This window comes from Winogradskya humida, from assembly GCF_016862215.1.
Taxonomy (GTDB): domain Bacteria; phylum Actinomycetota; class Actinomycetes; order Mycobacteriales; family Micromonosporaceae; genus Actinoplanes; species Actinoplanes humidus.
This window is the reverse complement of record NZ_BOMN01000021.1, coordinates 1-56,885: the sequence shown is the minus strand read 5'-3', so window position 1 is coordinate 56,885 and position 56,885 is coordinate 1. Positions and strand designations below refer to the sequence as shown.

Sequence of the window (56,885 nt, the reverse complement as noted above, 5' to 3'; positions counted from 1 at the left end):
GCGACACGCTGTCGCTGGTGCGGAACAGCCCGAAAACGGTCCAGGGCTGCCGGCCAATCTCGGTGAAGATCCAGCCGAAGGAATTGCCCAGCAACGGCATCACCACCGTCGCGATGGCCGAGATCCAGAGGATCCGGGACCGCGGGGTACGCCCACCGCGCACCGCCCACAACGTCACGAGCGCGATCAGCATGGCGAGCCCGCCGAACCCGATCATGAGGCGGAAGGACCAGTACGTGACCGGAACGTACGGCGTGTAGTCGCCCTCGCCGTACTTCTGCGCGTACTCCTGCTGAATGTTGTTGATTCCCTCGACCTCGCCATTCGGGCTTCCCGTCGCCATGAACGACAGCAGTGACGGGATCCGCACGCTCGCCACCTCTTCGTGCCCGTCCAGGGACCCGATCGTGAAGATCGAGAAGCTGGCCGGCTGGGAGGTTTCGTAGAGCGCCTCGGCGGCGGCCATCTTCATCGGCTGCTGCTCGGTCATCACGCGGGCCTGCAGGTCACCGGTGATCAGCACGCCGATCCCCGCGATCAGCACCACCCAGGCACCGAGCTTCAGCCCCGGCCGGAACACGTCCTCCTGGTTCTTCCCGCGCAGATGCCAGGCGCTGACGGCGAGCAGGACGGCACCCGCGGTCAGGAAACACGCGGTGATGGTGTGCGGGAACGTCACCAGCGTCGTCGAGTTCGTCAGCAACGCCCCGATGCTGTGCAGTTCCGCGCGGCCGGTCCCGGGATTCACCTCGTAACCGACGGGGTGCTGCATCCAGGAATTCGCGGCGAGAATGAAATACGCGGACAGCAGCGTGCCGATCGAGGCCAGCCAGATCGTCGCCAGGTGCAGCTTTTTCGGCAGCCGGTCCCAGCCGAAGATCCACAGTCCGAGGAACGTCGACTCGAGGAAGAACGCGAGCAGACCCTCGATCGCGAGCGGGGCCCCGAAGATGTCGCCGACGAACCGCGAATAGTCACTCCAGTTCATCCCGAACTGGAACTCCTGCACCAGACCGGTGACCACCCCGATCGCGAAGTTGATGAGGAACAATTTCCCCCAGAACTTCGTGGCCCGCAGGTAATGCTCCTTACCCGTCCGCACCCACGCGGTCTGCAAACCGGCTACGAGCGCGGACATCCCGATGGTGATCGGCACGAAAATGTAGTGGTAAACGGTGGTGATGCCGAACTGCCATCGGGCAAGGTCGAGCGCGTCCACGGGTGGTTCCTCTCCACGGCTACCCCCCGATCCTTGCGATCACCGCCGCCCGGCCCCAAGGGCCAAAGGTCCCGTCGGTTCTCATGGAGTTCTCATCGGGGTGTGCTGTCATGGCGGCATCATGACCAGCGCGCGCATCCTCGTCGTCGACGACCAGCCCAACATCGTGGACATGCTCGCCACCGTGCTGACCTTCCACGGGTTCGCGGTGGACACGGCTGCCACCGCCGCCCAGGCGGTCGAGAAGGCCACCGAGCGCGACCCGGACCTGGTGCTGCTCGACGTGATGCTGCCCGACGGCGACGGTGTCGACGTGTGCAGGCGGCTGCGCGCCGGCGGTTCCGGGGCCGGTGTCGTCTTCCTGACCGCCCGGGACGCCCGTGACGATCTCGTGCAGGGCCTCGCGTACGGCGGTGACGACTGGATCACCAAGCCGTTCGACATCGAGGTCCTCCTCGCCCGGGTCCGCGCGGTGCTGCGACGCACCGGCGGCCACAGCACCCCGCTTCTTCGGTACGCGGACGTCGAACTCGATCAGGAAACCCTCGACGTCCGTCGAGGCGGTGAGCAGGTGCAGCTCTCCCCCACCGAGCTGAAACTGCTCCGCTACTTCCTGCAGAACCCGGGCCGCGTGCTGTCCCGGGGTCAGATCCTCGCCGCGGTCTGGGAATACGAGACCGAGGCCGGCTCCAACGTCGTCGACACCTACGTCGGCTATCTGCGGCGCAAGCTCGACCGGTCCGGCCCACCCTTGATCGTCACCCACCGGGGCTTCGGGTACGCGCTGCGCTCGAGCCCGTCGTGACCCTCCGCCAGCGGATCCTGCTGTGACCCTCCGACGGCGGATCCTGCTGTGGATTGTGGCACTGACCGCGGCGGCCCTCGCGTTCTCCGGTGTGACGGCGGTGGTGGCGCTCCGGGCGTACCTGACGGATCGGATGGACAACACCCTGGTCACCGCCGCCGCGGCCCTGCGGGAGCGGGCCGTCATAGCGGCCCTGGCACCGGCGGCGCGCGACCAGGACGTCCAGCAGGTGACCAACGTCAGCGAGTTCGTGGCCGAGTTCCGCAACGCGCAGGGTCAGGTCACCCGCACGACAGGCACGTCCCGGCTGCCCGCACGGCCCCTGCTCGACCAGGCCGACCTGAGCCGCACGGGTCCGCAGACCGTCGCCGGCTACCGTGCCGTCGTGGTCCGCGACGGCCCGGTTCTCGCCCTGGTCGCGCTGCCCGTGTCCCCCGTCGACGACATCGTGCGGCGACTGATTCTGATCGCCGTGGTCACCTCCCTCGCCGTGCTCGGCGCCCTCTGTCTCGCCGCACGTCTCCTGCTGCGCCGGGCCCTCCATCCGCTCACCGAGATCGCGGACGCCGCGACCGCCCTCGCCGACGGCGACCTGAACCGCCGCGTCCCCGACCGGCTCGACGGCCCGCGCACCGAGGTCGGCATGCTCACATCGGCGGTGAACGGCATGCTCGCACGCATCCAGTCCGCCCTCTCCGCGCAGGAACGCGCACTCGCCGCCCGGGAGCGATCGGAGTCGAGGATGCGCGAGTTCGTCGCCGACGCGTCCCACGAGCTGCGCACCCCGGTCACGTCCATCCGCGGCTACCTGCAGCTGGTCCGCACCGGCGTGGTCGATCTGCGGGAACGCCCCGACGTCCTGGGGCGCCTCGAGGACGAGGCCGCCCGGATGGGCACCCTGGTCACGTCCCTGCTGTACCTGGCGCGGCTGGACGCCGGGCCGCAGTCTCATCGCGTACCCGTCGATCTGGCCGCCCTGGTCCGCGACGCGGCCGCCGACGCCCGGGCTGTGGAGCCGGACCGCCCGCTGACCGTTTCTGTTCCGGCCGCGTGCATGATCACCGCCGACCCCGACGGCCTGCGCCAGGTCCTCGCCAACCTGCTGAGCAACGTACGCGCCCACACGCCACCCGGCACCGCGGCGTCGGTGACCCTGCACCCGGACCAGCTCCGCGTCGAGGTCACCGACGCGGGTCCGGGCTTCGGGGACGCGGCCACCGCGCACGCCTTCGAGCGCTTCTGGCGTGCGGACGCCTCCCGGCCGTCCTCGGGCGGCACCGGACTCGGCCTCGCCATCGTCGCGGAAGTCATCCGCGGCCACGGCGGCACGACCGGCATCGAAGGATCCACCGTCTGGTTCACCCTGCCCCGTTGACCCTGCCCCGTTCACCCTGCCCCCGCGACTCCTAACGAACTCTCATCCCGCTCGCACCGGCCCGGCAACCACGCTTGCTGAAGTGTGCCCATGACCAGAAAACGCACCGTGATCCTCGCCGTGGTATCCGCCGCGATCGCCGGCCTGCCCCTGCTCGGCGACCGCATCTCGCAATCCGTCGCCGAACACAGGATCGCGGACCGCCTCCAGTGCGCCGCCGGGCTGAACTCGCCCCCGGACGTCTCCCTGGGCGGCTTCCCGTTCCTCACCCAGCTCGCCACCCGCACCCTGACCCACGCCACGATCAGCGCGGACAACGTCACGGCCGGCCCGCTCACCCTCACCCACCTCTCAGCCGAGGCCGAACACCTGAAGCTGGCCACCCCGGTCACCGCCCGCGCGCTCTCCCTCGACGCAACCATCGGATACGCCACACTGTCGTCCCTCATGACCAAGGCCGGCACCTCCTCCGGAAGCGGCGGTCCCGGCAGTCCCGGCAGTCCCGGCAGTCTCCTCGGCGGTCTCCTCGGCGGCGCCACCCAGCCCGATCCCGGAAGCGCCGGCAGCCCCGTTTCGTCCTTGCCGGGGCTGCCCGCCGGCGCCAACCCCCTGGCCGATGCCACGATCAGCGGCGACAATTCGGGCCGGCTGGTGATCAATGCCAAAGTCCCGATGCAGGGCCGAACAATGCCGATCAGCGTGTACGCCGACCTGGCGCTCGCCGACGGCAACCTGACCGTGCAGCCCGCCGAAGTGGAGATCAGCGCCTTCGGCCTCCGGGTCCCCGCCGAACGGCTCGGCGAACTAGGCAAGCCCCGCACCCTCCCCCTGCCCGCACTACCCGGCGGACTCGCATTCCAGTCGATCGAAGCCCGCCCTGACGGCCTCCGCCTGGTAGTCAGCGGCCGCAACATCACCCTCAACCCCGGCGCCACTCCCACCACCACCAACGCCAGCTCCAACCCCGCCAGCTCCAACACCGTCGCCGACCTGTTGAAAGCCCTGACCACCACCGGCAGCTGCCGCCAAGCGACGTGACCGTCACCCTTACGCGCCGTCAGCCCAACCCGCACGCCCCACCGGTCCGCACGCCGCCCCGCACGCCCCGCCGCTCCACTCCGCACGCCCCGACGATCCGCTCCCCGCGTGCGCCGCCGGTCGGCCCTGTCGCGCCCCGCCCGGACGCCCCCGGCCGGGCATCGTCCCGGGCGCGCCGGAGCGCTCTCTCCACGCCACCGCGCCCTCTACAGCCCACCCAGGCGAGCGACGCAACGTCACTACAAGGCAGCCCAAAGTCATCGTTCACCACTCGGAAAAGGGTCGGCCAACCGGCGCGAGGGGTCGGTGGGACGGCCCGATCCGGTCATCGGAACGGTCATCCCCACACATCCGAACGGCGTCGTGGGCACGCTCCCACGGGATCTGCCATGAAAAATCTTGCGACGTCAGCAACGTCACCGCATCGGTGATCTTCCATGGATAATGGCATCCGATCAGCGATAGTCTTATATAAATACTGTTAACTGTTTTACCTGCCCTTCCCTCTGGTGCCGAATCGTTACTCGGTTGATCATTCGGAAACATTGCGAAACACCTCGCCTCACTCTTGACTGACTGCCAGGGGAACCGGAGATGGTGACGGCGTTGTCACGCCCCGGCGTGATGTGACATAGGGAGTGGCATGTTCGGTCTTGCGAAGAGTCGGCGCCTCAGGGGCGCGCTCGCGGGCACCGTGGGGGTAGGCCTGGTACTCGGGGCAGCCGCCTGCAGCAGCAGCAGCGACAGCTCGGATGACGACACCGCCAGCGCGGCGTCCATCGACTGCGCGCCATATAAGACGTTCGGCGACCTCAAGGGCAAGACGGTCTCGGTCTACACGGGCATCGTCACGCCGGAGGACAAGGCCTACAAGGACTCGTACAAGCCCTTCGAGGACTGCACCGGCGTCACGATCAAGTACGAGGGTGACAAGTCCTTCGAGACGCAGATCCTCGTCCGCGCGAAGGCCGGCAACCCGCCGGACCTCGCGATCGTGCCGCAGCCAGGTCTGCTCAAGCAGCTCGTCGCGACCGGTAAAGCGGTGGCGGCCCCGGCTGAGGTCTCGGCGAACGTCGACAAGTTCTGGGGTGCCGACTGGAAGGCCTACGGCACCGTCGACGGCAAGTTCTACGCCGCCCCCTCGGGTGCGAGCGTGAAGTCGCTGGTCTGGTACTCGCCCAGCGAGTTCAAGGACGCCGGCTACACCGTTCCGACCACGCTCGACGAGCTCAAGACGCTCACCGACAAGATGGTCGCGGACAAGAAGAAGCCGTGGTGCGCGGGCATCGCCAGCGGTGAGGCCACCGGTTGGCCGCTCACCGACTGGATGGAGGACTTCATGCTCCGGCTCTCCGGGCCGGAGACCTACGACAAGTGGGTCAACCACGAGATCCCCTTCAACGGTCCCGAGTCCACCGCGGCGCTCGACGCCGTCGGCGCGTACCTGAAGAACCCGGCCTACGTGAACGGTGGCCTCGGCGACGTCAAGAGCATCGCCACCGCCACCTTCCAGGAGGCCGGCCTGCCGATCCTCGAGGGCACCTGCTCGCTGCACCGTCAGGCGAGCTTCTACGCGGCGAACTTCCCCAAGGAGACGAAGGTCGCCGAGGACGGTGACGTCTTCGCGTTCTACCTGCCGGGCAAGGACGCCACCAGCAAGCCGGTTCTGGGTGGCGGCGAGTTCAACCTCGCCTTCGCCGACCGTCCCGAGGTGAAGGCGTTCCAGACGTACCTGTCGACCGACACCTGGGCGAACATCAAGGCGCAGGCCTCGCAGGGCTGGATCTCCGCGAACAAGGGCCTGGACACCAGCAAGGTCAGCAACCCGATCGACAAGCTCTCCGCCGACCTGCTGCAGAACCCGAGCACGACGTTCCGCTTCGACGGCTCCGACCAGATGCCCGCCGCGGTCGGCTCCAACGCCATCTTCAAGCAGATGACGAACTGGATCACCGGACAGGACACCAAGACCACGGTCGACAACGTCGAAAAGGCGTGGCCCGCCAAGTGAGCTAGGAAGTCCCGGGGCCGGTCGCCACAGGTGACCGGCCCCTCTCCTCTCTCTCCTCAAAGGAGGTATGGGTCGCGTGTTAACCGCAGACACCAACGCCGGCAAGATCGGGCTGATGATCGCCGCGATCCTGCTCTTCGCCGCGGTCGTAGGCATCATCCTGTTCATCGCCACGCTGTTCCGGGGCCGGCTAGCCGACCGTTTCACCGCGTACATCTATCTGGCACCGACCTTGATCATGCTGGCCGTCGGCCTCGTCTACCCGGGCGTCCGGACGATCTACCAGTCGTTCTTCAACGCCGCCGGAGACGCGTTCATCGGCCTCGGCAACTACGAGACGATCTTCACCGACAACGAACAGTTGACGGTGCTGCGTAACACGGTCATCTGGGTCGTGCTCACCCCGTTCGTCGCCACGGCGATCGGCATGCTCTACGCCATCCTGGTCGACAAGACGAAGTTCGAGTCGCTCGCGAAGGCACTGGTCTTCCTCCCGATGGCCATCTCGTTCGTGGGCGCCTCCATCATCTGGAGCTTCGTCTACGCGTACCGGCCGGACCAGGCCAACGTGAAGCAGATCGGCCTGCTCAACCAGGTCGTCGTCTGGCTGGGCGGCACCCCGCAGCAGTGGCTGCTCACCGACTGGCTCAACACGTTCCTCCTCATCGTCGTGCTGATCTGGATCCAGGCCGGCTTCGCGATGACCGTGCTGTCGGCGGCCATCAAGGCGATCCCGGAGGACATCATCGAGGCCGCCCGCCTCGACGGTGTCGGCCCCTGGGGCATGTTCCGCTTCGTCACGCTGCCGGCGATCCGCCCGGCCGTGGTCGTCGTGCTGACCACCATCGCGATCGGCACGCTGAAGGTCTTCGACATCGTCCGTACGATGACCGGCGGCCAGTTCAACACCAGCGTGATCGCCAACGAGTTCTACAGCCAGAGCTTCCGCAGCGACAACCAGGGTCTCGGCGCCGCGCTCGCGGTGCTGCTGTTCATCCTGGTGATCCCGATCGTCGTCTACAACATCCGGCAGCTCAAGCGTTCGGAGGCGCTATGACCACCGCCCTGCCGAGCACCGAGGTGCTGCCGGCCGCTGTCAAGGACGAGACCACCACCTCGTACGCGAAGAGGAAGCTCAGCTCCCCCTGGGCCTCGCTCGCCGCGCTCGTCATCGCCATCCTCTGGACCCTGCCGACGTTCGGCCTGCTCGTCTCGTCGTTCCGCCCCGAACGCGCGATCAAGACGACCGGCTGGTGGACGTTCTTCTCGGACCCGCAGGTCACCCTCGACAACTACAAGGCGGTGCTCGACTCCGAAGAGGGAGCCGGGCTGGGCTCGTTCTTCATCAACTCCATCGTGATCTCCATCCCCTCGGTGCTGATCCCGCTGACCCTGGCCACGATCGCGGCGTACGCCTTCGCCTGGATCAAGTTCCCCGGCCGCAACCTGCTGTTCCTGGTCATCTTCGCCCTGCAGATCGTGCCTCTGCAGGTCACGCTGATCCCGCTGCTCACCCTCTACGTGGACGCGGGCCTGGCGAACACGTTCTGGACGATCTGGCTGTCGCACTCGATCTTCGGTCTGCCACTGGCTATCTATCTCCTGCACAACTTCATGCGCGAGATCCCGGCCACCCTGCTGGAAGCCGCCCGCGTCGACGGCGCGGGTCACGTGGCGATCTTCTTCAGGGTGCTGCTGCCACTGCTGCGCCCGGCCCTGGCCGCGTTCGGCATCTTCCAGTTCCTCTGGGTGTGGAACGACCTCCTGGTCGCCCTCACCTTCGCGGGCGGCGGCGACGCGGTCGCCCCGATCACGGTGGCCCTGGCCAACCTGAGCGGCACCCGCGGGACGGCGTGGCACCTGCTCTCCGCGGGCGCCTTCGTCTCCATCATCGTCCCGGTCACCATCTTCCTGTTCCTCCAGCGTTACTTCGTCCGCGGCCTGCTCGCGGGCAGCGTCAAGGGCTGAGCACCACCCCACGAGGCCCGTGGTCCCGCACATCGCGGGGTCGCGGGCCTCAGCCATGTCCCGCCAGGCCCGTGGTCCCGCATGTCGCGGGGCTGCGGGCCTCAGCTGTGCCCCAAGGATGGACCGACCGGCGCCGGCCGGGCCCGCGTTGTCCACAGGGCCTCCGACCGTTGTCGCGAGTTGTCCACAGGGCCGCATTCGAGGATGAAATCCGGTGGACGGCGGGGCCATCATGGTCTGGTGATGGTCACGGTGTCGGGTGGTGTGGCGGTCGGTGCCAGGGAACGCGTCCTGGCACTCGACCCCGTGACCCGTGCTGCCGATCTCCCGCCGGGCACCCCGGTGGCTGTCGGTCCCGCGCAGGCCGGGCCCGATGCCCGGAAAGCCGCGGTGGCCGAGCTGAGCACCCTCGTCACAGCCGCAGGAGTGGTCGCCGCCGACGCGACCGCCGATCTGGGTGGCGGGTTCCGCTCCGCGAGGATCGCCGGGGGCGCGGGGGACCGCCGTGACGCCGTCCTCGCCGCACTCGCGGTGCCCCACTTCGCGGACCGGCTGGGGCCACCGGCGGCCATGCTCATCGCCCTGTTCGGCCCCGACGCCACGAAGCCTCTCGGCGCGGCCACCCTGGAGGCGATCGCCGACGGGCGGTGGCCCGTTCTGCGGCTCGCGGTGGCCGTCAGCGACCTGCTCGGCCCGGAGCAGCTCGTCGAGGTCCTGGCGCTGAGGGCACCGGCGGGGCTCGACCCGTTCCCCGACGGGCTGCCCTCGGTGGCCGGTGACCACCTCGGACGGGTGCTGTCGTCCTACAGCCCCCGGCGGCGGCTGACCCTGATCACCGGCCTGTGGGAGCACCTCTGCGACGTCCTGCGGGAGCAACGACGCGTCGAGCGGCTCAGCAAGTGGCAGCACGGTCACGAACTGATGGCCAAGCTGCGGGCCCGGCACGCCCAGCACGAGGACTCGATCATCGAGCGCCTGCTGCCCCGAAACGTGACCCTGATCCAGGCCGCGCTCTGGCATCCCCCGCAGAGCTACTGGCGGGAGCGGTTCACCAGGGTTCTGCACGACGCCATGGGCGCCACCGTGCTGGCACGGGTCGCCGCTACCGCCGCCGACCGGGGCAGCGGGGCCGCACTCGTCCACCACCGCCACGAGCTCGACGCGGCAGCCGCGTTGCTGAGCAGGCGCGCCGCCGTTGATGCCGCCCGGCCCGTTTCCGGTCTGACCGGACATCCGGCCCGGCCCGGCTCCTACGTCCGGGACCTGGCCGAGCGGGCGGGCCAGGAGAGCCTCTCCGCGAAACAGCTGCAGACCGTCGATGCCAGGCTCCGCACAGCCCTTACGTATGCCATTTTCGCGTGGCGAACAGCCGATGCCATGCTTTCCGACTGGGACGACCACCTGGTCAACCCGGACGCTCAAACGGCGATGGACACCCTGATGTCCGCGAGCCTCACCGGCTGGCGCACGACCGCGGGCTATTTCTCGCCACACCGCATGGCGACCTGGCCCCATCCGAGGTCGGAAGACCTGCCGTCGCTGTCGGACCGGTTGCGCGCCGACCCCGCCGCCACGCCGGCGAGCATCGAAGTCGTCGCCGACCTGTTCTGGCTCGGCGAGCTCGGCGACGCCATCGCCCAGCTGCGCGGCCGGCCCGCAGCCGAGATCACCCACAACCACGGCCGGCTCCAAGCCGAATATCCCCCACCGCCCCAGAAACCTGGCACGGTCGCGCTCACCGCCGCTCACGCCGCCCAACTCGCCGGGCTCGGCGGCGGCGTGCCCGCGAAACCGCGCAGCTGGTCCGAGCTGAGCGCCGCCCTGCTCGCCGGCCAGGAGGCGGCCGAGGCGCTGGTCGCGGGGTTCACCGTGCCCGCCGAGGTCCAAGCCTTCGACGCGACCGTCCTGCCCGGCACCTCGGACCGCATCGAGATCGCCCGCACCGGCAGCACCCTGACGGGCTGGGCGGCGTACATGGGCAACTGCATCGCCGGCGGCTTCTACGCGGACGAGGCAGTTGCGGGCCGGATGGTGCTGATGGCCCTGCGCGCCCCCGACGGCGAGATCCGGGCCAACGTCAGCGTCCAGTCCACCGGCAAGGGCTGGAAACTCGACGAGATGAAGGCCCGCTTCAACGCCGACCCCGCCCCGGACCTCGTCGAGCACGTCCGCGCCTGGATGCGCACCCTGCCCCCACCCCAGGTCACCACCCCACCCGCCCGCGACGACCCTTCGGCGGATCCTTCACCGGTCAGGCCCGTGCGGCGCAGCCCGCCGTCCCACCGCCTGGCCGAGCAGTGGGGCAAACGCCTCGCGGTGCCACTACGACCCGAGCCAGCCCTCGCCGTGCTCATCGGGGCCGAGCCCACCACCGCGAGCCTGGTCGCGCTGCGCCGCCTGACCCCGGCAGCGTTGACGGACCGGGTCCGCGAAGCCCTCCAGGACCCAGCACAGGCAGCGGAGCTCTGGACGGCCACGGCGCAGCGCCCCCTCACTGCCGCCATCGAAGAGCTACCCCTGGAGGTACGAGCCCGCCTCGCACCCCTGTCCCGCGACGAACCCCTGCCCGGGGCACTCCGCAAACTCGCCCGGCTACCCGACGTCGCCCCGGCCCGCACGGCCGAGCTGGTCGCCCTCCGAGTCCGAGCCGCCTTCGCCACCCTCCTCCGCACCGACGACCCGACCCTGGCCGCCGCGATGACGGCACGTCCGCACAGCCCGCTGCTCCGCGCCGCCGCCCTGGCCGTAACGTCCTGGGGCGGCCTCCCCATCCCAGCGACCGGACCGTCCGCAATACCCCGGCCAGACGATGCAGCCCGTCCAGACCGCGTGGCCAGGCCAGACCGCGTGGCCAGGCCAGACCGCGTGGCCAGGCCAGACCGCGTGGCCGGGCCAGAAGGCGCCGCTAGGCCAGACGGCATGGCAGGGCCAGACGGTGCCACTCGGCCAGACGGCGTGGCCGGGCCAGATCGTGTCGCCCGGCTGGACGGGGCGGCCCGGTCGTATGAGATAGGTCGGCCGGACGGGGCGACCGAGCCGTCCGAGACAGCCGGACCGGACAGGGCAGCCCAGCCGTCCGAGACAGCCGGGCCGGACGGGGCGACCGAGCCCTCCGAGACAGCCGGGTCAGACAGGGCAGCCCAGCCGTCCGAAGTAGGCGGACTCAACCAGTTCGATCGCCCTGGCGGAGTCGGAGACTCGAACGAGCGGGACGAGATCGGGCGGGACGAGATCGGGCGGGTCCGCACCAGGATCGGCGGGTTGACCGGACCATCGCACGCACGTGGGGGCACTCGCCTCGGCGGACGACGTGGGCTCGGGGCGAGTGCGGCCGTCAGTGGGCAGCGGCAGGTCACGGTGCCGGGTTATCCGGCGTCGTCGCTGCGTGATCCGTTGTGGCAGGGTTCGTGGCCGGATGCCGTGGAGCTGGGTGGAGTCGCCGAGGAGTTCTGGCAGCGGATCGCAGTGCACGGGCTGCTGGTCCCTTCGTCGTGGCTCGGTCAGGGATGGCCGGCACTCTGGGGGCGCTCGTTCGGCCGCTGAAGTCGATCGCTGAAGAAGGACTCGCCCCTCCCCGCCGGAACCTGTGCGCCGCGGGGCCGGGCGGGCCCTCCGCAACGGCATTGGCGACCTCACCCGGGCCTGCAACCTGGTCAGCCCAGGGGCTGGTGATTCACCCAGATCGCCTTGTACGGGTAGCGGCTCTGCCAGCGCTCGATGAGTTCGAAGACGCCCGGCATGGTGAAGGACGCATTCAGGGCGTCGAGGTCGGTCAGGCGGAGCTGCATTCCGGGCGGGCTGCGGCTCGGCTGCTGATCGCTCAGCCGGCGTTGTCCAAGGCGATCCGGCGTGTCGAGAGCCGCCTCGGGGTGATTCTGCTGGAACGGTCCAGCAGGCATGTCGCCCTGACGCCCGCCGGGCAGGCGCTGGTGGACCATGTCCGGCACGCGCTCAACGCCGTCAGGGCGGCGGCCGACAAGGCTCGCCGGGCCGGCGACCCTCAGGCGCACCTTCGGCTGGTGATCAAGCCCGGGGCGACGCCGGCTGGAAGGGGGTCCGCTGGACCGGGGCACCCGCGGGGAACGAAGGCCCCGAGGTCACCGACGCTGCCGAAGCCACCAAAGCCGCCGCCACTGAAGCCGCCGCCACCGAAGTAGAGGGTCCGGCCGGGACGCCGCACGAGGTCCCGGCCGGGAAGGGTCAGACCTCGGGCACCGCCGGCGTGTGCCAGATCTCGCGCCCGTAGTCACGTACGGTGCGGTCGGCGGAGAAGAAGCCGCTGCGGGCGGCGTTCAGGATGGACATCCGGGTCCAGGCGTCGCGGTCCTCCCACGCGTGGGCGACCTCGTCCTGGCATTCGATGTAGGCGCGGTAGTCCGCGAGCGTCAGGTATTCGTCGCGGTTGAGCAGGTCGTCGGCGATCTCACGCAGGGCGCCGTCGTCGATGGTGGCGATGAAGTCGATGGTTTCGCGCAGTTCCCAGTCGGCTTCGTACCAGCTGCGGGGGCGGTAGCCGGCCTGTTTGAGTGCTACTGCCTGGCCGGCGTCGAGGCCGAAAAGGAAGAAGTTGCCGGCGCCGACCCGGTCGCGGATCTCCACGTTGGCGCCGTCGAGGGTGCCGATCGTGAGGGCTCCGTTGAGGGCGAGCTTCATGTTGCTGGTGCCGGAGGCTTCCTTGCCGGCGAGGGAGATCTGCTCGGAGAGATCGGCGGCCGGGATGATCAGTTCGGCGCCGGAGACGTTGTAGTTGGGCAGGAAGGCCATCCGGACGTACGCCGAGAGCTGCGGGTCGCCGTTGACGACGTCCGCGACGGCGTTGGCGAGGCGCATGATGCGCTTGGCGGCGTAATAGCCGGGGGCTGCCTTGCCGCCGAAGATGACCGACCGTGGCACGAGGCCGGCCGTCTCACCGCGGCGGATGCGGTGGATCAGGGTGATGACGTGCATGACGCGCAGGAGCTGCCGCTTGTACTCGTGGAACCGTTTGATCATGACGTCGGCCATGGCGTCGGGGTCGAGGGCTACGCCGGTGACCGCGCGGGCGTACCGGGCGAGGTCGCGGCGGTTGGCGCGTTTGACCTCGCGCCACTGGTCGCGGAAGGCGGAGTCGTCGACGGCGCGTTCGAGGTCGCTGAGCCGGTCGAGGTCGCGCAGCCAGTCGTGGTCGCCGAGCCGGGAGCTGATCAGGCCGGTGAGCCGCGGGTTGGCGATCAGCATGAAGCGCCGCGGGGACACGCCGTTGGTGACGTTGTGGAACCGTTCGGGCCACAGCTCGGCGAAGGGCCGCAGGGTGGTCTCGCGCAGCAGCTTCGAGTGCAGTTCGGCGACGCCGTTGACGGCTTTGGCGCCGACGACGGCGAGATGTGCCATCCGTACCCGTCGCTCGGGCTCTTCCTGAATGATCGACAACTCCCGCAGCTTGCCGGGGTCGCCGGGGTAGGCCTGCTCCACCTCCTGGAGGAAGTGGAAGTTGATCAGATAAATGATCTCCATGTGCCGGGGCAGGAGCCGTTCCACCAGCGCGACCGGCCAGGTCTCCAGGGCTTCGGGCAACAGCGTGTGACATGTGTACGCGAAAGTGCCGCGAACGATCAGCCAGGCCCGGTCCCAGTCGAGGCCCTCCTCGTCGAGCAGCACGCGCATCAGCTCGGCGATCGCCATGACCGGATGCGTGTCGTTGAGCTGGACGGTCACCTTCTCGGTGAACGTGTCCCAGCCGGTGTTGCGCAGCCGGTAACGGCGCACGATGTCACGCAGCGCACAGGTGACCAGGAAGTGTTGCTGCTTGAGACGCAGCTCGCGGCCCAGTTCGGTGCTGTCGTCGGGGTAGAGCACCTTGCTGATGTTCTCGGAGCGCACGATCGCGTCGACGGCCTCGCCGTAGCGGCCCTCCCCGAAGCGGGACAGGTCGAACGACGCGCGGCTGGCCCTGGCCCGCCACAACCGGATCAGGTTGACGGTCTGCGTGCCGTAGCCGGGAACGAGCATGTGGCTGGGCTCGCCGAGCACGATCTCGTCCGGCGTCCACTTGCCGTCCTCGACCTTGCCGTAGAAGCCGACCGGCTGCTGGTCGTCGGGGGCCGCGAACTCCCACGGGTTGCCGTAGAACGTCCAGTCGTCGGGGCGTTCGACCTGGGCGCCGTCCTCGAACGTCTGCTTGAAGATGCCCAGGTCGTAGCGGATGCCGTAGCCGACCGCCGGGATGTCCTCGGTGGCGAGCGCGTCGAGGATGCACGCCGCGAGCCGGCCCAGCCCGCCGTTGCCGAGGCCGGGCTCGACGTCGAGGTCCTCCAGCTCGGCCGGGTCGAGACCCAGCTTCTCGAGGGCGTCGCGGGCCTGGTTCTGCAGCCCGGAGTAGAGCAGGTTCTGCGGCAGCTGCTTGCCGAGCATGTACTCCGCGGACAGGTAGTAGACGAACCGAGGGTTCGTCTCGTAGTACGTCGCGGCGGTCTTCACATAACGATCGACGAGCCGGTCCCGCACCGTGAGCGCGAGCGCCTGGTAGATGTCCTGGGCGCTCGCCGACTGGCGGGTGGTCCCCCGCTGGTGGGCGAGGTTGCGCAGCAGGTCGGTCTCGAACTCGTCGGCGGGGACGCCGTCGTTGGCCACAGTCACGCCCGCCAGTATCTGCCCGGCACCGCAACGCCGCGCACCGAAGCGGTGAACGCGGCGTTTCTGATCATCAATAGCTCAAGCGGAACTACTGTGAGTCGTCGCCAGGCTCAGCGGAGGGTGACGTGTCGTCATCGTCGCCCGGTTCGGTGCTCTCCGACGGCTCCACGCTCGGCGAGGGCGAGATCGAAGGCGACACTGTCGGTGAAGGCTTAGGCGACACTGTCGGTGACGGGGTGGCGCGGACCTTACCCTTGGCGATAATGATCTCCGCGGTGTAGTCCGAGCCCGACCGGCGACCGCCCACGTCGATCCGGAACCCGGCGGCGATCGAGGACAGCCCCGCGCCCCGTTTGCCGTTGACCCTGATCAGCGCGTCGTCGGCCACGGTCACCGTGATCGTCTTCTTGCGGACGTCCTTGGTGCCACCCTTGGCGTACAGAGTGATCGTCCCGGCCGTCGCATCCACCGAGGTCACCGTGCCGGCAGCGGCGAAAAGGGCCCGCTTGGCGGTCTTGGTCGGCTTCGCGGTCGGCTTGCCACTCGATTTGTCACTCGGCTTGCTGCTCGACTTGTCGCTTGACTTGTCGCTCGACTTGGCCGCCGTGACAGAGGCCGCGGCGGTGGCCGTGGCCGGCGTGGGGGTCGAGGCCAGGGCGGCGGTGGCAAGGGTGGGCACGGCGATCGCGGCCGCGGCGAAGGTGGCGATAACGGTCCGGCGCAGGCGCATCGGGGCGACTCCTTGATCGGGGAGACCCCAATCTGCGCCCCCCTGAGTGCGGAACCGGTGCTCTTCCAGGTGCGAACCGGTTGCGGACCCCGGCAAAGCCGCTCTGCTCACAGACCCCGGCAAAGCGATTTGCATACGGGCCCCAGGCAGAGCCGTGAGCAGCCAAAGCCTTCGGAGACCGTCAGGCCGGGCTCGGGACCGCGGTCAGGGGCAGGGTGACCGTGAATGTGCTGCCGTGGTCGAGGCGGGACTGCACCCGGACCGTGCCGCCGTGTTCGGTGACGATCGTGCGGACGATGGCGAGGCCGAGGCCGGGGCCCTGGACGGCCTGGTCCATGGCGTTGGCCGCCCGGTGGAACGGGGTGAACATGCCGGGCAGGTCGCCCTCGGGGATGCCGATGCCGGTGTCGGTGACGCAGAAGACGGCGTCGCTGCCCTCGGCGCGTACGTGGTAAGTGACGTGGCCGCCCGCCGCGGTGAACTTCAGAGCGTTGTCGAACAGGTTGCGCAGCGCGCGTTCCAGCCTCCGGGCGTCGCCGTGCACCCACACCGGGGCGGCGTCACCGGTCAGGGTGACGTCTCGGCCCCGCGCGACCGGGGCGAACTCGGCGTGCACCGTCGCCGCGGTGGTCGCGAGGTCGACAGGGGCGCTGTCGCCGCCGGCGTCGTCGTGCTCGCCGATCGCGGCGCCCGCCTTGTCGAGAAGCAGCAGGTCGGCGACCGTGGCCTGGAGGCGGTGGGCGTTGCGCAGGATCGCGCTGACGCCGCGCTGCTGCAGGGGGGACAGCTCGCCGCCGTCGCCGTCGCTGAGCATCTCCGTGTAGCCGAGGATGCTCGTCAGCGGCGTACGCAGCTCGTGGGTGACGGTCGAGACGAAGACGTCCTTGCGTTCGTCGAGGCCGCGCAGCTCCCCGATGAGACGGGCCTGGCGGGCGTGCAGGCGTTGCTGGCGTACGGCGTGGTCGATCTCGCGGGCCAGCGTGACCAGCAGGCGGCGCTCGTCGTCGCTCCACTCGGGGCGCTCGTGGCGTACCACGTAGAGCAGCCCCGGCGGGCAGTTGGCGTCGCCGGCGATCGGGACGGCGATGGCACCCTGGATGTGCGGCACGGTCAGGGCCACGCCGGGCTCACCGGCAAGAACTTCCTGGACCGTACGCGCGGACAGCGACGGCGCCTCCTGCGGCCAGCTGACGGTGAGCCCGTGGGTGACGTCGGCGGAGATCCGGCCGTGGACGGCGTCGGCGCCGAGCGCCTCACCGATCATGGCGGCGATGCGGCGGGCCATGAGCGCGGGGTCGTGGGTGTCGCGCAGTTCCACGGCGACCGCCTGGCGCAGGTCGGTGCGGTGGATCCGGGCCCGGTCGGCGGCGTGCAGCCGTTCGGTCTCGGCGGCGAGGTCGTTGAGCGTGCGGATGACCGTACGCAGCTCCTTCGGCCCGGCCGGCACCGCCCGCGCCGACAACTCACCGCTCGCGAGCCGTTGCAGGGTGCCGCGGATGTGTTCCAGCGGCGCGATCAGCGTCCGGCGGCTCCAGAGCCCGAACAGCATCGTCCCGCCCAGCAGGGCGACGCCGAGCGACTCGAAGAGCAGCTGGGCCAGGCGCTGCTCCCGGCGGTCGTGGTCGGTGGTGGCCGCCTGATCGGCCCGGATCGCCGCGTCCACGGCGGCGTTGGACGCGCGGATCCCGTCGAACAGGTCCTTGCCCCGGCGGGTCAGCGGGTACTCGGGGTCGGCGACGCCGGCGTTCACGACCGGGGTCGCGAACGCGTAGAGCCACTGCGACGCGGCCGCGCGTTCCTGTTTGAGCAGCTGGAGCACCGCCGGGTCGGTGGTCGTGGCGGCCACCGTGTCGAGCGCGATGAACGCGCCGCCGCGGCCCTTGTCGTACGGATCGAGGAACAGGTCCTCCCCGGTCAGCTGGAATCCGCGTACGCCCGTCTCGGCGTCGGTCATGTGCTGCAGCACCGCGACGTTGGCGTCGCGGGCGGCCTCGAGCCGGGTGGCGCGCGCGGCGTGCCGGGTCTGCAGCCGCTCGGTGACCACGAGCTGGGTGATGACATAGCCGAGGAACAGCAGGATCAGCAGGATGAAACCGGCGTGTACGCGTCGGCCGAGCGAACCCACGTCACGCCTCCGGCAGGGTGAACGCGATGGTCGTGCCCTGGCCGCCGGGCGCCGCCTCGGCCCGGATCGTGCCGCCGTGGCGTTCGACGATGCGCTGGCAGGTGGACAGGCCCACGCCGTAGCCGGGCAGCTCGCCGTCGATCTGGGTGAACATCTCGAAGACCCGCGCACGGTCGGACGCGGGGATGCCGATGCCGTTGTCGGTCACCGTCACCCGCCATCCGCCGGGGTCGGGCCCGGCGGCGACGGTGATCCGGCTGGGCCGGTCGGGGTGCCGGTACTTCACGGCGTTGCCGATGAGGTTCTGCAGCAGCTGCCGGATCAGGGTCGGGTCGACGGCGAGGGTGGGCAGGCCGGGGACGAGCTCGACCCGCGCGCCCGCCGGTTCGATCACCTCGTGCAGGTCCAGCAGCGCCAGCTTCGCCACCTCGCCCAGGTCGGCCTGCGCGCGGCGGCACGGCTCACTGCCCGCCCGCGCGTACGAGAGCAGCGCGTCGATCAGGCCCTGAACCCGGCCGACCGCGCGGACCGCGGAGTCGATCCACTTGTGGGCCAGCTCGTCGAGGTTCTCGCGGTAGTTGTCGGCGAGCAGCTCGAGGTAGCCGTGCACGACGGCGAGCGGTGCCGCGAGGTCGTGGCTGACCACGCCGGCGAACTGCTCCAGCTCGGTGTTGGAGCGGCGCAGCTCGGTGAGGGCGTTCTCCAGGGCTTCACGCTGGGCCCGGTCGGCGGTCACGTCACTCATCGCGACCACGACGCCGAGCGGGCTGCCGTCCGCGGTGGTGAGGGCGCGGCCGCTGACGTTGACGTGCACCGGCGTACGCCCCGCTGGTTTGATGATCATCTCTGCGTCCCGGACCATGCCACCGCGCAGCGCCCGCAGCAGCGGGATCTCCTCCACGGGCAGCGGCGTCACGCCGTCGGTGCGGTAGAGCGCGTAGTGGTCCGCGAAGTCGCCCGGCGTGATCGAGGGATCGGCGTCCAGGCCGTGCCACTCGCGGCTGGCGCGGTTGAAGAGGGTCAGGTGACCATGGGGGTCGGCGGCCACCACGGCGACGTCGATGGTCTCCAGCACCGCGTCGGTGAAGTCCTGGCGCGCCTCGGCCTCGACGTAGAGCCGCGCGTTGAGCCGGGCCTGCCGGCGCCGCTCGAACAGCGCGAGCACGACCTGAGCGAGATCCTTGAGCCGGGCGATCTGCTCGTCGCTGAGCTCACGCACCTCGGAGTCGAACACGCACAGCGTGCCCAGGGCGTGGCCCTGCGGCGTGACCAGGGGCGCCGAGGCATAGAAACGTACGTCGGCGAGCAGTCCGGTGACCCAGGGGTTGGTCGCGTACGTGGGGTCCACGCTGGCGTCGGGCAGATAGGTGAACCTGCCGGTCTCGAACCGGATCGCGCACATGGAGTCCTCGCGGGCGGAGTCGCCGCCCTCGAAGCCGGTCGTGGTGAGCTGGCACTGGCGCTTCTCGTCGATCAGGTTCAGCGTCGCGTTCGGGACGCCCGCCACCATCGCGGCGACCCGCACGACCGCCTCGAGCTCGTCGTCGGCGGGCGCGTCGAGCAGGTTGTACTCGTGCAGCGCCCGCAGCCGCTCCTCCTCGCGCACCCTCACATGACTTGTTTCGGCACGTTGGCGCCGGACTTGAACCTGTGAGCTCCCTGAAGGTCGTTACCGATTCGTTACCTTGAGGAAATCCGCACCTGTGGTGACGGTCACACTCGCAAAATGCGGCTTTCGATAGCATTGCCGATCACCGATGTAACCCTGCGTGAGGTGATCTTGTTTCGGCGACGTTACCGACCGGTAGCCAGACCTCTTGCTCCCTACCGGCGGGTAGGAGCAACATTTCCCGCACGTTAAGCCCCGTTCATTTCACAAGGGAGAATCGGTGAAGGAAGCGCAGGGCGACCCGGCTTACGGTCGCACCAACTGGCGCCGTTTCGCGGTCGCCACGGCGGTACCCACCGCGGCGGTCGCCGCACTGGTCTTCGGCATGGCCAACGGGGCTTTCGCAGCCTCGTTCGCCGTCTCCGGCCAGACGTTCAAGATCTCCGCCGACCAGCTCGACGGCACCGGCTTCGCCCAGTACGGCGGCTTCGTCGAGAAGACGGACGGCACCAAGATCCCGGTCGCCATCTCCAGCATCGACTCCGCCAAGCTCTACAACCTGTGCCAGTCGGTCAAGACCCCCGGCCTGCCCATCTCCCTCACCATCCGGGCCGGGCGCGAGGATGGGAAGCCCGCGAAGGCGACCAACCTGCTGATCGGCGTCAACGAGCTCAGCGGCGACGCGGAGTTCACCGACATCAACATCGGCCAGGACGCCTCCACGGTCGGGCCCGCGAGCGAGACCGCCGCGGAGAAGAAGGCCCGCACCGGCATGTTCGGCCAGCAGGCCACCCACGTGAAGATCGACGGCCTCAAGCAGACCGCCGTCTCCACCACGGCCGGCACGTTCACCCTCACCGGCCTCAACCTGAAGATCAATGTCTCCGGCAGCGGTACGCCTCCGGAGTGCTTCTGACCCACGCTTGAGGCCCGCGGTCTGCACCACCGCGGGCCTCAACCGTGCCCGGCACCATGAAAGGGCGCTTCGTGCCATCACCCACCTGGGCGGGCTTCCACCGCTGGCGGCGTACCAGGCCGTTCTGGGGCGGACTGCTGCTGTTGCTCGCCGGCCTGGAGCTGTTCATCAGCGCGAACCAGAGCATCGGCGACCTCGAGGTCCACTTCGGCCCCGAGGGCTTCCTGTCCTACCTGCTGCCGCTGATCCTGGTGCTCTGCGGCGTGCTGACCTGGCTCTCCCCCGGCCAGCGGCTCTTCTACGGCATCCTCGGCCTGCTCACCGCCGTGTACTCCCTGATCGGCCTGAACTTCGGCGGCTTCGCCCTGGGCATGCTCCTCGGCATCATCGGCGGCGCGCTCGTCCTGGCCTGGGCCCCCCGCAAACCGTCTCCCGCTCCCGTCGCGGCCGCGCACTCCTCGCCGCCGGGTGACGCGCCCCTCGCCCCGGACCTGCCCTACGGCGCACCCCCCGCACGGCCCGCACGGCCCGTCTCCACGCCGGAGATCGTCCCCGGCCTGGGCGGTGGCCCCGACACCACCCAGGTGATCACTCCGGGCGGAAGCGCTGAGACCGCCAAGGCCGTCCCTGCGAGCGAGCCCGCCGCCGAGCGCCCGGGACACAGCCCACACCGCAAGGCACTCGTGATCACGCTGGTCCCGCTGGCAGTGACGGCCGCCCTGCTGATCGCCGGCAGCCACGCCCCGGCCCGCGCCGACGTCGAATGCCCCGAAGGCCTGCCGTCCCGATCGACGAGCGCCTCCCCACCCGCCTCCTCGGCGCCCGCCTCCTCGGCGCCCGCCTCCTCGCCGGCCGCCAGGAAGATCGCCAAGAAGCCGGCGACGGTGCAGCCCAGCGTGACCCCACGCGCCTCCACCTCGAAAAGCCCCACGCCCGCCGCGGAGAAGTCCGACGACCCCGAGGAGGGCGACAGGGGCAACCCCCTGACAGACGTCTGGAACGGCCTGGTCGACGGCGTGGACGACATCCTCGGCGGTGACGACGAACCCGAAGCCGGCGCCACCCCGTCCGCCGAGCCGTCCGCCGACCCTGTCCCGACAGCCTCTGTCACGACCCCCGGATCCCCCGAGCCGTCCGCCTCGACCCCCGGATCCCATGAGCCGTCAGCCTCAGTCCCGGCCTCCCCCGAGCCGTCCACCACGTCCGGCTCGGCGGCTCCGTCCCCGTCGCCGAGCCTCGACGAGATCCCGTGCCTGGGCCCCCGGGTGTTCAAGGACGGCGACGGCAGCGACCTTCCCCTGGTCGCGGCCCACCCGGCGCTGCTGGAGAGCGACTCGCTGACGATGTACGACTCGACCTACGACGGCGTGGTCGACGTCCCCACGGCGGAGGGCACGCTGAAGGCGCTGAAGTTCAGCATGGACAAGGCGGTGACCAAGCCGTTCCGGCTGACCGTCCAGGAGAAGGGCGGAAACATCACCCTCTTCGAGAGCGGAACCTTGACCACCGAGGGAAACGTACGCCTCTACGCCACCCGCTTCGAGGGCAAACTCTTCGGTGTCATCCCGGTCATCTTCACCCCGGAGATGCCGCCCCCGCTGACGTTGCCGGTCCTCTGGTTCACCGACGTGAAGCTGCAGAAGGCGTTCATCCACTGCGACACCCTGACCGCGGACCCGCTCGTCATGACCGAGAAGAAGGCCTGACGCGGCGTTCCCGCCAGCCCCGCACCACCCTGTCGGCATCCAGCGGCGGAAGCAGCACCGGCGGCCCGTCCATCAACCCGGCCCGGGCCTTGCGCAACTGCTCATTCAACGCCGACACGTACGCCCGGACCTCGTCCTCGGAATGCCGTTTGTCCACGGTCGCCTCAACATCCTCACGCTCGCGCCGCACGGCCAGCGTGGGAGGCAGGGCACCCCCGGCCGCACCCTCCCGGCGCAGCCAGTCCTTCACCCACCAGTCCTCGCTGTAGTCCTGGCCGTGATCGCTCAGCGGTTTCCCCGCGCCCGGAAGATTGTCGAACTGCCCCTGCTCCTGCGCCTCACGGATCTTGCGATCGATGTGCGACTCGTAGTAACCGCCCATGCCCCCGACGATATCCCGACGGTTCGGCCATCGGCTCGCCCGACGGTTCGGCCGGCGCCGAAACCCCGATGCCGGACGATGGGACGATGACCGAGTCCCGGGCCCTGTCCCGTTTCGCCGCGCTGCTCGCCGACGAGACCCGGGCCACCATCTGCCTCGCCCTGCTCGACGGCCGCGCCTGGACCGCCGGCGAACTGGCCACCCACGCCGGAGTGGCCCCCGCCACGGCCACCGGGCACCTCCACAAACTCGTCGCGGGCGGCATCCTCACCGAGCAACGCCAGGGCCGCCACCGCTACGTCCGCCTCTCCGGCGCCCCGATCGCCCAGCTCATAGAAGACCTGGCCGGCCACATCCCCGCCACGCCCACCCCGGCCCGAGGCCTGCGGGCGGTCACGGCTTCGGCGGCGCTGGCCCGTGGCCGTACCTGCTACGACCACCTGGCGGGCCGCCTCGGCGTGGCGATCACCGACGCGATGGACCACAAAGGACTGCTCTCCCGAGACCCCGGCTTCACCCTCACCGACCCGGGCCGCACCTGGCTGACCGCCCTGACCACCCCGACCGGCCCAACCACCCCGACCGGCCCGGGCGCCCCCACCCGCTCCCGGCGCCCCCTCGCCCGGGGCTGCCTCGACTGGACCGAACGCCGCGAACACCTCGCCGGAATCGCCGGCGCCACCCTCTGCACCCACGCCCTCACCTCCGGCTGGCTCACCCGCATCGGCTCAGGCCGCGCCGTCCGGGTCACCCCCGCGGGAACAGCCGCCCTGACCGACCTTCTGGGCCCGCACTCCGCCTGGACCGAACCGTAGGGGCCCGGACACCGGGCCTGGACCGGGACGGAGGAGCCCTCACCCCTGCCTGGACCGCGACATAGAGGCGCGGACCCGGCCTGAACCGGGACGTGGGGGCCCGCACCCTATTTCCAGATCCAGGAACAATGCACGGTCGCCCTCCCCGCCACCGGCGACCCGCGGCTCCCGGGCCACCAGTGATCAGGCGCGGTCGGCGGTCACCAGCCACGCACCCGGGGCCAGTAGGCGATCAGCTCGCCGCCGGGGGTGTCGCGGACGTGGTAGCCGTCGTGCTGGGCGGTGGTGGCGCAGGCGTGGTTGGGCAGGATGCGGAGCTGGGTGCCCACCGGGAGGTCCGGGAGGTTCTCCGTGCTGCCCGCGCGCAGGGCGAGGGTGCCGTGTTCCTGGGAGGCGTCCACCATGAGCAGGTCCGCGAAGATCGTGCCGTCCAGGGCGGTGACCAGGCCGTATCCCTGGTCGGTGAGCTGGGCGGCGGTGCCGCGGTCGCGGGAGGTGGCCATCCAGCCGCCGTCCGTCATGATCCAGCCCTTGCCGGGGTTGTGGCCGATGACCGTGACGACCACGGCGGCGGCGATGTCCGCCGGTGTGCAGACGCCGAGGCCGGCCATGACGAGGTCGAACAGGACGTAGTTGCCGGCGCGGACCTCCGTGACGCCACTCAGGTCCCGGGCGAAGTGCGCGGTCGGGGTGGAGCCCACGCTCACGATCGGGCATTCGTATCCGGCGGCGCGCAACCGGGCCGCGGCCTCGACGGCGACCGCGCGCTCGTTCTCGGCGGCCGCTTCCAGCTCACCGGCTGAACGAGCGTGGTACGACTCCCCCGCGTGCACGAGCACTCCGGCGGGTGCGCCCAGCGCCGCGGCGATGTCCAGTAGCAGCGGGTCCCCGGGCAGCACGCCACCGCGGTGCCCGTCGCAGTCGATCTCGATGAGCGCGGGGGCCGAGCCCGCGACCGCCTCGGCCTGGGCGACGCTGTCCAGCAGGACGGTCAGCTGCACACCGCGGGCCTGCAACGCGTACACGTCGGGGAGTTTTGCGGGAGCGATGCCGACCGCGTAGAGGATGTCGGTGTAGCCCGCGTCGGCGAACGCGTAGGCCTCCGCGAGCGTGGAGACGGTGATCGGGCCGGGCACGTCGCCGACGACGAGACGGGCGACGTCCACCGACTTCGTGGTCTTCAGGTGCGGGCGCAGCCGGACGCCGAGGCCGGCGACGCGCTCCCGGAGCCGCGCGATGTTCGCCGACGCCACCGATCGATCAAGCACCAGGTAGGGCGTACGAGGGGTCGTCACGATCGCCAGCCTAGACGATCCGTCCATCATTAGGACAGGACGTCCAGCCTTTAGGTTGTGTGCAATTTAGTTGTGCACAACTAAATTGCACACAACCTAACTGCACGCAACCTGACGGCGGGCCGGATGACCCCTCCGGAGCGTGTAGAAAGCGGGCCGTAATACTGTTTGCCGGGTGCCGCCACCCCCACTCGACAAGGCCCCAGCCGAGCACGACGAGGTCATCGAGCTCTTCCTGCGCCGGCAGACCGCGGCCCTGAACGCGCTGCGTCATCCGAACATCGCCGGGCCGCAGGACAGCCCCGGCCGCAGCCTGCAGGACGAGCTGGACGCGAAGCGGCACTACGAATGGCTGGCGTTCTTCGACACCATCGGGTTGCCTCTCGCCGGAGCGCTCGCCTACGCCCACCTCAGGGGCATCGCGCACACGACCCTCGCCCCCGCCGGTGTGGGGCTGGCCGCCGACGGTCAGGTCGAGCTCACCGGTCTCGCGGGCACCCGGTCCGATGCGGGTTACGCCCAAGATGTGTACGCCTTCGGCGAGCTCGCCATCGCGGCACTCGACGGCTCCGACGTGCCGCCCGAGGTCCAGGACGTCCTCGACACCTGTGTCTCCCCGGATCCGGCGAAGCGCTACCCCGACGCCGCCGTGATGGAGCACGAGCTCGCCGGGGCGTGCCGGACCGCCCGGCAGCGTGAGTCCCGCAGCCGTAACACCGTCTGGCTCGGCATCACCCGCGCGGCAGCCGGGCTGGTGCTCGGCGTCGAGCCGCTGCAGGAGACCGACTTCCGCCGCGCCGAGCAGACCATCCTCGACGAGCTGACCGGCGTGCTGCACACCGATTACTCGTTCGACGCGCGGACCGGGCAGGTCAACGATCAGCGGATCCTGTTCGCCGGGCGCACGATGCTGCTGCGTGCGGCGTCGGACGCGGAGTTCCCCGACCGGGTGCGGATCATCAGCGCGGAGCGCAAGGACGACGTCTGGCTGCGGCGGTGGCGGCGCAAGGCGACCGATCTGACCCGCACGGTGACGTTCCAGTTCGAGGACCCGGGTGCGGAGGCCGCCGGGTACGGTCTCGACTTCCTGCTCGCCCGGCTGGAGCAGCACCGGTCGGCGGCCCCGGCGGCGAAGCCCGCCACGGATCTCTTCGAGCTCTGGGAACGGCTGCTGGACGCCCGCGAGGCCCTGGAGCGCAGCGACCGCGCCGCGCTGCGACGGCAGGAGGACGCGCTGGTCAGGGTCCGGACGGGGCGCACCACGAACCCCGGGCTGGCCGGGATGCTGCAGGACCCGGGTGCGATCCCGGCCGGCGACGTGGCGGGCGTACACCAATGGTCCCGGGACGACCTCGACGACAGTCAGCGCGAGGCGGTCCGCCAAGCCCTCGGATCACAGGATCTTGTGCTCGTGCAGGGCGCGCCCGGCTCGGGCAAGACCACGGTCGCCGCCGAGATCGTGCGGCAGACGCACCTGCGCGACCCGGACGCACGCATCCTTGTCCTCACCCACACCCGGGAAGCCCTGGACCAGTTCGCGGCGGCCGGAGTGCTCAGCACCGCGACATCCCCGGAGTCGCGGCGGGTGCTGGGGATCCAGGAGGAGTGGCTGGCTGCCGCCTTCCTGCATCCGTCCGGCGTCGTGGCCACCACCATGCGGGAGTTCCTGAGCCGGCCCGCGATCGGTGACCTCGAGTTCGACCTCTGCGTCATCGACGAGGTGTCCAGGGCCACCGCGACCGAGACGCTGGTGGCGCTCGTCCAGGCTCGCAGGTCGGTCCTCATAGGAGATCCGAACCAGCTTCCCCCGGCGGACGAGGTCCTGCTGCGGCAGAAACCGGTGCTGAAGGAGTACGCCCTCACGCCCGCGCTCGTGCAGACCGACGCCGCCACCCGCACCGGCGCACACGTGCTGACCGGGCAGCACCGGATGGTCCCCGCGATCGGCGATCTCATCGAGACCTGCTTCTACGCCCGGAAGGGTAGCGGGTCGCCCGGGCCGGACCGCCCGGTGCTGTGGGTCGACACCGCCGGCCTCGGCGAGCAGCGCCGGGAGGTACGCCACGACGCCGTTCTCCTGAACCCCGCCGAGGCCGTGGAGGTGGTCAAGCAGCTCGAGACGGTCACGCCCGGAGAGAAAGTGCTGATCATCGCTCCGTACGCAGGCCAGGTCGACGAACTCCGCAGGCTCACGGGGCACGCCGAGGTGATCTCCCTGGACGCCGCCGAGGGACGCGAGTGCGACGTCGTGATCTTCTCCGTGACCCGCAGCAACGACAAGGGCGACTTCGGGTTCGTCGGCGAGCCGAACTGGCGCCGGATCAGCGTCGCCCTGTCCCGGGCCCGGTCCCGGCTGATCATCGTCGGGGACGCCGCCTTCTGCCGCAGCCGTCCCGGGGCGCTGCGCGACGTGTCGCTCTACATCGGCGCCCACCCTGAGGAGTGCGAGATCCGTGACGCCGCCGTCTGACAGCTACGCCCGGCCGGGCTGGGACCTCGTGAAAGTCGTCGCCGCCGCCGTCCCGGTCACCCGGTTCAGCGCCGAGATCATCGCCCGGGAGCGCAGGCCGCTGCCACCGGTCGACGACTTCGTGCTTCGCCGGGCCGCGTCGGGCGGGACCACGGTGGGCGAGCTCGCCGCCGCCCTGCACCTGCCGGAAGCCGTGGTCGCCGACGCGGTCGCGGCTCAGCTGTCCGCCGGCACGATCAGCTACCGGCACGGCGTCATCGAGCAAGCCACACCGAGGGACGCAGCCCCTGCCGAGGCGGGCATCCTGCTGCTCTTCGACCGGTCGTCCTGGCGGGTCACCCCCTGGGCCGACGCCCGCACGATCTCCCGCGCCGACGCCCAGCGCGACGACCTCCTCGTCCTCCCGGAATCACGCGCCGACGCCATCAGCCTCGCCGACGTCCCCACCGAGGCCGTCAAGATCGCAGCCGCCACGGCCGAGGCCGTCGATGCGGGGGTCGAGCGGGAGGTGCTGCTCGTCAAGGCGGTGCGCGAGCGGGCGGGCAAGCGGCTGATGCCCGCGCAGGTGCTCGTCTACGCCGATCAGGAGCGCGAGAACGTGCAGCTCGGCCTGGTCGTCGAGGGCGAGCTGCTGGACGACAGCGTGCTACTCGATCTGGGTGGCGCCGAGCGGCTCGGCATCGAGCCCGGCCCCATCCAGCCCGGCACGGCGTAGGGCACGGCGGCGGCGGGCCTCGAGCGGGTCGGCTACGGGGATCGCGGCGAGCAGTTCCTTCGTGTAGGCGTGCTGGGGCTGGTCGTACACGGAGGCGACGTCGCCCATCTCGGCCACCGCGCCGTCGTGCATGACCACGACCCGGTCGGCGATCTGGCGCAGGACGGCCAGGTCGTGGGTGACGAAGACCATGGTGAGCTCGCGTTCGAGGCGGATGTCCTCGAGCAGGGCCAGCACCTGGGCCTGCGTGGTGACGTCCAGCGACGACACGGGCTCGTCGCAGACGATCAGGCGGGGCGACGGAGCCAGCGCGCGGGCGATGCCGACCCGTTGCCGCATGCCGCCGGACAGCTGGTGGGGGTAGCTGTCGTAGTGCGACGGTGCGAGCCCTACGCGTACGAGCAGAGCCTCGATCGTGACCCTGGGGGCCAGCTCACCGAGCAGCCGCAGCGGATCCGCGATGCTCTCCCCCACCGTGCGGCGCGGGTTGAGCGACGACATCGGGTCCTGGAAGACCATCTGCACCGAGCGGCCGCGGCGGCGGGCGATGTCCGCGCCGGCGAGGGTGATGCTGCCCCTGTCCGGCGGGATCAGGCCGACCATCATCCGTGACAGCGTGGTCTTGCCGGCCCCGGACTCGCCGACGATGCCGAGTGTCTCGCCCTCGCGCACGTCGAGCGTGACGTCGTCGACCGCGGTGAACTTCCTGAATCGCTTGCTCACACCCGAAACCCGCAGCAACGGCCCGCCCTGGATCACGCGGGCAGGCGACGGCTTCGGCACGGCAGCAAGAAGATCCTTTGTGTACGCTGCCCGCGGCGTGACCAGCACCTGATCGGTGGCCCCGGCCTCGACCACCGCCCCACGGCGCATCACGATCACGTCGTCGGTGGAGCCCGCCACCACACCCAGGTCGTGACTGATCAGCAGCAGCGCGGCACCGGTCGCCGTACGCACCTCGTCGAGCAGGTCGAGGATCTGCGCCTGCACGGTCACGTCGAGCGCGGTGGTCGGCTCGTCGGCGACGATCAGCCGCGGGTTGCAGGCCAGCGCCATCGCGATGAGCGCCCGCTGCCGCATCCCCCCGGAGAACTCGTGCGGATAGGCCCGCGCCCGCCGCTCCGGGTCCGCGATGTGCACCTGCCGGAGCACCTCGACGGCCCGCTCCCGCGCGGCCTTGCGCGTCGCCCCGGTGTGCAACCGGTAGACCTCGGCGATCTGGTCCCCGACCCGGTGGAACGGGCTCAGCGCGGTCAGCGGCTCCTGGAACACCATCGCGATCCCGGCGCCCCGGATCGCCCGCAGCTGATCCTCGCTCGCGCTGGTCAGCTCGAGCCCGTCGAAGTCGATCGAGCCCTCGATCCGCGCCTCCCCGTGCAGCCCGAGCAGGGCCAGCGCGGTGGCACTCTTGCCCGACCCGGACTCCCCGACGATCCCGAGCGCCCCACCGGCCTCGAGGTCGAACGACAGCCCGTCGACAGCTTGCGTGTTGCCGAAACCGATGCGCAGGTCGCGTACCGAAAGAAGGGTCATCTCAGTTGGACTCTCGGGTCGACGGCCGCATAGAGGAGGTCGGCGACGGCGTTCGCGACCACCACGAGGAAGCCGGTGAGCAGGGTGACGCCGACGACGACGGGGAGGTCGATCTGGTTGACCGCGCCGACGAGGAGCTGGCCGACGCCGGGCAGGCCGAACATCGTCTCGGTGAGGACGGCGCTGGCCATGATGGCGGCCAGGTCGATCGCCGTGAGGGTGACGAGCGGGACCAGGGCACCCCTGAGGGCACGGGTACGCACGATGCGCCCCTCCGGGATCCCGTATGCCCTCGCCGTGCGGACGTGGTCCTCGGCAAGGCTCTCCTGCACACCGGCACGCGTCAGCCGGGCGTAGGCCGCGGACTGGATGACCGCGAGCGCGATCCAGGGCAGGATCAGGTTCTCCGCCCACGCCGCGGGGTCGGTGGTGAACGGGACGTAGGTGGGGAACGGCAGCCACTGCAGGCGTACGCAGAACAGCAGCAGCAGGAACAGCCCGACCAGGAAGACGGGTACGGCGTAGCCGGCGAGGATCAGCCCGTTGACGATGCGGTCGAGGATCCGGAAGCGGCGCAGCCCGGAGAGCAGGCCCGCGCCGATGCCGACCGCGAGCGACAGGATCTCGGCGCCGATCGCGAGGGACGCCGAGACGGGCAGCCGGTCGGTGAGCAGCTTGGTCACGGGCTGGTCGGTCTCGAAGGAGTAGCCGAGGCAGGGTGCCGGGCAGTGCCGTACGTCGGGGCCGGCCGGGAAGTCGCGGCCGAGGAAGAGGCCGCGCAGGAATTCCCAGTACTGCGCGGGCGGGGACGCGTCGAGGCCCATCGCGGCGCGGACCTCGGCGAGGCGGTCCGGGGTGCAGCCCTTGCCGCAGGTCAGGATGGCCGGGTCCTTGGGGGCGAGGTAGAACAACGCGTACACGATGATCGACAGTCCCAGCAGGACCACGATGGCGCCGCCGACGCGGCGCAGCAGGTAACCGGTCATCGCAGGACCTCGCGCTGGCGGGGGTCGACGACCCGGCGGACACCGTTGGCCACGAGCACGAAGGCCAGCAGCGTGACGAAGAGCAGGGCGCCGGGGACGAAGACGTACATGGGGTCGGCGCGGAACCAGGTCGTGGCGGAGGAGAGCATCTGGCCCCAGGAGGGTGTCGGGGGCCGGACGCCGACCCCGAGGAAGGAGAGGCCGGCCTCGGTGATCATGTTGGAGGGCAGGATCAGCGCGGCGTACGTGAGCACGGGCGCGGCCAGGCCCGGCAGGATCTCGCGCCGGGCGACCAGCAGCGTCCCCGCGCCGGAGACCCGGGCGGCGGAGACGTAGTCGCGGGTCTTGAGCGACAGGGTCTCGCCGCGGGCGATCCGGGCGGTGCCGCCCCAGCCGAGCAGCGCGATGACGACGGCGAGCAGCGCGGGCCGGGGCCACGACTGCGGGACGATCGCGAGCAGGGCGATCGCGAGCACCAGCAGCGGGAACGCCAGCGTCAGGTCGGTGAGCCGGCTCAGGACCGCGTCGGTGTAGCGGCCGCCCAGCCCGGCGGCGACGCCGATGCCCACGCCGATCAGCAGTTGCAGGGCGAGGGCGGACACGGCGACGCCGAGCGAGACCCGGGCGCCGTAGACGACCCGGGCGAACAGGTCACGGCCGGTGCCGGGCTCCACGCCGAGCCAGTGGTCGGCGGTGATCCCGTGCAGGGGGACGCCGCCGCGGGCGGAGTCCAGCAGCTCCGGGTGGAAGGTGGTCGGGTCCTGCCCCGCGAGCGCCGTCAGCAGCGGCGCGAACAGGGCGACCAGCACCATGACACCCGCGATGACCGCGCCTGTCAGGAAGGCGCGGTCATCGAGGAGGCGGCGGAACAGGGTCACTTGACCGAGATCCGGGCCAGGTCGTAGGTGCCCCGCCAGCCGTCCGGTACGGCGTTCTTGACGTTCTTGCCGTACAGGTAGACGTCCTTCTCGTGGGTGAGCGGGAGGACCAGGGCGAGCTTGCCCAGCTTCGCGTCGAGCGCACCCCAGCGGGCCTGGGCCTCGGCGGGGTCGGTGAGCGCCTGGATCGCGTCGATCTCGGCGTTGACGGCCGGGTCGTTGTACTGGGACTGGTTGAAGTTGCCGCCCGCGGTGATGATCTGCCGGCCGTCGAAGATCGGGATCAGGAACGGGCCGCCGGACGGCCAGTCGGCACCCCACGTCGCGAGCGCCAGGCCGGGCTGGGTGGCGGGCTTGCCGGTGACGTCGCGGTAGGTCGCGGTGTCGATGGCGTTGAGCGTGACGGTGACGCCGGCCTGCTTGAACGCGTCCTGGATCGCGGCGGCGACCTTCGGGCCGATCCCCTCGGAGTCGTCGTTCTGGTGAGCGAGCTCGATCGTCAGGTTGGTGACACCGGCGGCGGCGAGGACTTCCTTCGCCTTGGCCGGGTCGCCGTTGTCACCGGCCGGGAAGTAGTCGTACGGCTGGTAGCCGAGCGCCTTCTGCGGGGGCAGGAACGTCGTCGACGGGCCGACCACCGCGCTGCCGCCGAGGGCGTTCACGACCGAGGTGCGGTTGATGGCGTACGAGAGGGCCTCGCGCACCTTGGGGTTGTCGAACGGCGCCTTCTTGGTGTTGAACGCGAGGTACGTCGTCGACGGGAACTCGCCACGCGCGACACGCTTGTCCAGTTCGGAGCCGGAGCCGAGCTGGGCGAGCTGCTCGGGGCCGACGACCGCGTCGGTGGTGACGGCGTTCGCGTCCTGACCGGCGCCGGACGTGAGCCGCTGGTTGATGACGGCCGCGTCGAGCCCGGACGTCACCTCGATGCGGTCGGGGCACGCGTAGCGCAGGGTGTCGGCGGCCTTCGACCAGTGCGGATTGCGTACCAGGGTGAGGGTCTTCTTGGGTTCGTACTTCTCGACCATGTACGGCCCGGACGAGACCGGGTGGGCCTCGTAGTCGGCGCCCTTGTCCTTCGCCTTCGGCACGGGCGCGAACTGGGTCGCCGTGGCCAGGAACGGGAAGTCACCCTCGGGCTTGCTGAGCTTGAAGATGATCGTCTTGGCGTCCGGGGTCTCGATGGACGTGAGACCCTCCGGCGCCTTGTAGGGGCCCGGGTAAGCCGCCGCGCCGACGAGCCAGTCGCGCAGGTAGGGCGCGCCGCCCGGCAGCTCCGGGGCGAACGAGCGCTCGATGCCGTACTTCACGTCCGCCGAGGTGATCGGGGTGCCGTCCTCGAAGAAGATGTCGTCGCGCAGCGTATAGTTCCACGTCTTCGCGCCGTCGGACGGGGTGCCCAGATCGGTGGCGAGGTCGGGCGCGGGCTTCGTGCCGGCCTCACCCGCCAGCCGGTTGCGGGTGGTCAGCGTGCGGAACAGCAGCGACGGGATGTTGCCGCCGCCGGAGGTGTAGAGCCGGGCCGGGTCGAGGTGCGTGATGCCACCCTGGTTGAGCACCGAGAGTGTGCCGCCCTGGCAGGTCGCGGGGTCGAACGCCGTCGTCGTGGTGCCGGTGTCGCCGCCACCCTGGCAGGCCGCGAGCGAACCGGCCAGCGTTATCGCGGCAAGGGTTGCGGGCAGGGTTCTGCGCATGGTCGTCCTCGAGTCGTATCGGTCGTGACGAATGCATACCTTACAGATGGGCGCGGCGCATCTTGCCGGGGGTTCCCACTATTCCTATCTGCGGAGTAGGGTAGGCGGCCTCACGGATGGAGCCCGTCATGAACACGCTGACCGAACAGGGCGCGGAGCTGCTCATCGCCGGTGCGGCCCTTACGCCGTCCCGGCCGGGCTTCGTCGGCGCCGAGGTGGACCTGCTGCTCTCCCAGCCCGGCCTGCCCGCGCCCCTCGCCGACACCCTCGCCACGGGCCGGGCCCGGCTGCGGCACGGTTTCCTCACCGCCCGCTCAGCCCGGGTCGCGGTGGTCAGCGGCCCGCCGTCGCCCGGACTGGACACCGCCGTCGACCGGATGACCGAGGACCTGCCGATGCCGGTGCCCCTGTTCGCCGGGCACGGGATCTCACTGCTCTCCGAGGCCTCCGACGGCGGGTTCACCTCCGCGACGGACGGCACCGCGGGCGTACGCGTCAGCCTCGAAGCCGGTGTCGAGGAGGACGGCCTGTTCGGGCTGCGGCGGCGCTGGACCCTCGCCCACGCGCTCGCCCCCGTGCTGGCGGCCGCGTTCGCCAACTCCCCGCTGCGGGACGGCCGGCCCACCGGGTGGAAGTCGGCCCGGCAGGCCACCCGGCAGCTCGCCCGGCCCACGGCGGATCCGCGCTCCGACTGGGCCGCGCTGGTGCTCGACGCACCGGTCGCGGGCGGTGGGCGTACGTTCCGGGACTGGACCCGGGCCGGCAGCCGGCCTTCCGTCGCGGACCTGCGGCCCCACCTGGCGACGGTCCGGCCGCCGATCGCCACCAGGGGGCACCTTGAGATCGACGTCGCCGACCGTCAGCCGGGCGGGGGCTGGCGAGTGCCCGTCGCCGTCATCGCCGCTCTGCTCGACGAACCCCGCGCCGCCGTGCAGGCGCTGAACCTCACCGAGCCGCTACGCGCGCAGCCCGGGCTGTGGGAACGTGCCGCGCGTGAGGGTCTCGGCGACCCGGTGCTCGCGCGGGCCGCGCGGGGGCTGTTCGTGTCGGCGTACGAGGGGCTGACCCGCCAGGACGTCTCCCGCGAGCTGCGCGACGCGGTGGCTGCCTTCACCGACCGGTACGTGATGCGCGGCCGCTGCCCCGCCGACGACGTCCTCGACCGGGCGACCGCCACGCGTTAGGTCGCGGTGCAGCGGGCGTCGGCGCGATCGATCACGAGATCGTCCGGCGTCGGATAGCGGCGGCGCAGCGCGGCGAGGGCGTGCTCATGGCCGATCCGGTTGTACGGCGCCTCGCTCATCCGGGTCACCGACGCCTTGACCGCGGCGGCGAACTCGTACGACCACCGGACCCGGTGCAGCGCCCTGACCACGCGGCTGTCCCGGTCCACGAGCATGATCTCGACGTTCCGGCCGTCGACCGCCGCTTCCTCGTCCGCCCGGTGCGGCTGGTACGTCACCTGCGCCCACGGCATGATCGGGCCCAGCCGGTAGACGAGCACCCCGACATCGTCGGCGTCCACCCACGCGAACAGCGTCGGCTTCGCCGTCACCGCGTCGACCTCCAGCGCGTGCGGGCGGCTGAGACTCAGCATCAGCCGTACGGGCTCCCCGGTGGCCATCGTCAGCCGGGCCCCCTCGGCCAAGCTGACGCCCGGATCCACCCGGCTGCCCACCTCGGCGATCATGTGCACGCCCACGAGCCTAGGCACGAACCGACACCGCCCGCCGGACTTTCCCGCTGTTGTACCCTCCAGCCCCATGATCAGCTTTCCGGGCAGCCCCTGGCCCGCCGGCCACGACATCGCCGACCTGCGGTGGTCCGCCCGCCTGGAACCCGCCACCGGCCTCTGGTTCGACCTGCACCTGGAGAGCGCCCCCTACGACGCCGACCCGGCTGCGATCGACGGCGAGGACGACTGGACCGCCCCCATCGTCTGGACCAACTACCACCACTGCATCCTGTCCTCCACCCACTGGGAGAACCCCGGCTTCCTGGCCGCCACCGCTCAGCGCCCCCTCGCGGACCTCGACTTCACCGTCGACGTCGTCGAGCAGGAGGACGACGAGGACCAGGCCTTCGGCATCTACCTCCTCGGCCACGACAGCGTCTCCGACCACCGCATCACCTTCACCCCGAACCCCGGCGACACCACGTTCCACCTGGACTGGCGAGGCCGGATCGCCCTGCGTTACTCGGACTCCCTGGCAACCTACGACCACGAATTCATCGCCACCGCGGACGACATCTCCCTCAGCCACATCACCGTCCCCACGGACATGGACGACGACTCAGCCCGCACCGTGCTCGCCGCCCTGATCCACCCACTCCCCGCAACCACCCTGCATCGGGCTACACCGCGTTAGCGATGACCGAGGCGATCAGAAACCCTCCGAACCCGATCACATAGCCGACCCCGATCCCCACAGCCCGCCGCCCCGGCCTCAGCGCACAGGACCAAGCAGCCACCGTCGTCCGGCGGCAGCCGCCAGCAACGGGCCGACAGCCACCAGCATCTGACCGTCCGCCGTACAGATCAGGTGAGGATCGACATCCCCGCACCCGTCACTGGCCATGGGAAACACGAACAAACTGAACAACGCGGCCAGCCCGGACCCACCCGCCAGCACCCCGACCGCCACAATGGCACCAACCAGGCTTCCAGTACGCCGCTCCGGCACCTGATTCACGCAGCGTGACGCTACCCGACCACCACCCTCCCCGAGGGGCGCTATGACCGGAAGAGCCAGCGCAGGGCGTCCGGGAGCAGGACGCCGCCGTGGTTGGGGCTGTGCGGGCCGTCGCCGAGGACGAGGCGGAAGTCGTAACCCGCTTCGGCGAGGGCAGCCGCGACGCGCAGGTTGGCCGCCAGCCAGTTCGGCCCGGACTTGTTCCACTGTAGATCGCGGTGGCCGGCTTGCATGAAGATGCGCAGCGGTTTGCGGGCCTCAGCAGCAATCATCGACGGGTACGGGTTCCCGCCCGGCATCTGTGCGAAGCTGGCCAGGCAGCACATCACCCGCCCGAAAGCGCCGGGTCGCAGCCACGCCGCGGTGAACCCGCCGTTCCCGCCGCTGCTGCCGCCGCAGATCGCCCGGCGCGCCGGGTCCTCCGCGATCGAGTATCGCGCGGTGACCTGCGGGATAATCTCGGTCAGCAGGAACGTGACGTTGCGGTCGTCGAACGCGTCGTACTCGGCGTTGCGGTTCTTCGGCTGGGCGGCGCTCGCGAAGATCCCCGGGTCGACGAACAGGCCGATGGTGACCGGGATGTCGCCGTGGTGCACGAGGTTGTCCAGGACGATCGCGCCGCGCACCTCGCCGTCCGGGTCCAGATACCAGCCGCCGTCCAGGAAGACGGCCAGCGAGGCGGGTGTGGCCGGGTCGTACGCGGCGGGAACGTGCACCCAGAACTTCCGCGACGTACCCGGATAGACGACACTGTCATCCCACGCGAACTCAACCGTACGACCAACCGGCACGCCGGGCTGCGCGAACGAATCCGGCCCGTGGGCGTAACGAACATCCGCCCGGTCGTCGGGCAGCGGCTGGAACGGCACGGGCGCGGTCATGCGTACGGATCCCAGTACGCGCCGTACCGCAGCAGCGACGACGCCAGATCGGGGTGCGCCGCCGCCCAGCGGGTGTCGAAGAGGAACCACTGGTCGTACCCGAAGAAGTCGTCGATGTACCGCGCGACCTGCGCGATGTGCGGCTCCAGGCTGATTATGTCGCGCCCTGGCTTCTTGTCCCGCACGACGCCGGGAGCCGGGTCGTACCCGTCGAGCTGCGCATACCGCCGCATCGCCAGCCCGATGTCATCGTCGCCGGGCGCGATGAGCTCCCGGAGGAGCCGGGCATCGTCCGCCTTGAGGTCATCGGCATCCCGCAGGTGACCGACGAGTTCCGGCAGGCTCACACCGGGAAACATCAGCGCTCCGGTCAGGTCCAGGTTCGTCCCGTTGCCGCGATGCTCCCAGCCGACGCGGACCGAATAGACCGCATCTCCGCCGGCCCCGGCCGGCGGCACGATCCGAACCGGCACGTGGTGGCTGAAATGCGCATCGGGGAAAGCAATGGCATTCGCGGGCAGGGGCCAGGTGTCGTTCAGCAGGAAGGCGAGCCGCTCGGGTGACGCGGCGGCAGCCACATCGTCGATGAAGTAGTAGGCAAGATCGACCTCGTCATCATCGGTACGCACCCGCAGGGCATGCTCACCAAGCCTGATCGGATCATCGTCGCTCTCCACCCAGAGATACTCGTCCAGCAGTTCCCGCAGCTCGTCAACGGTCTCCGGCGCGGCGATCCCCTGCTCCCGGCCCCGCTCGAAGATGGACTCCAGCCCGTAGACGCCACCACCCAGCTCAGCCTCGATCCAGTCCTCCGGGTCGTCCCGCACCCACCCCCGCCGGAACCAGTCGAGCACCGTCGCATCGGGCTGCGTCACCACGCGCTTGCTGAACGGCGAGTCCTCTCGCCACCGGCACACGAAATACATGCGGTCGACTCCCTGCTACCTTGCCCGCCGTGGACGATCACGACTGGGAACTGCTGCAGGGAGCGTACGGGCCCGCCACCGAGGTTCCCGCGCTGATCCGAGAGCTCCGCCACGGCGGCCCGGATCCGCGCGCGGACCTCGAACGCAAGCTGAGCGACCATGTCCAGCACCAGGGCATGCTCTACCCACCCGCCGTCCCCACGGCACAGCTCCTCATCGACGCCCTCGCCGACGAGACCACCCACGATCGGCTTCTGGCGTACGAGCTGCTGCTGACGATCGTTGAAAACGCCCACCATTACGAGAAGGAACACACCGCGGACCCGACCCTGGCCACGCTCAGCGTCGCCCGCGCCGCGTAGTGGTCACGCCGGCGGCGCGGCGCCGCCCACGAGGCGGTCGCCCCGGACCCGGTGGACCGGGAGGCGCACGAGGCCGTGCGGGCGGGAGTCCCGGCGTACCTGGAGGTCCTGCGGAGTGGGGATCGGCAGCTGCGTCGGGGCATGGCGACGTTGCTCGGGCATTTTCCGTCCGCCTGGCCGGTCATGGCGGCGGAGTTCGCCGAACGGCTCGCGGAGGAGGAGAATCCCGAGGTCGCGTGGTGGCCGAGCCGGACCCGGCGATGCTGGTGCGCCCCTGCCGGACGGCGCCGGTTTTGCGGATCTCGACCGGGTGCAGCGGGACGCCGTGCTTGCCCTGATACACACCGGGGTTCTGCTCTGGATGGATGCCATCTGGCGGGATGTCGCCGAGTGCAACCTGCCGCACGTTCACGACGAGTTGTTCGCGTGGGCGGCTGGTCAGGCGGCGTTGTTCTGAACGGTGATGATGAGTTTGCCGCCCTTGGGGATCTGGTGGCGTTCGAGGTCGGTGAGGGCCGGGATGGCTTCGGTGAGCGGGGCTGTGCGGGCGATCGGGATCTGGAGGATTCCGCGGGCGGCGAGGCGGGCGGCCTGTTCCAGGTCGTTCGTGACGGGCTGGGAGATCATGACCTGGTACGGGCCGGGGAGGGCGCTCCGGGCGAACTTCGCGGGGGTGGGGACGATGTCGATGATGCGGCCGCCGGGTTTGAGCAGGGTGTGTGCTGTCCGGCGCGGGAGGGTGCCGGGGGTGTCGAGGATGAGGTCGAAGCGGTCCTTGAGCTCTGCCGGGTCGAAGTCGAAGGCGACGATCGGGGCGATGCCGAGGTCGCGGGCCGCTTCGGAGGCGGTGGCACGGCAGCTGCCCGCCACTGAGGCGCCGTGTGACAGGGCGATCTGGACCGCCGCGCGGCCGACGCCGCCGAGGCAGCCGTTGATGAAGACGGACTGGCCGAGTTGCAGGTTTCCCTTGGTGAACAGGGCCTGGACGGCGGTCAGCCCGACCACGGGGAGCGCCGCGGCCTGCTCGTAGGAGAGGTCCGCGGGCTTGAGCACCACCGACTTCTCGTCGGCGAGGACCCGCTCGGCGAATGCTCCCGCACCCTTGAGACTCGTGCCGCCGAGCACCTCGTCGCCGGGGTGGAAACGGGTGACGCCCGCGCCGATCGCCTCGACGATGCCCGCGAAGTCGTTGCCGATGCCACGAGGGAAGGTGCGGCCGGTCATGACGCGCATGTCGCCGTTGCGGATCTTCCAGTCCATGGCGTTGGCGGCGGCCGCTCGTACGCGTACCAAAATCTGGCCTTTGCCTGGTTGTCCGGGGTTGAAGTCTTCCAGGCGCAGGACTTCGGGGCCGCCGTAGCGGTGGTACTGGATGCGCTTCATCAGGATCTCCGAGCGTTGATGTCATCTGATGACATGACCGTAGCATGGTGATGTCATCAGATGACATGACGCGGGGCACACCTAGACTGGCGGGATGGGACGTTGGGAGCCGGGGGCCATGGGGCGGCTGCAGGAGGCCGCGCTGGACCTCTATCTGGAGCGCGGGTTCGAGCAGACGATGGTTGCCGACATCGCGGGGCAGGCCGGCGTTACCGCGCGTACGTTCTTCCGGTATTTCACCGACAAGCGCGAGGTCTTGTTCGCCGGGGCGTCCGAATTGGAGCGGAGGGCGCTCGAAGCCCTGGAAGAAGCCCCCACCGAGGCATCGGCGCTGGATGCCGTGACAGCCGCGCTCGACGCGGCGGCGGAGGTGATCGGCGGCGATCGGGAGCTGGCGCGGAAACGGCAGGCGGTCATCCGGGCCAACCCGGAGCTGCAGGAACGCGAGCTGATCAAATTCGCGTCGCTGGCGGCCGGACTGGGCGGTGCGTTACAGCAGCGGGGCGTCGACGCGCTGGAGGCGAGGCTTGCCGCGGAGGTCGGAGTCGCCGTCTGCCGGGTCGCGTTCGAGCAGTGGATCGACGACACCGAGGGTGGCACCGTTCGCGAGGCGCTGGGCCGGCTGCAGCCGATGATCAGGGATTGGGCCGGAAGCTCGCGTAGATGAGCTCGATGTCCTTCTTGCTGGAGGACCAGTCGGCGGCGCGGGTGGCCCAGTAGATGCCGTACGCCTGGTGGGCCGACGTGATGACGCCGCGGTTCAGGACGTGGCGGGTGCCGCCGTCGCTGTAGGTGTACTCCCAGTCCGCTGCCTTCTTGAAGTACTTGACCTCCTTGATGCTGATCTCCTGGTAGCCGCGGAGGTCGCCGCTGGAGGACCGGGCCTCGGCCTTGCCCTCCCAGTCGGCCTTCGGGTTCTTGGCGGGCGTGTTCGTCTGGTCGATGCCGAGGACGTGGCCCTTGCCGTCGCGGAAGTAGACCATCCCCTTCGACGTGGCGCCCTTCTCCAGGGTCCGCTTCCAGCCCTCTGGGACATAGAGAGAAAAACCTGTTTTGTCCTTGTACGCCCGCCAGCCCGCGGGGAGGGCGGGCAGGCCGGCGCCGGTGGCGGTGGCGGACGGCGACGCCGACGCTTTCGTGGGCGCAGGGGACGAGGGGGCAGCGGCGGACGGGGACACGGAGGGTGCAACCGAAGGCGCGACAGAGGCAACCGGCGGCGGCGGTACGGCGACGGGTTTGGCCGGGTCCGGGCGGGTCAGGGCCCAAGTGGCGCCCGAGCCGCCGAGGATGACCACCGCCGCGGCCGCGACGAGCAGCGGGCGGCGGCGACGGGACGGCTCGGCCGGCGGGGCGGCGGCTTTCTGCAGGCGGCGGCGCGTTTCCGCGGTGTCGATGCGCTGGGAGGGGTCCTTGCGCAGGAGGCCTTCGAGGACCGGCGCCATGCTGCCGGCCTGCTGCGGCGGGTCCGGCTCGTCAGCCGCGAGGGCGGTCAGGGTGCCCATGACCGAGTCGCGTTTGTACGGTGAGCGCCCCTCGACAGCCGTGTAGAGCGTCGCGCCCAGTGACCACAGATCCGACGCCGGGGAGTCCGTGCCGTCGCGGGCTCGTTCCGGGGACATGTAGTGCGGGGAGCCCAGGACCAGCTCGGAGCTGGTGGTGATGATGCTGTCGCCCTCGATGGTGGCGATGCCGAAGTCGGTGAGAACAACCCGGCCGTCGGTGCCGAGCAGGACGTTGGCAGGCTTCACATCACGATGGCGTACGCCCGCCAGGTGAGCCGCCTCCAGCGCGTCGAGCACCTCGAGCCCGAGCACGGCCGCCCAGCGCGGTTCGAGCGGCCCGTCCTCGGTGATCACCTGCTGCAGCGAGCGCGACGGCACGTACTCCATGACGATCCACGCGCGACCGTCGTTCTCGACGACGTCGTACACCTGGGCGACGTTGGGATGGCTGAGCTGGGCCGCCGCCCGCGCCTCCTGCACCGTACGACGATGCACGGAGTCGCGTTCGGCGGCGACCAGATCGTCGGGGAGCACGATCTCCTTGACCGCCACGTCCCGATCGAGAACGCCGTCGCGGGCTACCCACACCTTGCCCATGCCACCGGCGCCCAGTGGCTCACCCAGCACGTATCGCCCGGCGACCTCAACAGGAGCGGCAGTCATGCAACTCGATGTACCCCGCAAGCGGCGAAGGCAACCTCAGGGCTTGAGCAGCACCTTGGTCCAGCCGGCCTCACGCTTGTCGAACCGCTCGTAGCCCTCGGCGGCCTGCGACAGCGGCAGCTCGTGCGACACGAGGAACGACGGCTGCGCGCGGCCCGCGATGATCAGGTCGCGCAGCCGGCGGTTGTAGCGCTTGACCGGCGCCTGGCCCGTACCCATGTGCTGGCCTTTGCTGAAGAACGTGCCGTACTGGAAGGCGATGCGGCCCTCCTTGGCCAGGTCGGAGGTCGCGCCCGGGTCCTCGGGGACGTAGACACCGACCACGCCGATGCCGCCGGTCGAGCGCACCGACTTGACCAGGTTGTCGAGGACCAGCTCGGGGTGCTCCTGGCCGGTGCCGTCGTGGGCCTGGTATCCGACCGCTTCGACGCCGCAGTCCGCGCCGCGGCCGCCGGTCGCGTCGAGGATCTGCTGGGCCGGGTCGGCCTTCGAGAAGTCGACCGGTGTCGCACCGATCTTGCCGGCGAGGTCGAGGCGGTCCTTGGCCTTGTCGACCACGAACACCTCGGCGGCGCCGCGGATCATCGCGCTGTGCGCCGCCATCAGGCCGACCGGGCCGGCACCGAACACGACGACCTTGTCGCCGGGCTGCATCCGGGCGAGCTCGGTGCCGTGCCAGCCGGTCGGGAAGATGTCCGACAGCATGGTGAAGTCGTTCTCGTGCTCGGTGCCCTGCGGCAGCTCGAGCAGGTTGAAGTCCGCGTAGGGCACGCGCAGCAGCTCGGCCTGGCCGCCGTCGTAGGGGCCCATGTTCGCGTACCCGTAGGCGGCCCCGTCCATCCCCTCGATCGGGTTGGTCCGCAGGCAGAAGCTGGTCCAGCCGGACTCGCAGTTACGGCAGCTGCCGCAGGCGATGTTGAACGGCACGGACACCCGGTCGCCGACCTTGACCCGGTCGGTCCCCGCGCCGACGGCCTCGACGATGCCCATGTTCTCGTGGCCGAGGATCTTGCCCTCCTCCACCGAGGTGCGCCCCTCGTACATGTGCAGGTCGGACCCGCAGATGTTCGTGGTCGTGAGCCGGACGATCGCGTCCGTGGGTGCCTGGATCGCAGGCTCCGCCACGTCCTTGACGGCCACCTTGCGCGGGCCCTGGTAAACAACGGCCTTCATGAGCCGGCCTCCTCCACGATTGTTACGTAACCGGGCTACCCGTCGTCGAGCTGCGGAAACGTCGCAGGGCCGGAGTCGTGACGGCGATCAGGCCGGTCGCCACGAGGGCCGTCGCTCCGCCGATGACCAGGGAAGCACCGCCGGAGGTGGCTGACGCGACCAGGCCCGCGCGCAGGTTGCCGAGCTCGGGGCCGGCGACACCGACGATGTTCTCCAGGACCGAGATCCGGCCCAGGTACGCCTGCGGCGTGGCGGTCTGCACCACGGTCCCCCGGGACACCACCGCCCACGTGTCGGCGGCGCCGGCGAGCGCGATGAGGCCGAGCACGGCGGGCAGGGCGGTTGCCAGGCCCGTCAGCCCGAGGGACGCCGCCCAGACGGCGCCGCAGATCAGCATCACCACGCCGGCGCGGGGACGGCGGGTGATCGTGCCGGACAGGATCGACGCCAGGACGCCGCCGACCGCGAGCGCGGTGGTGAACAGGCCGAGGATCTCGGGACGGTCGCCGAACTTCTCGGCGTTGAGGACGGGGAACAGCGCTACCGGCATGGCGAGCAGCGTGGCGGCCAGGTCGGCGAGCAGGGAGCCGCGGACGGCGGGGGTGCTCACGGCGTACCTGAGGCCATTTCTGACCGCGCTCAGACCGGGACTGCCGTCGGCGGGAGTGACCCCGCGCGGCAGGCCGGCCAGCCCGACGATGGAGGCACCGAACGTGACGGTGTCGATGGCCAGGCACCAGCCCACGCTCGTGGCCGCGGTGAGCAGGCCGGCCAGGGCCGGGCCGAGCAGCATGGCGAGCTGGAACGACAGGTGGTTGAGGGCCAGTCCCGCGGCGAGGCGGTCGCCCTGGAGCAGGCGTGGGATGAAGGTCCGCTTGGCGGGCGCGGCCAGGGCGCCGCAGCACGAGGCCGCTGCGGTGAGCAGCAGCATCGCCGGCACCCCGCCGGTGCCGGTGAAGGCAACGGCGGTCATGAGGACGCCGACCGCGATCCGGGCGTAGGTGAGGCGGATCGCCAGCAGCCGCCGGTCGACGTGGTCCAGGAAGGCACTTCCGGCCAGGCCCAGCACGATCATGGGTACGCCCGCCGCGAGCCCGACGAGCCCCACCATCGCCGCGTTGTGCGTGCTCTGCCACACGAAGTAGATGACCGCGAAGTTGCCCATCTGGCCGCCGAAGCCCGACGCCGTGCTACCGAGCCAGAGCCGCCGGAACGCCACGTTCTCACGCAGCGGCCGCAGGTCTACGAGCGAGTTCACTGCAGGTTGTCCTGGAGACGGTCCGGGAACGAGCGGCGGGCCAGGGCGGCGCGGATGTCCTCGACGACCTTGGTGAGCGGGTACGGCAGCTCGGCGTCGAGCGCGCGGACGGTTGCCTCGGTGGCACGCCACTCCGCGTTCATGAACGGCACGATCTCCGTCGCCCGCGCCGTGAGCTGAACCCGCCGCGTGCGCCCGTCGGGGCCCTCCGCGCTCTCCACGAGCCCGGCCGTGCGCATCGCCGCCACCGTCTGGCTCATCGCCGAGTGGGTGACGCCGCGCCGGTCGGCCAGCTCCTGGATGGTGTGCGGGCCGAAGCGGCCGAGCGCGATCAGCGGCCCGACGAACCGGGTCCGCACACCCTCGATGCCCGCCTCGGTGTAGAGGGCGGCGATGTCCCGGTCGAGCTCGCCCAGCAGGGCGTGCGCCGGCGACCAGTAGTTGCTGTCGAGCAGGTCCATGCCGAGAAAGTAACAGCGCTTATATAAATTGCGCGACCTGATTTAAACTTCCGGACGTGGATGACCTGTTGTACGCCCAGAGCCGGGTAACCGCGCTCGGCAACGCGTGGTGCCTGACGTTCATCAAGGCCGTCGACGAGCGCACCGCGCTGCTCCGGATGGGCGCCTACCCGGACACGATCGCCGTCTCCTCGGACTTCCAGGACCGCGCCGCGGCGATCACGCTGGGGAAATGGGCGCTGGTGATCGAGCCGCGCGGCGTCGCGGGCGGTGACCATGTTCTGCTCGAGGAGGTCTCGCGCGGGACCGAGGCGCTGTCGGTGCTGCGGGACGACCAGGCCACCCCGCGATTCACGTACGCGCTGGACGGCGCGGTCGCGGTTGCGTTCGATCCGGCGTACCCGTCGCCTGAACTGACGTGGGGCACCCAGCCGGACATGCTCGCGCACCTCACCCGGGCGATCGGCCTGCGCGAGCCGGACGGTGAGGACGACGAGACCTGGCGTGATGCCGAGGCGAAGGCCCTGGTCCTGGCTCAGCGGCTGACCAACGCACGGGTTCCGGCCGACGCCTTGACCGTGCCGCGGCTGTCGGCCCAGCTGGAGCCGTGGTTCGTCGGCGGCGTTCGGCCGGGTGATCTGCTGCGGGCGCGAGGTCCGCTACCGGCCGGGGGTCGCGACCTCGCTCTGACCCTGCTCCGGGAACAGGCCGCGAAACTCGGCATCGCCGACGCCCCCGGCCTTTCCGAGACGCTTTCCTCCGGTGGCCCTGTTCGTGTGGAGTCCGAGCTCGGCCGCCAGGTGCGCGTCTGGCTGGCCGAGCCCGGAACCTACGGCGCGTTCACCACGGCCCTGCGCGGGGTGCTCGACCCCGACCCGGATGTGGCCCTGCGCGCTGCCCTTCGCCCGCTCTCCCCCGAGGAGCGCGCCACGTACCTCTAAGCCCGCTCCTGGACCGACGCCGACTCGATGACCTCGCGGTCCTCCTCGCGGTGCTTGCGGTACTGGCCGATGGAGTACGCGAGCGCGGCCGCCCACACCACGTAGATCACCGCGTAGACGGTGTAGCGGACCCCGTCCGGCGCGTCGATCCAGTCGCTCTTCAGCAGGGTGCGCACATTGGTGAGGATGATGACGCCGCCGACCGCCGAGCCGAGCACCCGGGGCGGGATGTGCCGCACCAGCCAGGCGGCGACCGGGGCGGCGATCACCCCGCCGAGCAGCAGCGCGAGCACCCACATCAGGTTGATGTCCTCGGAGCCGATGCCGACGAAGAAGCCGATGCTCGCGGCGATCGCGACCAGGAACTCGCTCGTGTCGATCGAGCCGATGGTCTTGCGGGGTTCGAGCCGGCCGCTCGCCAGGATCGCCGGGGTGCCGACCGGTCCCCAGCCCCCGCCGCCGGTCGCGTCGACGAACCCGGCCACGACGCCGAGCGGCGCCAGGAACCGTTTGCGCAGCGGCTTGCCGAGGTTGCCCTTCGGCAGGCCGAGCGTCGTGAACCGGATGAAGACGTAGAGCCCCAGCACCAGCAGGATGATCGACATCAGCGGCGCCGCCGTCGCCGTGTCGAGCCCGGACAGGAACGTCGCCCCCGCGAACGCGCCGACCGCGCCGGGCAGGCCGATCTTGAGCACCACCCGCCAGTCGACGTTGCCGAACCGCCAGTGCGAGAAACCGGACATCAGCGTGGTGCCGATCTCCGCCAGGTGGACGGTCGCCGACGCCGCGGCCGGGTTGGTGCCGATCGCCAGGAGCAGCGTCGTGGACGTGACGCCGTACGCCATGCCGAGACTTCCGTCGACCAGTTGCGCGCCCAACCCGACCAGGGCGAGCAGCAGCAGCCTACGCACGGGCCGGTCCTGCCGGGATGTCACCGCGCAGGGTGATCCGGTGCATGACGCGCCGATCGGTGCCGTAGTCGCGGTTGGCGTAGTGCGCGGTGCTGCGGTTGTCCCACATGGCCACGTCACCGAGGCGCCAGCGGTGCCGGACGATGTGCTCCGGCTTGGTCAGGTGGGCGTAGAGCAGGTCCAGGATCGCGCGGCTCTCGAACTCGGAGACGCCGACGATGTGCGAGGTGAAGCCCGGGTTGACGAAGATGCCCCGGCGGCCGGTCTCGGGGTGCACGCGGATCACCGGATGCTCCACGGGGTCGAGGCGGGTGACGATCTCGCCGTCCCACTCGTTGCCCTGACCGCCGCGGCGCTGGGCCAGGTAGTAGCCGAACTCGCGGGCGCCGTCGTGCACGGCGGTCAGCCCGTCGACCAGGTGGCGCACGCCCGGCGACAGCGACTCGTAGGCCAGTTGCGCATCCGCCCAGTTCGTGTCGCCGCCGCTCGGGGGCAGGGTGACGGAACGCAGGATCGAGCCGAGTGGCGGGCGGCGCATGAACGTGACGTCGGTGTGCCACACGTCGGCGAAGCCGTTGTCGGTGCTGTCGAGGGCGTACACCTCGGGGTGGGCCGCGTCGACACCGCCGACCACCGGGTGCGACGCGGTCAGCTCGCCGATGCGCCGCCCGAGGGTCACCTGGCCGTCGTCGTCGAGGCTCTGGTCGCGGAAGAACAGCACCTTGCGGTCGACCAGCGCGGCCCGGACGGCGGCGACCTGCTCGTCGGTGGCGGTGGCCAGGTCGACGCCGTGCACTATCGAGCCGAAGTGCGGGCCGAGCTGTTCGAGCTGGAGATCGACGATCGCTGCGGTCATGCGGAGGCTCCTTCGGGGACGGTTGCGGCTTCGCGGACGGCGTGGCCGATCTGGGAACGCAGGGCGGCGTATTCGGGCAGGCCGCGGAGCTCGTCCGGGGCGAGACCGTCCCGGGGCAGCCCGACCTTCAGGTCGAGGGCCACCTGTCCGGGCCGGGCGGTGAGAACCACCACGCGACTGCCGAGGAAGACCGCTTCATCAACACTGTGGGTGACAAATACACAGGTACGCCCGGTGCGCGCGCTCACCCGCCGCAGGTCCTCCTGCAGCCGCTCGCGGGTGAGCGCGTCCAGGGCGGCGAACGGCTCGTCGAGCAGCAGCAACGGGTTGTCGACGGCGAGCGCCCGCGCGATGGCCACGCGCTGCTGCTGGCCGCCGGAGATCTGCCAGGTGCGCCGGTGCGCCACGTCGTGCAGGCCGACGCCGGCGAGCAGCTCGTCGACGCGGTCGGTGGGCAGGCCCGCGTACCTGAGCGCCAGGGCGACGTTCCCGCCGACGGTCTTCCACGGGAACAGCCGCGGCTGCTGGAACACCAGCCCGGCGCCACGGCCGGGTTGCGGGGCGTGGCCGCCTGTCAGCACCGTACCCGTGGTCGGTTGTTCGAAGCCGGCGATGAGCCGCAGCAGCGTGCTCTTGCCGCACCCGGACGCGCCGACCAGGACGAGGAACTCCCCCGCCGGCACGCTCAGGCTGACCGGCCCGACCGCGGTCACGTCGCCATAGGAATGCTCGACGTTCTCGAGTTCTACCGCCGCGTCAGCCGAGGACATCCGGCAGGCCCTTCACGTAGATGGACTTCTGCACGGTGGTCAGGTCGGGGACCGCGTCGATCTTCTGCTGCTCCTTGAGGAACTGCGCGGCGCTGACCAGGTTGTCGGCGAGCTTGCCGACCTTGGCCTCCGTACCGAGCCACTCGTCGCTGGCCAGATCCGCCGGCTTGAGGAAGACACCCTGGCTGAGCTGGTTCTGCGCGTCCGCGGGGGTGAGGTTGAGCTCCTGCGCGACGGACTTCGCGGCGGCCGCCGGGTCGCTGGCGATCAGGTCCAGGGCCTGCGCCTCCACCTTGCGCCACGCGTCGACGGCCTCCGGGTGGGCCGACGCGAACGCCGTGGAGACCACCCCGAGGTCGAGGGTCGGCTTGCCCGCGGTGGCGAGCTGCCGGCTGCTGATCAGGACCTTGCCGGTCTTCTTCAACTCGTCGAGCGAGGGCAGCCACGAGTACGCGGCATCGAGGTCACCGCGCGTCCAGGCGGCCAGGATGTCCTGCGGTTCGAGGTCCACGATCGTCACCTCGGACTCCGCGACCCCGGCCTGCTTCAGCGCGGCGAGCAGGCTGTAGTGCGCGGTCGACGCGAACGGTGTGGCGACCTTCTTGCCGCGCAGCCCGGCCACGTCGGTGACGCCGGAGCCGTTACGGGCCACCAGCGCCTCGTTGTCACCGGCCACGTCGAGCACGAACGCGACCTGGTACGGGATGTTCAGCGGCGCCGAGAGCCCCCGCGCGACCGGGCTGGACCCGATGGCGGCGATGTCCAGGCTCTTAGCCACGAACGCCGTGTTGATGCTGGCACCCGAGTCGAACTTGGTCCACTTGATCTCGTAGTCCGGCAGCGCCTTCTCCAGCAGCCCCTGGTTCTTCACGACCAGGTCACCGCTCGGGAACGCCTGGTACGCGATCCGGATCGTCTTCTTGTCCGGGCTCGTATTACCGCTCGCGGCACCGTTTCCGCAGGCGGCGCTTGCCAGCAACAGAGCGGTTGCAACAGCGAGGACGGGCAACATTCTTCTCATGGGGATTTTCCTTAACTTCTGCCCCGCCACGGGATCAGCCGAGTCTCGGCCGTCCGCAGCAGGGCGTCGATGAGCAGGCCGGAGAGGCCGATGGCGAACAGTCCCAGCACCACGACGTCGGTCTGCGAGTAGCGCTGCGCGTCGCGGATGAGCCCGCCGATCCCGGGCACACCGTTGATCGTCTCGGCGGCGACCACCGAGGAGTACGCGACCCCGACGGCGAGCCGGATCCCGGTGAAGATCTCCGGCAACGCGTTCGGCAGCACCACGTCCCGCACGATCTGCCAGCGCCCCGCGCCCAGCGCCCGCGCCGCCTCGACCAGCCCGGTCGGCGCGGAGTAGACGGCCGCAGCGGTGGCGACCGCGACGGGCGGCAGCGCGGCGATCGACAGCAGCCACAGCTTGGGCGTCTCGTCGATGCCGAACCAGATGATGAACAGGCTGAAGTACGCGAGCGGGGGCAGCGCCCGCACGAACGTCACGACCGGCTCGGCGACGACCCGGATCCAGCCGACGGTCCCCATCACCACGCCGAGCACCAGCCCCGCGGCCACGCCGATCACCGATCCGATCAGGATGCGGCGCAGGCTCACCCCGAGATGCTCGATCAGCAGATGACCGCTGTACCCGCGGACACCGTCGTGGGTGGTCGACGTGACGATCAGCTGGTGCCACACGGCACTCGGGGCCGGGATGAACGCCGGATTGCGGGTCACCCGGGCGGTGATCTCCCAGAGGACGTACAGCACGACCAGCGCGACGACCCGCAGCAGCACCCGCCGCCGGCGGCCGCCCTTCGCCCGGGCCGTGCGAGCGCCACCGGCCGCCGGCTCCGTGGTGGGACGCACGGGCGCGATGATGCTCACGGGACACTCCTTCTCGGACCACAGGCCTCGATCATGGACATCTATCGGATGCCGCCCCCATTTCCTACCCTGCCCATCGGTATTTAGGCAATCACGGAACGCCGTCCGTCCCGCTCTCTGGGCCTCTTACGGGTGTTTACCGCTCGCATCTCCACGCAGGACGGCGATCGGGCATAGGGTCCGGCGGCATGACTGTCACCGATGAACTGCTCGCCAACGCCGAGCGCTACGCCGCCACCTTCGACAAGGGCGGCCTGCCGCTGCCACCCGCCCGCCGCATCGCGGTGGTCGCCTGCATGGACGCCCGCCTCAACGTGTACGGGCTGCTCGGCCTCGCCGAGGGCGACGCCCACGTCATCCGCAACGCCGGCGGCGTCATCACCGCCGACCAGCTCCGCAGCCTCGCCATCAGCCAGCGCCTGCTCGGCACCACCGAGATCGTCCTCATCCACCACACCGACTGCGGCATGCTGACCTTCACCGACGACGAGTTCAAGGAATCCATCCGCCGCGACGTCGGCGTCAAACCCTCCTGGGCCGCCGAGGCGTTCACCGACCTCGAGACCGACGTCCGCCAGTCCCTCGAACGCATCCGCCTCGACCCGTTCATCCCGGTCAAGGACTCCGTCCGCGGCTTCGTCTACGACGTCCGGACGGGCCGGCTCAGCGAGGTGAAATGAGCTGCGGTGCCCGGCCACCACGGCTATCGTCGGCCGGGTGAGGCACTACTACTTCCTGTGACGGGACCCTGAACGGCCCGCTCTCCGCGTTCTGCTGACGCGTCGAGACGGCGGGCCGTTCGCCGTGTCCCCGTCCCGGCTTCAGTCCAGGAAGAGCGGTTCCTTGCGCGCGCAGATCACCATGTCCGATGTCCATGTCGCCCGGGGCGGCCATGCCGTCCTGCAGGGCGTTGATCTGACCGTCTCACCCGGCTCCCGCTGGGGAATCGTCGGCGAGAACGGCCGGGGTAAGAGCACGCTGCTCCACGTGCTGTCCGGTGACCTGGTCCCCGATCGAGGGGATGTCTCCCGGCTCGGGAGCCTGGGCGTCGCCGGGCAGGAGCTGGCGGGCTCCGGGCGTACCGTCGAAGGATTGATCTCCATCCACCTGGCCGCCGCCAGAGCCGCGGTTCGTGCCGTTGACGACACGATCGCGGGCGCCGGCGCCGCCTTTCAAGCGGCCCTGGACACCGCGGTCGCGCTCGACGCCTGGGATGCCGACCGCCGCGTCGACATCGCACTGGAGGCCCTCGGCGCCGTTACCGACCGTGAACGGCTGTTGGAGACGATGTCGGTCGGGCAGCGCTACCGGGTGCGCCTGGCGTGCCTGCTCGGCGCGAACGACGACTTCCTGCTGCTCGACGAACCCACCAACCACCTCGACCAGCAGGGCCTGGACTTCCTCACCGCCCGGCTGCGCGCCTGGCCGGGCGGGATCGTGCTGGTCAGCCACGACCGCGACCTGCTGTCCGACGTGGCGACCTCGGTCCTGGACCTCGGCCCGAGCCGCGACGGCCGCCCGGTTTCCTACGGCGACGGGTACGCAGGGTACGTCCGCGGCCGCAGCGCCTACCTTCAGTCATGGGCGGACGACTACGCCGCGCAACAGGCAATCCAGGCCCGGCTCGCCGACGACCTTGCGGCGGCGCAGGATCGGCTCAGCACCGGCTGGCGCCCGGACAAGGGCACGGGCAAGCACCAGCGCGCCACGCGGGCACCGGGGCTGGTCCGGTCGGTGCACCGCCGCGCCGCTTCCCTCGCTGCCGGCGCTGTTTCCATGCCGTCTCCACCGCCGCGGTTCGTCATGCCCGCGCTGACCGCGCCTGCCGGGGTGGCCCTCGTGGAGGCCCTCGGAGTCCGGGTCCGGGGCCGCCTCGAAACCCCGGTCGACGTCACCCTGCCGGCGGGCTCCCGGCTGGTGGTCACCGGCCCCAACGGCGCCGGCAAGTCCACCTTGCTCGCCGTCCTGGCTCGGCTTCTGCTGCCTACCGAGGGTTCGGTGCGGTGTCACCCCGCCGCCCGGATCGCCCTCCTGGCCCAGGAATCACCCGCCCTTGGCGGCCCGCTTTCCGGCGACCCGCTTTCCGGCGGCCCGCTCTCGACGGGTCAGCAGCGGCGGATCGACCTGGCGGCGGTGCTGGCCGGGGAGCCGAACGTGCTGCTGCTCGACGAGCCGACGAACCACCTCTCGACGGCCCTGGTCGAGGAGCTCACCGCGGCACTTGCCACCACCGGCGCGGCGGTCGTCCTGGCCACTCACGACCGGTGGCTGCGCCGCGAAACCGCGGATTGGCCGCAACTCCTGCTATGAGTCGGGGATGACAAAACCTGAGGACGAGGTCGTCACCCTGGCGAGTGAGCTCATCGCCATCGACACCACCAACCCCGGAACGTACGGCGGACCGGGTCCCGAACGGGCCGGGGCCGAGTACGTCGCCGCGAAGCTCGCCGAGGTCGGTTGTTCCGTGGAATACGTGGAGTCGGGAGCACGGGGGCGGGGCAACGTGATCGTCCGGCTCAATGGTGCGGACCCTGCGCGCGGGGCGTTGCTGGTGCACGGTCACCTCGACGTCGTCGCCGCCGACCCCGCGGACTGGTCGGTGCATCCGTTCTCCGGGGAGGTCCGTGACGGGTATGTGTGGGGGCGCGGCGCCGTCGACATGAAGGGGATGCTGGCGATGATGCTCGCGGTCGCCCGGCACTTCAAGCGCACGGACGTCGTACCTCCCCGGGATCTGGTCTTCGCGTTCCTGGCCGACGAGGAGGCCGGCGGTGTGGTGGGCGCGCAGTGGCTCGTCGAGCACAGGCGGGACCTCTTCGACGGCGTCACCGAGGCGATCAGCGAGGTCGGCGGGTTCTCGGTGGAGCTGGGCGGGCGGCGGGCGTACCTCGTGGAGACTGCCGAAAAAGGGTCCATGTGGTTGCGGCTCGCCGCCCGGGGCACCGCCGGGCACGGGTCGCTGCTGCACACCGACAACCCGATCGCGAAACTGGCCGCGGCGCTCGACCGGCTGGACCGGCACCGTTTCCCGCTGATCCTGACCGACCCGGTGCGGGAATTCCTGGCCGGGTCCGGGCTCCCGTTCGACCCCGCCGACCCCGAGGCCACGGTCGCGAAACTGGGGCACCTGTCCCGGCTGATCGAGGCGACCCTGCGCGACACGGCGACGGTGACGATGGTCGACGCGGGGTACAAGTCCAATGTGGTGCCGTCGATCGCCCGGGCCACCGTCGACGGGCGCATGCTGCCGGGGCGCGACGCCGCGTTCCGGGCTGAGCTGGCTTCGGTGCTCGGGCCCGGCATCGAGGTCGAGTGGGACAGCCTGCCAGCCGTGCAGACCAGCTTCGACGGGGACCTGGTCGCGGCCATGGCGGCGGCCATCACCGCCGAGGACCCCGGGTCCCGCCTACTGCCCTACATGCTCCCCGCGGGTACGGACGCCAAGTCCTTCGCCCGCCTCGGCATCCGCCACTTCGGGTTCGCCCCGCTGCAGCTCCCGCCGTCGCTCGACTTCACCGCGCTGTTCCACGGCGTCGACGAGCGGGTGCCGGTCGACGCGCTGCGGTTCGGATCCCGGGTGCTGGACCGGTTGCTGCGTTCCTGCTGATCGTCTGTTAACGTCGGAGCCGGTCATGAGTGCCAGCGCGTAGCCCCGGCTTGCTGGCCGGCAACCCTTGCGTTCGCGATGGGGTGCCCCGGGTGAGGACCAGGCCTGCGCCGATCCCGGTGCGGGCAAGCGCGGGCCCCGGGGAGTCGGGACCCCGACCCCACGGAGCTGTCCCTGTGACTCTTGCCCTTCAGCGCGATCTTGAGATCGTGGGCGCAGACCTCACCACCACCCTGCCCTCCGGCGAGGTGGTCGGGTTCGCCCACCTCGACTACGCGGCCTCGGCCCCCAGCATCCGCGCGGCCTCCGACGCGGTCACTGCCATCCTTCCGTACGCCGGCAGCGTCCACCGCGGCACCGGACTCCGCGCACAGACCTCGACGCTGGAGTACGAACGGGCCCGCGACCTGGTCGCCGAATTCGTCGGCGCCCGCCCCGGCGACGAGGTCATCTTCACCCGCAACACCACGGACGCGCTCAACCTGCTAGCCCGCACCCTCCCCGAAGGCACCACCACCATCGTCTTCGAGACCGAGCACCACGCCAACCTCCTCCCCTGGCCGAACCAGCTCCGCCTCCCGGTCCCCGCCACCCCGGACGACGCCGTCGAAGCCGTGCGCGCCGCCCTGCGTACGGTCAAGGGCTCCGTCCTTGTCGCGGTGACCGCCGCGAGCAACGTCACCGGCGAGATCTGGCCGGTCCGCCGCATCGCCGACGCCGCCCACGCCGCCGGCGCCCGGGTAGTGGTCGACGCCGCCCAGCTCGCCCCGCACGCCCCCATCAGCCTCGCCGATCTCGGCGCCGACTACCTGGCCTTCTCCGGCCACAAGCTCTACGCCCCCTTCGGCACCGGCGTCCTGGCCGGCCGCGCCGACTGGCTCGACGCCGCACCCCCCTACCTGGCCGGCGGCGGCGCCAGCGCGACGGTAGGCGAAACCCCCGGCGACGTCACCTGGACCACCGGCCCCGCCCGCCACGAAGCCGGCACCCCCAACCTCATCGGCGCCGTAGCCCTCGCCGCCGCCTGCGCAGCACTCCTCCGCACCGACCGCACCGCCCTCCACCACCGCGAACAAGAACTCCTCAACTGGCTCCGCTCCGGCCTACTCCCCCTCCCCGGCCTCCTCGAAGTCAACACCTTCGGCCCCGACCACCCCCGCGTAGGCATCACCTCCCTAGCCTTCGCCACCCACGACCCCGCCGCAGTAGCCAACACCCTCTCCACCAACCACGGCATCGGCGTCCGGGCAGGCCAGTTCTGCGCCCACCCCCTCACCCGCCGCCTCACCGGCACCACCCACACAGCAGCCTGCGGCTTCTCCGAAAGCCTCCTCCGAATCAGCTTCGGCCTAGGCACCCCCGACGACCACATCCACCGCCTCCTCACAGCCCTCTCCACCCTCACCCACCCCTAACCCCGCACCCCTCCCCCCCACCCTGCGCCCGATCCCCCACCCTGCGCCCCCACATCCCTCGCTCTACGCCCCCACATCCCTCGCTCTACGCCCCCACATCCCTCGCTCTGCGCCCCCATCCCCGGTCCCGCGCCACTCCCCGTGTGTTCCCACCCCTCGGCCGGGCCGCATCCGCCCGGCCGAGCTCCGCCTCACACAAAGCCCCACACCTCCACCGAGCCCCGCGCACGACTGGCCACCCCGAGCCACCCCTGGCCGCCTGCGCAACCCTGGCCACCCGCGCAACCCTGGCCACCCGCGCAACCCTGGCCACCCGCGCAACCCTGGCCACCCGCGCAACCCTGGCCACCCGCGCAACTCGGGCCACCTGGCCGCCCCGGCCCAGGTAGTCAGACGCAAGGCGGGCCGGCGAAGTACCGCGGACGCCGTTCGCCTGCACGGGCGCCATTCCTGCGTAGGCTCTCCCTTCCCCACACGGATGTACTTCCCTTCGCAGGCACCCCTATCCCCGTGCAGGCGCCCTTTCCCACGCAGCAGGCAGCATAATTCGACTGACCAACCCCCCATGTCCGCCGAAATATGGAAAACCAGCACCACCGCCCGGCCATCCATAACGGCAGCGCAAAGATTTACCTATGAACATCAGGGCGGCCGTCTTCCACCAAAATCATTCCACAATTCAAATGAACACAGCGGCAAATCGAATTCCCCAATCCACAAGAACGTCCCAATCGACAGAAGCGTTCTCCCCGCTTTGCCAAACTCTAAATTTCCCGCGTCCCGAGAACGGCTCCGCAAAAGCGACAGGCACAATCGCAGAAATCCGCCTCGGCCCGCCCCCGCAGTTCTCCGGCATCGGTTTCTCACCTCGGCGCGCTCTGCACCCACCCCGCAGGCACCATGCCCCGCAAGCCGAATCCGAGTGCCGCAGCTCCCACCGCGCGAGGGTGTCGAGGCCTCGGATGCCGACTCCACTGCTCCCGGTAGCTGCAACTTCCTACTCGGTTCACGCCGTACCGCAGGCAGCAACAGGTGCTCCACGAGCAGCGGCCGCGGGGTTGCCGGCGTCCCTCTCAGGGTTCGCCGCCGCGGTTCGGGCCGCGCGGATGGAAGTACCAGAGTCAGGCTAAAGATCTTCCGCCTACTCGACGCTGGAGGTCGGAGGCGTGCCGGCTGCGGCTGCGGCTGCGGCTGCGGCTGCGGCTGCGGCTGCGGCTGCGGGAGTTTTGGCGCTGGCGATGAGGCGGGAATCGATAACGCTGCCGCCATCACCGCTGGCCTTAGCACTGGTGCTGGAGTTGACGTTCGAAGTGATGCGGGCGCCGGGTTGGGCTCTGACGGCCCCTGGCTCGATGCCGACCGTGGAGAGGGCGGGGTTCGGAGCGCCCGCACCGCCGCCGAGCCTGACATCGCAGAGGCAGGCGCTTGCGTAGGTGTCGGCGTCTCCCACTGCGATGACGACGACCATGGAGGATGCGAGGCCCGGACCGCCCGAACAGGCTCTGGCATTCGGGGTAAGGCTGCGATTCGGACTGCGCTTGCGGTTCGGGCTGCGGCTGCGGTTCGGGCTGCGGCTGCGGCTTGTGACGGTGCGGGCGCGGCTGCGGCTTGTGACGGTGCGGGGGCGGCTGCGGCTTGTGACGGTGCGGGCGCGGGTGCTGGGCGCTGCGGTGGTGGGGGTGTGACGGTGGCGAGGATGTCGTCCCAGGGGATGCCGCTGGCGGCGTGGAGGGTGGGGTTTCCTTGGGCGGCGCGTAGTTCGAGGAGGCGTTGGACGTGCAGGCGGTATTTGCCCCAGGCGCGGCGGTATTCATGGTCGCGGCGAAAGGCTTCTCGGGCGGGTGAATAGTTGCGGGACCGCGTTCGGTCGCGCATTGCCGACACCTGGGCCGGGGTGAAGATCTGCAACTGCCCCATGCGTCACATTGTCCTACCTCTCAGCATGATCGTTCCACCCCGATCCATATTTGATCATGCCAAAGATGAAAAACGTGAGCTGAGTAACACGAGGGTCGACACCAATCGATTCGGCGATACTATTACTCGCAATTCTTTGCCGTGCCGGACCAGCTATTGGAATGGGAATATCAGTCGCCTGCAAGGCAATAGGATGGGCGCCACCACTCGCATAACGAGGCGAACGCAGCGGTGACGGCCAGTCGCTGTGGCGGCATGCGCGACAGTGGCAGGAGTCATGCCCGCAACGGCTCGGGCGCTCGAGACCCCAGCGCCCCAGCGCCCCAGCGCCCCAGCGCCCCAGCGCCCCAGCGCCCCAGCGCCCCAGCGCCCCAGCGCCCCAGCGCCCCAGCGCCCC

The 56,885-nt window shown here is 70.5% G+C and carries 49 protein-coding genes and 1 riboswitch (1 of these 50 running past the window's edge); of the genes, 24 read left to right on the top strand and 25 right to left on the bottom strand.

Annotated features, from left to right (window positions below; genetic code table 11):
* On the bottom strand, window positions 1–1,219 hold the 5' portion of the coding sequence (locus Ahu01nite_RS08210) for a cytochrome ubiquinol oxidase subunit I (RefSeq protein ID WP_203835824.1). It extends 170 nt beyond the left edge of the window; the window shows 1,219 of its 1,389 coding nt (coding positions 1–1,219); it begins with the start codon at window positions 1,217–1,219; the stop codon falls past the left edge of the window.
* A 121-nt stretch (window positions 1,220–1,340) separates the two neighbouring features.
* Between Ahu01nite_RS08210 and Ahu01nite_RS08205 the strand changes: the two genes are divergently transcribed.
* The 8 genes from Ahu01nite_RS08205 to Ahu01nite_RS08170 all read left to right on the top strand — a co-directional run bounded on the left by Ahu01nite_RS08205 (window position 1,341) and on the right by Ahu01nite_RS08170 (window position 12,573).
* On the top strand, window positions 1,341–2,024 hold the full coding sequence (locus Ahu01nite_RS08205) for a response regulator transcription factor (protein WP_203835823.1): 684 nt from the start codon (window positions 1,341–1,343) through the stop codon (window positions 2,022–2,024).
* Window positions 2,025–2,046: 22 nt separating this feature from the next.
* Window positions 2,047–3,399 (top strand): sensor histidine kinase, encoded by a 1,353-nt coding sequence (locus Ahu01nite_RS08200; protein ID WP_203835822.1) that lies wholly within the window; start codon window positions 2,047–2,049, stop codon window positions 3,397–3,399.
* A 90-nt stretch (window positions 3,400–3,489) separates the two neighbouring features.
* Entirely contained in the window at window positions 3,490–4,437 is a 948-nt protein-coding gene (locus Ahu01nite_RS08195; protein WP_203835821.1) for an LmeA family phospholipid-binding protein, read from the top strand.
* Between the two features lie 643 nt (window positions 4,438–5,080).
* A complete protein-coding gene (locus Ahu01nite_RS08190; protein WP_203835820.1) occupies window positions 5,081–6,448 on the top strand; it encodes an ABC transporter substrate-binding protein in 1,368 nt (455 codons plus the stop codon).
* A 115-nt stretch (window positions 6,449–6,563) separates the two neighbouring features.
* Window positions 6,564–7,505: a carbohydrate ABC transporter permease gene (locus Ahu01nite_RS08185; RefSeq protein ID WP_239158717.1), complete on the top strand. Its 942-nt coding sequence runs from the start codon at window positions 6,564–6,566 to the stop codon at window positions 7,503–7,505.
* Entirely contained in the window at window positions 7,502–8,416 is a 915-nt protein-coding gene (locus tag Ahu01nite_RS08180) for a carbohydrate ABC transporter permease (RefSeq protein ID WP_203835818.1), read from the top strand. The genes Ahu01nite_RS08185 and Ahu01nite_RS08180 overlap by 4 nt, the downstream gene beginning before the upstream one ends.
* Before the next feature lie 240 nt (window positions 8,417–8,656).
* Entirely contained in the window at window positions 8,657–11,959 is a 3,303-nt protein-coding gene (locus Ahu01nite_RS08175; RefSeq protein ID WP_203835817.1) for a hypothetical protein, read from the top strand.
* Window positions 11,923–12,573, top strand: a complete 651-nt coding sequence (locus Ahu01nite_RS08170; RefSeq protein ID WP_203835816.1) for a LysR family transcriptional regulator — start codon at window positions 11,923–11,925, stop codon at window positions 12,571–12,573. The genes Ahu01nite_RS08175 and Ahu01nite_RS08170 overlap by 37 nt, the downstream gene beginning before the upstream one ends.
* A 43-nt stretch (window positions 12,574–12,616) precedes the next feature.
* On the opposite strand, the gene Ahu01nite_RS08165 is transcribed toward Ahu01nite_RS08170, so the two are convergent.
* The 4 genes from Ahu01nite_RS08165 to Ahu01nite_RS08150 all read right to left on the bottom strand — a co-directional run bounded on the left by Ahu01nite_RS08165 (window position 12,617) and on the right by Ahu01nite_RS08150 (window position 19,495).
* The gene (locus Ahu01nite_RS08165; protein WP_239158710.1) at window positions 12,617–15,031 is read right to left on the bottom strand and encodes a glycogen/starch/alpha-glucan phosphorylase; all 2,415 of its coding nucleotides are present in this window, start codon (window positions 15,029–15,031) and stop codon (window positions 12,617–12,619) included.
* Between the two features lie 85 nt (window positions 15,032–15,116).
* On the bottom strand, window positions 15,117–15,758 hold the full coding sequence (locus Ahu01nite_RS08160; protein ID WP_203835815.1) for a hypothetical protein: 642 nt from the start codon (window positions 15,756–15,758) through the stop codon (window positions 15,117–15,119).
* Between the two features lie 181 nt (window positions 15,759–15,939).
* Window positions 15,940–17,883 (bottom strand): ATP-binding protein, encoded by a 1,944-nt coding sequence (locus Ahu01nite_RS08155; protein WP_203835814.1) that lies wholly within the window; start codon window positions 17,881–17,883, stop codon window positions 15,940–15,942.
* Between the two features lies 1 nt (window position 17,884).
* Entirely contained in the window at window positions 17,885–19,495 is a 1,611-nt protein-coding gene (locus Ahu01nite_RS08150; protein WP_203835813.1) for a sensor histidine kinase, read from the bottom strand.
* Window positions 19,496–19,772: 277 nt separating this feature from the next.
* Between Ahu01nite_RS08150 and Ahu01nite_RS08145 the strand changes: the two genes are divergently transcribed.
* Both Ahu01nite_RS08145 and Ahu01nite_RS08140 read left to right on the top strand, forming a co-directional pair.
* The gene (locus tag Ahu01nite_RS08145) at window positions 19,773–20,408 is read left to right on the top strand and encodes a DUF6230 family protein (protein ID WP_203835812.1); all 636 of its coding nucleotides are present in this window, start codon (window positions 19,773–19,775) and stop codon (window positions 20,406–20,408) included.
* Between the two features lie 71 nt (window positions 20,409–20,479).
* Window positions 20,480–22,114, top strand: a complete 1,635-nt coding sequence (locus Ahu01nite_RS08140) for a DUF6114 domain-containing protein (RefSeq protein WP_203835811.1) — start codon at window positions 20,480–20,482, stop codon at window positions 22,112–22,114.
* Here Ahu01nite_RS08140 and Ahu01nite_RS08135 read toward each other — a convergent pair.
* On the bottom strand, window positions 22,092–22,496 hold the full coding sequence (locus Ahu01nite_RS08135; protein WP_203835810.1) for a DnaJ family domain-containing protein: 405 nt from the start codon (window positions 22,494–22,496) through the stop codon (window positions 22,092–22,094). The genes Ahu01nite_RS08140 and Ahu01nite_RS08135 overlap by 23 nt on opposite strands.
* An 86-nt stretch (window positions 22,497–22,582) precedes the next feature.
* Here Ahu01nite_RS08135 and Ahu01nite_RS08130 point away from each other — a divergent pair, with 86 nt between their 5' ends.
* Complete coding sequence (locus tag Ahu01nite_RS08130; RefSeq protein ID WP_203835809.1) at window positions 22,583–23,311, top strand: ArsR/SmtB family transcription factor; 729 nt, start codon at window positions 22,583–22,585, stop codon at window positions 23,309–23,311.
* A 200-nt stretch (window positions 23,312–23,511) separates the two neighbouring features.
* On the opposite strand, the gene Ahu01nite_RS08125 is transcribed toward Ahu01nite_RS08130, so the two are convergent.
* A complete protein-coding gene (locus Ahu01nite_RS08125) occupies window positions 23,512–24,606 on the bottom strand; it encodes an alanine racemase (RefSeq protein WP_239158709.1) in 1,095 nt (364 codons plus the stop codon).
* Between the two features lie 175 nt (window positions 24,607–24,781).
* On the opposite strand from Ahu01nite_RS08125, the gene Ahu01nite_RS08120 reads away from it, so the two are divergent.
* Together Ahu01nite_RS08120 and Ahu01nite_RS08115 are read left to right on the top strand one after the other, a co-directional pair.
* Window positions 24,782–27,076: a DEAD/DEAH box helicase gene (locus Ahu01nite_RS08120; RefSeq protein ID WP_203835807.1), complete on the top strand. Its 2,295-nt coding sequence runs from the start codon at window positions 24,782–24,784 to the stop codon at window positions 27,074–27,076.
* Entirely contained in the window at window positions 27,060–27,791 is a 732-nt protein-coding gene (locus Ahu01nite_RS08115; protein WP_203835806.1) for a hypothetical protein, read from the top strand. Before Ahu01nite_RS08120 ends, Ahu01nite_RS08115 begins: the two co-directional genes overlap by 17 nt.
* On the opposite strand, the gene Ahu01nite_RS08110 is transcribed toward Ahu01nite_RS08115, so the two are convergent.
* Genes Ahu01nite_RS08110 through Ahu01nite_RS08095 form a run of 4 tightly spaced genes read right to left on the bottom strand, consistent with a single transcriptional unit; the run spans window position 27,723 to window position 32,882 of the window.
* Window positions 27,723–29,324, bottom strand: a complete 1,602-nt coding sequence (locus Ahu01nite_RS08110) for a dipeptide ABC transporter ATP-binding protein (protein ID WP_203835805.1) — start codon at window positions 29,322–29,324, stop codon at window positions 27,723–27,725. The two genes, Ahu01nite_RS08115 and Ahu01nite_RS08110, sit on opposite strands and share 69 nt — an antisense overlap.
* Window positions 29,321–30,310, bottom strand: coding sequence for an ABC transporter permease (locus tag Ahu01nite_RS08105; protein ID WP_203835804.1), 990 nt, complete (start codon window positions 30,308–30,310; stop codon window positions 29,321–29,323). Before Ahu01nite_RS08105 ends, Ahu01nite_RS08110 begins: the two co-directional genes overlap by 4 nt.
* A complete protein-coding gene (locus Ahu01nite_RS08100; RefSeq protein ID WP_239158708.1) occupies window positions 30,307–31,188 on the bottom strand; it encodes an ABC transporter permease in 882 nt (293 codons plus the stop codon). The genes Ahu01nite_RS08105 and Ahu01nite_RS08100 overlap by 4 nt, the downstream gene beginning before the upstream one ends.
* Complete coding sequence (locus Ahu01nite_RS08095; protein ID WP_203835803.1) at window positions 31,185–32,882, bottom strand: ABC transporter substrate-binding protein; 1,698 nt, start codon at window positions 32,880–32,882, stop codon at window positions 31,185–31,187. Before Ahu01nite_RS08095 ends, Ahu01nite_RS08100 begins: the two co-directional genes overlap by 4 nt.
* 128 nt (window positions 32,883–33,010) lie before the next feature.
* Between Ahu01nite_RS08095 and Ahu01nite_RS08090 the strand changes: the two genes are divergently transcribed.
* Complete coding sequence (locus tag Ahu01nite_RS08090; RefSeq protein ID WP_239158707.1) at window positions 33,011–34,066, top strand: glutamate-cysteine ligase family protein; 1,056 nt, start codon at window positions 33,011–33,013, stop codon at window positions 34,064–34,066.
* Here the strand turns inward: Ahu01nite_RS08090 and Ahu01nite_RS08085 are convergent.
* Window positions 34,063–34,596, bottom strand: a complete 534-nt coding sequence (locus Ahu01nite_RS08085; protein ID WP_239158706.1) for a hypothetical protein — start codon at window positions 34,594–34,596, stop codon at window positions 34,063–34,065. The two genes, Ahu01nite_RS08090 and Ahu01nite_RS08085, sit on opposite strands and share 4 nt — an antisense overlap.
* A gap of 49 nt (window positions 34,597–34,645) precedes the next feature.
* Here Ahu01nite_RS08085 and Ahu01nite_RS08080 point away from each other — a divergent pair, with 49 nt between their 5' ends.
* Window positions 34,646–35,251, top strand: coding sequence for a hypothetical protein (locus tag Ahu01nite_RS08080; protein ID WP_203835801.1), 606 nt, complete (start codon window positions 34,646–34,648; stop codon window positions 35,249–35,251).
* A 365-nt stretch (window positions 35,252–35,616) separates the two neighbouring features.
* On the opposite strand, the gene Ahu01nite_RS08075 is transcribed toward Ahu01nite_RS08080, so the two are convergent.
* Window positions 35,617–36,456: an alpha/beta hydrolase gene (locus tag Ahu01nite_RS08075; protein ID WP_203835800.1), complete on the bottom strand. Its 840-nt coding sequence runs from the start codon at window positions 36,454–36,456 to the stop codon at window positions 35,617–35,619.
* On the bottom strand, window positions 36,453–37,382 hold the full coding sequence (locus tag Ahu01nite_RS08070) for a hypothetical protein (RefSeq protein WP_203835799.1): 930 nt from the start codon (window positions 37,380–37,382) through the stop codon (window positions 36,453–36,455). The genes Ahu01nite_RS08075 and Ahu01nite_RS08070 overlap by 4 nt, the downstream gene beginning before the upstream one ends.
* A 29-nt stretch (window positions 37,383–37,411) precedes the next feature.
* Between Ahu01nite_RS08070 and Ahu01nite_RS08065 the strand changes: the two genes are divergently transcribed.
* Window positions 37,412–37,744: a hypothetical protein gene (locus Ahu01nite_RS08065; RefSeq protein WP_203835798.1), complete on the top strand. Its 333-nt coding sequence runs from the start codon at window positions 37,412–37,414 to the stop codon at window positions 37,742–37,744.
* Between the two features lie 3 nt (window positions 37,745–37,747).
* On the opposite strand, the gene Ahu01nite_RS08060 is transcribed toward Ahu01nite_RS08065, so the two are convergent.
* Window positions 37,748–37,906 (bottom strand): hypothetical protein, encoded by a 159-nt coding sequence (locus tag Ahu01nite_RS08060; protein WP_203835797.1) that lies wholly within the window; start codon window positions 37,904–37,906, stop codon window positions 37,748–37,750.
* 163 nt (window positions 37,907–38,069) lie between these two features.
* Here Ahu01nite_RS08060 and Ahu01nite_RS51315 point away from each other — a divergent pair, with 163 nt between their 5' ends.
* Window positions 38,070–38,201: a hypothetical protein gene (locus Ahu01nite_RS51315; protein ID WP_275411718.1), complete on the top strand. Its 132-nt coding sequence runs from the start codon at window positions 38,070–38,072 to the stop codon at window positions 38,199–38,201.
* On the opposite strand, the gene Ahu01nite_RS08055 is transcribed toward Ahu01nite_RS51315, so the two are convergent.
* Window positions 38,183–39,127: an NADP-dependent oxidoreductase gene (locus tag Ahu01nite_RS08055; RefSeq protein WP_203835796.1), complete on the bottom strand. Its 945-nt coding sequence runs from the start codon at window positions 39,125–39,127 to the stop codon at window positions 38,183–38,185. The genes Ahu01nite_RS51315 and Ahu01nite_RS08055 overlap by 19 nt on opposite strands.
* Before the next feature lie 94 nt (window positions 39,128–39,221).
* Here Ahu01nite_RS08055 and Ahu01nite_RS08050 point away from each other — a divergent pair, with 94 nt between their 5' ends.
* Window positions 39,222–39,794: a TetR family transcriptional regulator gene (locus Ahu01nite_RS08050; RefSeq protein ID WP_203835795.1), complete on the top strand. Its 573-nt coding sequence runs from the start codon at window positions 39,222–39,224 to the stop codon at window positions 39,792–39,794.
* On the opposite strand, the gene Ahu01nite_RS08045 is transcribed toward Ahu01nite_RS08050, so the two are convergent.
* Genes Ahu01nite_RS08045 through Ahu01nite_RS08030 form a run of 4 tightly spaced genes read right to left on the bottom strand, consistent with a single transcriptional unit; the run spans window position 39,763 to window position 44,184 of the window.
* Window positions 39,763–41,292, bottom strand: a complete 1,530-nt coding sequence (locus Ahu01nite_RS08045) for a serine/threonine-protein kinase (protein WP_203835794.1) — start codon at window positions 41,290–41,292, stop codon at window positions 39,763–39,765. The genes Ahu01nite_RS08050 and Ahu01nite_RS08045 overlap by 32 nt on opposite strands.
* 36 nt (window positions 41,293–41,328) lie before the next feature.
* Window positions 41,329–42,465 (bottom strand): glutathione-independent formaldehyde dehydrogenase, encoded by a 1,137-nt coding sequence (locus tag Ahu01nite_RS08040; protein ID WP_203835793.1) that lies wholly within the window; start codon window positions 42,463–42,465, stop codon window positions 41,329–41,331.
* Between the two features lie 22 nt (window positions 42,466–42,487).
* Complete coding sequence (locus Ahu01nite_RS08035; protein WP_203835792.1) at window positions 42,488–43,723, bottom strand: MFS transporter; 1,236 nt, start codon at window positions 43,721–43,723, stop codon at window positions 42,488–42,490.
* Entirely contained in the window at window positions 43,720–44,184 is a 465-nt protein-coding gene (locus Ahu01nite_RS08030) for a MarR family winged helix-turn-helix transcriptional regulator (protein ID WP_203835791.1), read from the bottom strand. The genes Ahu01nite_RS08035 and Ahu01nite_RS08030 overlap by 4 nt, the downstream gene beginning before the upstream one ends.
* 56 nt (window positions 44,185–44,240) lie before the next feature.
* Here Ahu01nite_RS08030 and Ahu01nite_RS08025 point away from each other — a divergent pair, with 56 nt between their 5' ends.
* The gene (locus Ahu01nite_RS08025) at window positions 44,241–45,125 is read left to right on the top strand and encodes a DUF6461 domain-containing protein (protein WP_203835790.1); all 885 of its coding nucleotides are present in this window, start codon (window positions 44,241–44,243) and stop codon (window positions 45,123–45,125) included.
* Here the strand turns inward: Ahu01nite_RS08025 and Ahu01nite_RS08020 are convergent.
* Genes Ahu01nite_RS08020 through Ahu01nite_RS08000 form a run of 5 tightly spaced genes read right to left on the bottom strand, consistent with a single transcriptional unit; the run spans window position 45,122 to window position 49,549 of the window.
* Window positions 45,122–46,036 (bottom strand): sulfite exporter TauE/SafE family protein, encoded by a 915-nt coding sequence (locus tag Ahu01nite_RS08020; protein ID WP_203835789.1) that lies wholly within the window; start codon window positions 46,034–46,036, stop codon window positions 45,122–45,124. The genes Ahu01nite_RS08025 and Ahu01nite_RS08020 overlap by 4 nt on opposite strands.
* Window positions 46,029–46,892, bottom strand: a complete 864-nt coding sequence (locus Ahu01nite_RS08015; protein WP_203835788.1) for a TauD/TfdA dioxygenase family protein — start codon at window positions 46,890–46,892, stop codon at window positions 46,029–46,031. The genes Ahu01nite_RS08020 and Ahu01nite_RS08015 overlap by 8 nt, the downstream gene beginning before the upstream one ends.
* Window positions 46,889–47,662: an ABC transporter ATP-binding protein gene (locus Ahu01nite_RS08010; RefSeq protein ID WP_203835787.1), complete on the bottom strand. Its 774-nt coding sequence runs from the start codon at window positions 47,660–47,662 to the stop codon at window positions 46,889–46,891. Before Ahu01nite_RS08010 ends, Ahu01nite_RS08015 begins: the two co-directional genes overlap by 4 nt.
* Entirely contained in the window at window positions 47,649–48,683 is a 1,035-nt protein-coding gene (locus Ahu01nite_RS08005) for a taurine ABC transporter substrate-binding protein (RefSeq protein WP_239158705.1), read from the bottom strand. The genes Ahu01nite_RS08010 and Ahu01nite_RS08005 overlap by 14 nt, the downstream gene beginning before the upstream one ends.
* 11 nt (window positions 48,684–48,694) lie before the next feature.
* Window positions 48,695–49,549, bottom strand: coding sequence for an ABC transporter permease (locus Ahu01nite_RS08000; RefSeq protein ID WP_203835786.1), 855 nt, complete (start codon window positions 49,547–49,549; stop codon window positions 48,695–48,697).
* A gap of 188 nt (window positions 49,550–49,737) precedes the next feature.
* Between Ahu01nite_RS08000 and Ahu01nite_RS07995 the strand changes: the two genes are divergently transcribed.
* The 5 genes from Ahu01nite_RS07995 (at window position 49,738) to Ahu01nite_RS07975 (ending at window position 56,256) form a co-directional block, all read left to right on the top strand.
* Complete coding sequence (locus tag Ahu01nite_RS07995) at window positions 49,738–50,229, top strand: beta-class carbonic anhydrase (protein ID WP_203835785.1); 492 nt, start codon at window positions 49,738–49,740, stop codon at window positions 50,227–50,229.
* 181 nt (window positions 50,230–50,410) lie between these two features.
* On the top strand, window positions 50,411–51,859 hold the full coding sequence (locus Ahu01nite_RS07990) for an ATP-binding cassette domain-containing protein (protein ID WP_203835784.1): 1,449 nt from the start codon (window positions 50,411–50,413) through the stop codon (window positions 51,857–51,859).
* A gap of 7 nt (window positions 51,860–51,866) precedes the next feature.
* Entirely contained in the window at window positions 51,867–53,156 is a 1,290-nt protein-coding gene (locus Ahu01nite_RS07985) for a M20/M25/M40 family metallo-hydrolase (protein WP_203835783.1), read from the top strand.
* Between the two features lie 21 nt (window positions 53,157–53,177).
* Window positions 53,178–53,294, top strand: a riboswitch (SAM riboswitch).
* 68 nt (window positions 53,295–53,362) lie between these two features.
* Window positions 53,363–54,571, top strand: a complete 1,209-nt coding sequence (locus Ahu01nite_RS07980; RefSeq protein WP_239158716.1) for an aminotransferase class V-fold PLP-dependent enzyme — start codon at window positions 53,363–53,365, stop codon at window positions 54,569–54,571.
* Window positions 54,572–56,025: 1,454 nt separating this feature from the next.
* Entirely contained in the window at window positions 56,026–56,256 is a 231-nt protein-coding gene (locus Ahu01nite_RS07975) for a hypothetical protein (RefSeq protein WP_203835781.1), read from the top strand.
* The last annotated feature ends 629 nt before the right edge of the window (window positions 56,257–56,885 follow it).

Coding starts and splice junctions, on each gene's coding strand:
- Ahu01nite_RS08205 (WP_203835823.1), top strand. CDS start 1,341: ATGACCAGCGCGCGCATCCTCGTCGTCGACGACCAGCCCAACATCGTG.
- Ahu01nite_RS08195 (WP_203835821.1), top strand. CDS start 3,490: ATGACCAGAAAACGCACCGTGATCCTCGCCGTGGTATCCGCCGCGATC.
- Ahu01nite_RS08190 (WP_203835820.1), top strand. CDS start 5,081: ATGTTCGGTCTTGCGAAGAGTCGGCGCCTCAGGGGCGCGCTCGCGGGC.
- Ahu01nite_RS08185 (WP_239158717.1), top strand. CDS start 6,564: ATGATCGCCGCGATCCTGCTCTTCGCCGCGGTCGTAGGCATCATCCTG.
- Ahu01nite_RS08180 (WP_203835818.1), top strand. CDS start 7,502: ATGACCACCGCCCTGCCGAGCACCGAGGTGCTGCCGGCCGCTGTCAAG.
- Ahu01nite_RS08170 (WP_203835816.1), top strand. CDS start 11,923: ATGGCCGGCACTCTGGGGGCGCTCGTTCGGCCGCTGAAGTCGATCGCT.
- Ahu01nite_RS08160 (WP_203835815.1), bottom strand. CDS start 15,758: ATGCGCCTGCGCCGGACCGTTATCGCCACCTTCGCCGCGGCCGCGATC.
- Ahu01nite_RS08135 (WP_203835810.1), bottom strand. CDS start 22,496: ATGGGCGGTTACTACGAGTCGCACATCGATCGCAAGATCCGTGAGGCG.
- Ahu01nite_RS08130 (WP_203835809.1), top strand. CDS start 22,583: ATGACCGAGTCCCGGGCCCTGTCCCGTTTCGCCGCGCTGCTCGCCGAC.
- Ahu01nite_RS08110 (WP_203835805.1), bottom strand. CDS start 29,324: ATGACCCTTCTTTCGGTACGCGACCTGCGCATCGGTTTCGGCAACACG.
- Ahu01nite_RS08105 (WP_203835804.1), bottom strand. CDS start 30,310: ATGACCGGTTACCTGCTGCGCCGCGTCGGCGGCGCCATCGTGGTCCTG.
- Ahu01nite_RS08095 (WP_203835803.1), bottom strand. CDS start 32,882: ATGCGCAGAACCCTGCCCGCAACCCTTGCCGCGATAACGCTGGCCGGT.
- Ahu01nite_RS08090 (WP_239158707.1), top strand. CDS start 33,011: ATGAACACGCTGACCGAACAGGGCGCGGAGCTGCTCATCGCCGGTGCG.
- Ahu01nite_RS08080 (WP_203835801.1), top strand. CDS start 34,646: ATGATCAGCTTTCCGGGCAGCCCCTGGCCCGCCGGCCACGACATCGCC.
- Ahu01nite_RS08075 (WP_203835800.1), bottom strand. CDS start 36,456: ATGACCGCGCCCGTGCCGTTCCAGCCGCTGCCCGACGACCGGGCGGAT.
- Ahu01nite_RS08070 (WP_203835799.1), bottom strand. CDS start 37,382: ATGTATTTCGTGTGCCGGTGGCGAGAGGACTCGCCGTTCAGCAAGCGC.
- Ahu01nite_RS08060 (WP_203835797.1), bottom strand. CDS start 37,906: ATGCCCGAGCAACGTCGCCATGCCCCGACGCAGCTGCCGATCCCCACT.
- Ahu01nite_RS08055 (WP_203835796.1), bottom strand. CDS start 39,127: ATGAAGCGCATCCAGTACCACCGCTACGGCGGCCCCGAAGTCCTGCGC.
- Ahu01nite_RS08050 (WP_203835795.1), top strand. CDS start 39,222: ATGGGACGTTGGGAGCCGGGGGCCATGGGGCGGCTGCAGGAGGCCGCG.
- Ahu01nite_RS08045 (WP_203835794.1), bottom strand. CDS start 41,292: ATGACTGCCGCTCCTGTTGAGGTCGCCGGGCGATACGTGCTGGGTGAG.
- Ahu01nite_RS08040 (WP_203835793.1), bottom strand. CDS start 42,465: ATGAAGGCCGTTGTTTACCAGGGCCCGCGCAAGGTGGCCGTCAAGGAC.
- Ahu01nite_RS08030 (WP_203835791.1), bottom strand. CDS start 44,184: ATGGACCTGCTCGACAGCAACTACTGGTCGCCGGCGCACGCCCTGCTG.
- Ahu01nite_RS08015 (WP_203835788.1), bottom strand. CDS start 46,892: ATGACCGCAGCGATCGTCGATCTCCAGCTCGAACAGCTCGGCCCGCAC.
- Ahu01nite_RS08010 (WP_203835787.1), bottom strand. CDS start 47,662: ATGTCCTCGGCTGACGCGGCGGTAGAACTCGAGAACGTCGAGCATTCC.
- Ahu01nite_RS08005 (WP_239158705.1), bottom strand. CDS start 48,683: ATGAGAAGAATGTTGCCCGTCCTCGCTGTTGCAACCGCTCTGTTGCTG.
- Ahu01nite_RS07995 (WP_203835785.1), top strand. CDS start 49,738: ATGACTGTCACCGATGAACTGCTCGCCAACGCCGAGCGCTACGCCGCC.
- Ahu01nite_RS07990 (WP_203835784.1), top strand. CDS start 50,411: ATGTCCGATGTCCATGTCGCCCGGGGCGGCCATGCCGTCCTGCAGGGC.
- Ahu01nite_RS07985 (WP_203835783.1), top strand. CDS start 51,867: ATGACAAAACCTGAGGACGAGGTCGTCACCCTGGCGAGTGAGCTCATC.
- Ahu01nite_RS07975 (WP_203835781.1), top strand. CDS start 56,026: ATGACGACGACCATGGAGGATGCGAGGCCCGGACCGCCCGAACAGGCT.